Genomic DNA, 55,299 nt, shown 5'->3' on the forward strand with positions numbered 1-55,299 from the left:
GGATTATTCCCCTTGGTGAGGTGACTCGATTGTATGTAGACCATGCTGGTTGGATGAATCAAGCTGTCGCGAAAGTTGCCCAAGAGGTTACTTTTATGGCTGCAGGCTTACCTATGGTTTTAAAAAACAAGCAATAGGTGAATAGTTATGGCCCAAACGATCAACTTTTATCTGATTCGACATGGTAAAACTCTTAATCCATCAGCACTGAATGGTCGTACTGATGTGGAAGTTGCCCCAAATATTCAAGAACATATCGCTACTTGTTTGAATAAATACTCATTTGAAAATATTATTTCTTCCCCACTAAGGCGCTGTTGCGACGTAGCAAAAAGGCTACAACAGCTATCAATGAAACCTTTAGTTATTGCTCCGGAATTTCAAGAACTTGATTTCGGGACGTTTGACGGTGTTGATTATGATCGTCTAGGAGATGACTGGTCGATTTTAGAACGTTTTTGGCAAGACCCTGCCAATCATCCTTTACCCGACTCTGAGCCCATTTCTACTGGATACCATAGAGTGATTCAAGAGTGGCAGCGATGCGTAGCCGCAGCGACGCAAGATACGATGATCATTACTCATGGAGGGACGATACGTTTTATTTTGGCTTATTTGCTTGGCGCAGATTATACCGATTCAAAATGGTATAGCGTGTTACAGATAGCTAACCAAAGTGTCACGCATGTACAGCTGCTGCGTTATGATGAGCAGAACTATTTTACTGTTAAATCCATTGGCTTAGCTCTGCCTGAACTTGGTGCTTAACGCGACTGTCCTTTTAAGTTGGCGCTTAACTTGAGGTGTGTGTCCTCATTAATAACTTAAGGTGTGTGTCTTCATTAACGGACACCGCCTGTAATCAGATGTTGGTAATGCATGCTGTGGTAGAAGCCGAGAATATCGAGGTTTTTAATTTGCGCGACCACTTTTTCAATATCGTGACGATGCTCGTCGTACAATAAACCAATCACACTGCCGCTATGAGCAAGGTTCACACCGTATAATCCTTGGCGCTCAACAATGTCGAGCAGTGAATAGAATAAGGGTTTAGGCAGTATTTTCTGACTTTCAATCGCACTCAATGTTGCTGCTTCACCCAGCAGTGCTTTGTCTTGTTCATCAATCGCATTTTTGAGCAGGCGGTGGGCTTTATCGAGTTGGTTGGCGGAAGATTGTAATTTTTCAAAACGCTTCATGCGGTGATAGTCCGCTGTTTCTAGATTGATTGAGCTTTCGAGCACTAATACATTCATCGAATCAATGGTTCCTAGCGACTCAATAATCTCACCATTGTTGTGATCAAACAGTGTCAGAGTATCGAATATGGTGCCATCGGTTGGTTCTAAACGGGTACACAAATGAGCTAAATCCGTTTGATTTAGCTCCTGCCCAAAATATCGAGCGGTGGCCATGATAGTGGCGGCAACGTCCGCTGTGCTGCTAGCCATGCCCTTGGCTTTAGGTATGTTTGAGCTGATATGAAGTGTCAGGTTATCTGCTGCATCAGTGGGTTGCTGCAAAAAGTCTAATGTGATTGTAAAGGCCTTTTGCGCCATATGATGAGCGTTATTGGTCTGAGAGTTATCATCAGTGACTTCAGCAGTTGAAAACCAGTCGATCGGACAGGAAACGAGCTTTTCACCCCCTTCAATCCAACCTTGGATTAATTCACCACAAGACGCAGGGCAGGTCGCTTTAGTCATGATTAAGTACCTCTTTTAGTGCGGCGATCAATTTCAAGTTATCTGAATGAGATTTAATCGCCACACGATAGTATTGATGATTAAGCGCAGGATAATTCGCACAACTACGAATTAAAATCCCATACTGCATCAGCTCTTCTTGTAGCTTACTATCAGGGACTTTATGTTTAAAGAATAAATAGTTAGCGCTAGGAGGGGAGCACTCTAATGCAGAGAATTGGTTGAGCTCTTGCCACATGAATTCTTGTTGCTGAGTTAGCCATAGGTGGGTGTGTTCAACGTATTTTTGATCGCGGAAAAGGTATTCACCGGCGGTTGCAGCCAACGCATTAATTGTCCAAGGTTCGCGCAGATCGCGCATTCCATCAAGAACAGCTTCATTTGCTGACACCATGTATCCTAAACGTAATCCTGGCAGCGCATAAAACTTAGTCAATGAACGTAATATATACAGGTGCGGGTAATCGTTTAAACATTCGATAAGACTTTGACGCTCAGGAATAAAATCAATGAAGGATTCGTCGATAAATAAGGCGATATCATACTCTTCACAGCGCTCGACTATCTGAATTAACAATTCAAGTTCTGGAATTAATCCAGTTGGATTATTTGGCGTACACAAAAATAAGCAATCGTATTCTGGGGACAAGGCGTCAAGAAATTGCACTGTAAGAGCAAAGCCGGTTTTTTCATCTAAAGAGTATTGGGTGATTTCACATCCATCGCGTGTTAATGCTCGGCGATATTCACCAAAAGTAGGTTCAACTATCAGTGCATGTTGTGGTTGCTGCTGCTGTACCCATAGAAAAATAAGTTCGGTTGCACCATTACCTGCAACGACATTATGAGGGGGGAGTTGATGATGTTGTGCTAATGCTTGATGAAGATCTTGATAATCAATATCGGGATAGACCTCTAAGCGATCTAAATGGACCGTTAATATATCGCGCAAAAATGGTGGCATTCCGAGTGGATTTATATTTGCACTGAAATCGGTAATATCAGCAGGAGCAAGACCATACTGCTCTGCCATTTGAAGCACGTTACCACCATGTTGCCCGCTTTTGGCCATGATTAATTCCCAGAGTAATGTTGTGTTGTTATATCAGTGATACTTAAGCATGACATTGAGCTAAGTATCATTTAGTGTCGTATTAATGTAACCGTCTTACAGTGAATATTCGACGGCTGGGTTATTATGAGTTAGCTGTTGTTCAATAATTACTTGATTCGTCGCTGTAAATTCTAAAATACTGTGTTTAGCAGCTACTTGTCCAATCACAATTAATGCAGGAGAGCGTAAATTTTTTTGTTTGACCTCCTGTGCAAGATTCGCAATATCACTGACGATCACTTCTTGGTTCGCACAGGCAGCATATCGTACGACGGCTGCAGGTGTGTCTGCTGATTTTCCATGTTCGATAAGCGCAGCACATATGGCTTCGATTTGGCTCATTCCCATTAAAATCACCAAGGTACCGTCAAGTCGGGCGTATTGCGGCCAATCAACAGGATCTTTACCGGCACGTAAATGTCCCGTTACGACATGAAAGGAAGCGGCGCAGTCTCGATGGGTAACAGGAATACCAGCGTATGCAAGGCCACCAATTGCAGAAGTAATTCCTGGAACCACCTCGAATGCAATGGAATGTTCATACAACGCTTCAGCTTCTTCGCCACCGCGACCAAATACGTAAGGATCACCACCTTTTAAGCGAACGACTTTTTTACCCAATTTGGCGTGTTCAATGAGCAGTTGATTAATCTCATCTTGGGGAATGGGGTGATAGTTAGGCTGTTTTCCCACATTAATTTTACAGCAAGCAGGGCTTGCTTCTTCAATGAGCTCTGGACAAACGAGGCGGTCGTAGATGAGTACATCGGCATTACGTATGCAGTTAAGGCCTTTTACTGTGATTAGCGAAGGGTCGCCAGGACCTGCGCCAACTAGCCATACTTTTCCTTTCATAGGTGTTGAGTCTCTTATCCAGTGTTATTGAAATTTATCTTCACACTAACATTGTCAAATTGGGCTTTTTTTGAGCCACGACAATAATGTGTCAGTTAAGTTAGGACCACTTTTATAATACGGTGTAACACCTAAGTTTTTGATCTATATCATGGTTGATATCCATCTTTATTAATATGGTGGCACTTCAATCTTGTGTAACAGTGAATCGAGATTGACATTATTGATGGTAAACAATGATATCCAATGCGTTGCAGGTAGATATTATCGATGTGTCTAGCAGGACACACGTATTAAGCAAATTGTAAATATACGTGCTACAAGTTCCACCTTAGCAAGGTAAAACGTATGAGCATAGGTTATGATGGAGGCCTGTAATAACCGATTAAATAATCAGTTGTCACAGTAATTTGACAATAAAAGTAAGACAGTAATGCGCATGATAATTCATGCACCGGAAGTGAGGTGAAAATCCTCCGCAGCCCCCGCTGCTGTAATGCTGACAATTTGGTAAAACCACTGTTAAGTCATCCAAACTTAATGGGAAGGACCAATGAGAATGACGCTAAGCCAGAAGACGAATTACTGCCTGTTCCAAGACTCATACAGAGGCACTTCGGTGGGAAGTGGTTGGAAATGAACACGGGATATGTCCGTGGCCGTTTGCACACCCGTTCTCTTTTCAAGGGATACTCACTCAGTGCTTCACCCAAAATTGATATCTAGTGGTGAAGAAATGAAAGCATTTGTCGTAGCCGGCACAAACAGTGGATGTGGGAAGACCACAATCACATTAGGACTTCTTAAGGCACTTACGCAGCGTAAGCTTGCGGTGCAGCCATATAAAGTCGGCCCAGATTATATCGATACTGCATGGCACACGAAGGTGTCTGGTGTAGCATCGCGCAATCTTGATGCCTTTATGTTATCCAGCAACACTTTGCACAATGTATTTACCAGCCACACTCAGCAAGCAGATATCGCCGTGATTGAAGGCGTGATGGGGTTATACGACGGCTATGGTACCGATCCACACTATTGCAGTACGGCGGGACTGGCGCGAGATCTGCAGTTACCTGTGATTTTAGTTGTTGATGGCCGCGCTGTATCTACCTCAGCGGCAGCGACTGTGATGGGGTTTCAACATTTTGACCCTGATTTAAACATCGCTGGCGTCATTTTCAATAACGTCAATTCTGAGAGTCATCTTGACCTCATTCGCCAAGCGGTAGAAAAATATTGTGACGTTCCAGTTCTCGGTCGCTTACCCAAGTTGCCACAAATAGAGTTGCCTTCTCGGCATTTAGGTTTATTAACCGCTCAGGAGTCAGCCAAATTCGATCCTCATTGGCAAACGTTAGGTGAGGCGATTGAAGAGCATATCGATATTGATGCATTGCTTCAGATGAGCGAACTTGATGCGACGTCGTATACGCCGCAGGCGATTCCATCTCCAGTAGAGACATCATGGGGAGCAGGGCTGCGTGTCGCCGTTGCTCTCGACAACGCGTTTAACTTCTATTACCAAGATAATTTAGACTTACTGAAAGCCAGTGGTTTGGACATCGTTCCTTTTAGCCCGCTGACTGACGCGTGTGTCCCTGATTGTGACTGCGTGTATATCGGCGGCGGGTACCCAGAATCTTACGGTAAAGAGCTGGCCGCTAATCAAACCATGCGCGATTCACTGCAAGCACTTCATCGAGCGGGTACGCCAATTTATGCCGAGTGTGGCGGTTTGATGTATTTGGGCGATGCACTAACAGATACTGACGGCGAACGCCATGAAATGGTGGGCATTTTGTCGGGCGAGAGTCAGATGACCAAATCGCTCAAGCGCTTTGGTTATTGTTTTGCGCGGGCAACCCAAGACACCTTGTTAGTCTCTGAAAATCAGGTGTTACGTGGTCACGAATTTCATTACTCAGAATTTAATACTGAATTAGATCCAGTCTTCGATATGACCAAAGAGCGCGATGGCGACATCATTGCTCAGTGGGGTGGTGGCTATCAAGTGGGCAATACTTTCGCGACTTATTTACATCTTCATTTTGCGCAGAATCCAGACATTCTACGTCATTGGTTGGCCACAGCGAGGCAAGCACAATGAGCCTATTTCTTATTTGGCTAGCATTTGTTGTCGATTGGCTGGTGGGCGATCCACCCAACTGGCCTCATCCGATTCGTTGGATCGGTTCATCGATCAGCCGTATGGAAAAAGGGTTACGTCGTTTAGGTGAAAAACCACAATGGCTAAAAATAGCGGGAGTCTTATTGTGGGTTGTGATTGTTGGCGGCAGTTATGTCGTGGTCGAAAGCGTTTTGGTGGCAAGTTACCACTGGCACTGGACCATTGGTCGTGTGACTGAATTATGGCTGACCGTCACTGTTTTAGCCGGTAAATGCCTAAAAGATTGCGCGTTAGCGGTAATGAAGCCGCTTAAACAGCAAGATATTGGTGAGAGCCGCATTCAACTCTCATACATTGTTGGTCGTGATACCAGTCAACTTGAGGAGCCACAAATTACCCGAGCGACGGTTGAAACCGTTGCGGAAAACACCATTGATGGCGTCATTGCGCCACTGTTTTATCTTTTTATTGGCGGTGTGCCATTGGCTATGGCTTACAAAGCAGTCAATACCCTCGATTCCATGGTGGGATACAAAAACGAGCGCTATCAAGATTTAGGATGGTTTTCAGCGAAAGCGGATGATCTGTTTAACTGGATTCCAGCCCGGTTAGGGTGGTTGTTATTTACTTTTGCCGCGTGGTGTTTACGTCTTGATTGGCAAAGTGCTCTACACATCGGTTGGCGTGACCGCCGCCAGCATAAAAGCCCCAATGCAGCTTGGTCTGAAGCGACCGTCGCGGGTGCTCTAGGCATTCAGCTAGGTGGCCCTAACCGTTATTTTGGCCAATGGGTCGAGAAACCTTGGCTGGGAGATAAAAAGCGTGAGATTACCCCAAACGACATCGTTCTAACCAATCGTATGATGTTCATTGCTTCAAGCGCTGCTTTAGTCCTGTTTACTGTTATTTATTTGATGATTCATTAGGAATTACTATGACCTTTATCCAACAACCGCAACTGATTGAAAGTACGAGCTTTGAGATCATTGATGGCATTATCGCAGACGATTTTCCGAATTTTACCTATGAGAGTGAATTACAGAAAAAGATCATCACTCGTGCTATTCACACAACGGCGGATTTTGATTGGTTAGAGATATTAGCGTTTTCTTCGGATGTATTAGCAAAGTTGCAACACGCCATTCTATCGGGATGTACTCTGATTACTGATACCACGATGGCAATGTCGGGCATTAATAAACGACTTTTGAAGCAGTTTGGTTGTGAAATTGAGTGCTATATCGCTGATCCTGAAGTGGCGGAGCGTGCCAAAGCACAAGGTATGACTCGTTCTATGGTTGCCGTTGATAAGGCGGTAGAACTTGATGGTGAAAAAGTATTTGTGTTTGGCAACGCTCCAACGGCGCTGTTCCAATTGCTTAAACATCAAGGCCGTTTTGCTGAGGGGGAATTACCTGTAGCGATTGGTGTGCCAGTGGGTTTTGTTGGCGCGGCGGAATCAAAACAAGCGTTACACGAAAGTGCCTTCCCACACATTGCTGCATTGGGCCGTAAAGGGGGCAGTAATGTCGCGGCTGCGATCATTAATGCAGTGTTGTATCACTTGCGTGACCAGCAAGATGCGTAGTCATTACCAGATTTTAAGAGTACTTAATGATGGATAGTGAGCAAACGACAAATTCCCAAGCAATCCAAGATGGCCAAACTGAGAGAACGTCCATCGCTGGGCAAGTATCACCCAGTGAGAACGTGGTGTGGCATCGCGGTAAATTATACCGTAAGGGATACACCACCGGATCTTGCGCCACGGCCGCGGCAAAGGTGGCGGCTTTGATGGTGCGTCGGCAACAACTGATTTATCAAGTGTCCATTGTCACTCCTTCCGGCGTAACGTTGAATTTGAACGTAGAAGACCCGTCCATTGAAGGTCAGGAGGCGGTCGCGGCTATCCGCAAAGATGGTGGCGATGATGTGGATGCCACACACGACATGCTGATTTATGCGCGTGTGTCCTTGCAAGATGAGCATAACGATATCGTAATAACGGGGGGCCAAGGCGTTGGTGTCGTGACTCAAAAAGGCGTTGGTTTACCCATTGGCGAAGCGGCGATCAATAAAACGCCCCGCCATACCATAGAGCAAGAAGTGCGTGATGTGATTGGCCCCAATCAGGGCGCTGTGATCGAAATTTTTGCCCCAGAAGGGGAAGAACGCGCCCTTAAAACGTATAACGGTAAACTTGGTATTCAGGGTGGCATTTCCATTATTGGTACTACCGGTATTGTCACGCCAATGTCGGAAGAGAGCTGGAAACGCTCGCTGGCTATTGAGCTTGAACAAAAACGAGCACAGGGTTTAGAGACTGTGATTTTTGTACCGGGTAATCATGGTGAGCGTTTTGTGACCGAACAGCTCCATATGAACGCTGATTGGGTGGTTAACATGAGTAACTTTGTCGGCTATATGCTGCAAGAGGCGACCCGATTGCAATTTAAACGAGTTGTGATGGTGGGGCATTTAGGTAAGTTGATCAAAGTGGCTGCTGGCGTATTTCATACCCATTCCCATGTGGCGGATGCCCGTATGGAAACGTTAGTGACTCACCTGGCACTACTGGGAGCTGATAACGCGCTGCTGCAAGCCGTATTCCGTTGTCCAACGACCGAAGCGGCAATGGAGCTCATCTCGGAGCAACATTTCGAGCATGTCTACGATCATATTGCTCATGCGATTGTTGAAAAAGTGCGTTACATGCTGCGTTATGCCAATCAAGCCCCCCAATGCGATGTCGTGCTGTTTTCTTACGATAATGTGGTGTTAGGCAGTAATCGTCCGCCACAAGAGATAGCTGAGGTAGACCAATGATCAGTGTGATTGGTATGGGCCCGGGTGATGAGCGTTTAATCAGTGTCGCAGCACAGCAACTCATTGAAAGTGCCGATATCTTAGTCGGTTGGCGCCGTCTACTGAGTCAGTTTGAACATCATCCTGCGCAAAAATACCAAATGGGCGTGGATATTGACGCCACGTTGCAGTGGCTGAGAGAGCAGAATCAATCTCTCGATAAACATACGCCTAACATTGTGGTATTGGCGTCGGGCGATCCGATGCTATTTGGTATCGGTAAGCGTATTGCAGAGGCCTTTGCGCCAGAAGAACGCCAGATAGTACCGGGGATAAGTTCGGTACAAACCTTATTTAGTGCTGTGGGGATTGATATGAATGATGTGTATATCACCAGCAGCCACGGCAAACAGCCCAATTTTGATTTTATCTTCCTACACGACAAAGTGGCTTTGGTGACAGACAAAAAGATAGGTCCTTACCAAATCGCTCAACAACTTATCCAGCGCGGATTACATCGCACCCTGATTATCGGGGAAAATTTAGGTTATCCGCAGCAACAGATTTCTGTACTGGCTCCAGAGCAAGTACAAGCCGAATATGAAATGAATGTGGTGGTAATACTCAATGAAAGACAGTGAATTTTTACGAGGCGAAAGTGTTCCTATGACCAAACGTGAGGTGAGGTCTGTGGTGTTAGAACGCCTTGAGTTGCATCGCGCCAGTCGCTTTGTTGATGTGGGGGCGGGTACTGGGAGTGTTGCTATTGAAGCGGCGATTCGCCATCCCAATCTCAATATCTTAGCCATTGAGAAAAAACCTCAGGCATTAGATTTAATTAACGATAACTGCCGTAAATTTGGCTGTGAACAAATTCGCATCGTAAATGAAACTGCACCGTGTGAAATCACCGGGCATGTGGACGCGATTTTTATCGGTGGCAGTGGCGGTAATTTAACCGATATTATCGATTGGGCACTTGAACACTTGGTGGCGAATGGACGTTTGGTGTTGAGCTTCATTCTACAAGATAACCTTAGCGAGGCTTTGCAACATATTGAGCAATGCGAGGTGCACGATGTGGAATGTGTGCAGCTATTGGTATCGAACAAAGCAAAATTAGGTAAGGGGTATTACTTCAAACCGAATAATCCAACCTTTGTTCTGTCATGTCAAAAAGGCAAGGGAGAATAACCATGTTCGATGCATCTCTAGTCTATTTTGTTGGCGCAGGGCCTGGCGATCCTGAGTTAATTACTCTAAAAGGCTACAAAATTCTGAGCCAAGCCGATGTGGTGATTTACGCAGGTTCTCTCATCAATAAAGAGCTCCTAGAATATTGTAAAGATGGGGCAGAGTGCCACGACAGTGCTTACCTGCACTTAGACCAAATCACGGAGTTAATGGTAAACGGTGTCAAAAATGGCAAGCTGGTGGTGCGTTTGCAAACCGGCGATTTGTCCCTGTATGGCTCCATTCGTGAACAAGGCGAAGAGCTAGCAAAACACAACATCGGATTTCGCTCAGTAGCGGGTGTGTCCTCGTTCCTTGGCGCCGCTTCCGAATTGGGTATTGAATATACCGTACCTGAAGTTTCGCAAAGCTTAGTGATTACGCGTATGGCGGGTCGCACGCCAACACCAGAACTAGAATCGATTGAGCGTTTTGCCGCGCACCAAACCTCGATGGCGATTTTCTTGTCTGTCCAAGGCATCAATCAGGTCATCGCGCAGCTCAGCAAAGGCGGGTATCCCGACGATACCCCTGTCGCGGTCGTCTACAAAGCCACGTGGGAAGATTGCCAGATTATTCGCGGTGATTTAACCACGATTGCCGACAAAGTTACTAAAGCGGGCATTCGCAAAACAGCGCTGATCCTTGTCGGGAAATTCCTCGGGGAAGAATATCACTACTCAAAGCTATATGACGCGGAATTCAGTCATGAGTATCGTTGATCCCCCGCGAGTGTCTCTATTTTCACTTACCCCTGGTGGGCAGGTGTTGGCCGACAAAATCCATGCATTGTGGCCGGTCACTTGCTACTGCGCGGAAAAATATCAAAAAGATCATTTTAGAGCCTTTGAAGGCTCGTTTGCGAACTCGTTACGCCTCGCTTTTTCTCGTGATGAAGCGATTATTGTCATCGGTGCTTGTGGCATTGTCGTGCGCACCATTGCGCCTTTAGTACAAGACAAACTCCATGACCCAGCGGTATTGGTGATGGATGAAAAAGCGCAGCACGTTATCAGCTTACTTTCTGGGCATATTGGTGGGGCAAATCAACTGGCTTGTCAATTAGCTGCTCGTGTTGGAGCTACTCCGGTAATTACCACAGCGACTGATGTCAATCAGGTGTGCGCGATTGATGTGTTAGCCAAGCGAGTCAACGGGACGATAGAGCATTTCCGAGACGCAATTAAAACGCTGAATCAGGCGTTAGTGAGTGGTGAAAGCGTCGGCTTGTACTGCGATCCCGATACATTGGAGTTAACCGGAATCGACCTCGCTAACGAGGACACACGCGGTATCGAACTGTTATCGCTTGAGCAAATTGATCGGCATCATTGTCAGTATGTGATTGAATTATCGATGAAACCAAATGTGCATAATTGGCATACTGAGACATTTCATCTGATACCACGCCGTATTATTGTCGGCATGGGATGCCGTAAAGATCTTCAACCGCAACTGATGGCGCAAACATTTTCATCGTTATTGGATTCGCATCATTGGCACCCATTGGCCGTGGCACAATTTGCCAGTATTGACGTTAAGCGCAATGAAACGGCCATGCTCAATTTAACCGAGCAATACCAAGCACCAATTGAATTTTTCAGCGCGAGTGAACTTTCTGCATCTGGTTGGAGTGGGCCTGAGTCCGAATTCGTTAAAAAAACCGTGGGGGTTGGCGCCGTTTCTCAACCTGCTGCATGGCTGCTTAGCCAAGGGAATTTAATTGGAGAAACGGTGAAACAGCAAGGCATGACCTTTACCTTTGGAGTACAAAAAATATGTTATACGTCGTAGGCATAGGCCCTGGTGGCTTGGACATGATGACTTTTGAAGCGCGCCGCGCCATTGAAGAGTCTGATGTGATTGTCGGCTACAAAACTTACACCCATTTGATGAAAGCGATCATCGGCGATAAAACTGTGATCAAAACAGGAATGTGTAAAGAGATTGAGCGTTGCACAACGGCACTGGAATTGGCTCAGGAAGGTAAAAATGTTGCGATCATCAGCAGCGGTGATGCCGGTATTTACGGCATGGCGGGGCTGATTCTAGAGATGGTTACTCAGCAAAAGTGGGATGTCGAAGTTAAGGTGATTCCCGGTATGACCGCCAGTATTGCAGCAGGCTCGGTTCTGGGCGCACCGCTAATGCACGATTTTTGTCATATCAGTTTGAGTGATTTGCTGACGCCATGGGAAGTGATAGAAAAACGAGTCAAAGCGGCAGCAGAAGCGGATTTTGTCGTCTGTTTTTACAACCCACGTAGTCGTGGTCGTAAAGGTCATTTAAAACGTGCATTTGAATTAATGGCGCCCTTTACGGATCCAAAAACACCGGTAGGTATCGTTAAAGAAGCAGGGCGTCGTAAACAAGAAAAATGGATTACTACGCTTGCAGAAATGGATTTTGAACTGGTCGATATGCGCACATTAGTGATTGTCGGCAATCGCTCAACTTACATCGAAAATGGATTAATGGTGACGCCACGAGGATACCAATTGTGAGTAATGACGGGCCTTGCCAAGCGATGGTTAACGCGACTGTCCCGCTAAGCGCTTCTGCCACGGAGGCTGATTTAAACGCGTGTGTCCCCGTAACGGATGCCGAAAAAGGTTCGGGTGTTGAAGCGTGTGTCCCCGTAAAAAATGGCCGTGTGTTGGTGTTTGGCGGAACGTCGGATTCAATGGCGCTGTGTGGTGAGTTGGAAAAGGCTGAGGTGAATTACAGCTTTTCAGTTGCTACAGAAGCTGGGCGGCAGATGGCTCAGGGCATTAAAGGTGAACTATTGGTCGGGCGTATGGATGTCGAGCAAATGCGTCACTGGATGCAGGATAATCGTATTTCATTGGTGATAGATGCTGCCCATCCTTATGCGCAAGAACTGCGGCAAAATGTGATGACTGCGTGTCATGCTATCAATCTGCCATTAGTGCGTTTTGAACGTAAAAGTGAGTCGTTTACTCATCCGTTATTAATGGATGCGACCTCGGTGGATGATGCTTGCAAGAAAATCAAGCAAAGCGGATGGCACAAAGTGATGCTAACCACTGGTAGTAAAGACTTAGCCACGTTTTGTGAGCAGTTACCCGAGCAACATATTATCGCGCGTGTCCTGCCAACGGCAGAAGTGTTGGCTCAGTGTGAAGCGTTGGGATTAGGCATTGATCATATTGTGGCGATGAAAGGCCCATTTAGTCGAGCGCTTAATCAGGCGTTATATGCGTCATTGTTGCCTGATGTAATGGTGACTAAAGAGTCCGGCCAAGCGGGAGGATTTCTCGATAAAGTCCAGCCCTGCGTGGAGCAAGGCATTCCATGTATTGTTATTTCTCGCCCTAAACCTGTGTTGGTGGGCGAGTATTGTAAAATTATTCAAGACATAACCGCGTGTAGCGAATGGCTGCAGCGTGGCATCGGCAATTAGGACCGATATGATGAAAAAAGCCCTATTAGTGATCAGTTTTGGCACCAGTTACCCCGAAGCGTTAGAAAAAAACATTGTTGCCTGTGAACAAACCTTAGCAGCTGCGCACCCTGATCGTGATTGTTTCCGCGCGTTTACGTCCTACATGATCATTAAAAAACTCGCTCGCCGTGACAATTTGCACATCAATAACCCGCAACAAGCGTTGCAAGCGCTTTATGAGCAAGGTTATGAGGATGTATTAGTTCAATCGCTGCATATCATTAATGGTGATGAATACGAGAAAGTCGCGACACAAGTCAATGCGTATCAAGACAAATTCACACGTCTGGATTTTGGTCAGCCATTATTAACTTCCCATGCAGATTACGAACAGCTGATCACCGCATTGGAGCATCAATGTCCAACGCTGCAAAGTGTTGAGCGCCTGGTGCTTATGGGTCATGGCACTACTCACTATACATTTTCTACTTATGCTTGCTTAGACCATATGCTGACGGCAAAAGGATTACCGATGATGGTCGGCGCGGTAGAAAGTTATCCTGAAATCGATACATTGATCGATCGCTTAAAAGCACAAAACGTGAAGAAAGCATACCTGATGCCGCTGATGTTGGTCGCTGGCGATCATGCCATTAATGATATGGCGTCAGACGAAGAGGATTCGTGGAAAACTCAGCTTATCGAAGCGGGGATTGAGGCGATGCCGATTGTCCAAGGCTTGGGTGAAAACCCACTCATTCGTGACATGTTTGTCCAGCATCTCGCCGATGCTATCACTGATGCGCAGGAGGCGGCGTAATGGCAGGTAAGTTATATGCAATTGGTACGGGCCCTGGTGCAAGCGATTTAATCACGGTTCGTGCGGCGCGTTTGCTAGAAACGTTAGACGTACTCTACGCACCCGCCGGGAAAAAAGGTGGCGACAGCTTGGCGCTATCGATTGTACGCGAATACTTGGGTGAACAAGTGGTGATTGAAGAACGTCATTTCCCTATGACGGCGGATGCGGGTGAAAAGCAGGCGGTATGGGATCAAGTGGCTGCCGATATTGAACAAGATGTGCAAGCGGGGAAACAAGTCGGGTTTGTTACGCTTGGCGACAGTATGCTGTTCAGTACTTGGGTATTTTTGCTTGCACGTTTGCAAGGCAAAGTGTTGGCGGATGGATCACCGTTGGATATGGAAATGATTCCGGGCATTTCTTCTTATTCATGCATTGCTTCTGCAGCCCAATTCCCTCTGGCAATGGAACAACAATCAATGGCGGTGATGTCGTGCACGGCTGAACCTGATGTGTTAAGTGCTGCTTTGCAAAATCACGAATGTGTGGTGTTAATGAAAGTATATGGTCGATTCAATCAAATTCGGTCTTTATTAGCTGAGCTTGGGTTACTAAAGCATGCGGTATTGATGGCAAACGCATCAATGGCAACAGAAATCACCTATCGAGACTTGGCAAGTGTTGATGAGCAGGCTAAGTTACCGTACTTTTCGACTATCGTCGTTAACCGAGCGTGGAATGCATAATCGCAATGAACGCCAATACTGAGCTAATAATGGAAGGTAAAGAATGAGCCGAGCAATCATGATTCAGGGGACGGCATCGGATGTGGGTAAAAGCATATTAGTGGCTGGACTATGTCGGATATTGCAGCGAAAAGGTGACAGGGTCACTCCGTTTAAAGCTCAGAATATGGCGTTAAATTCCGGTATCACTCGCTCCGGTGAAGAAATGGGACGTGCGCAAATCTTTCAGGCCGAAGCGGCGGGGATTGAGCCAGATGTGCGCATGAATCCAGTATTGCTTAAACCGACAGGAGAGCGACGTTCTCAGGTTATTATCATGGGTAAAGTATTCGATAACATGGAAGCGGTAACTTACCATGAATACAAACCCAAGTTGCAGCAACAAGTCTTTCAAGCCTTCAGTTCGTTAGCGCGCGACTTCGATACCATTGTGCTTGAAGGGGCAGGTAGCCCAGCAGAAATTAATCTGCGCGATCGCGATATCGTGAATATGGGGATGGCAGAACTTGTGAATGCGCCAGTTATTTTGGTCGCCGATATTGATCGCGGTGGTGTTTTCGCTTCTATTTACGGGACGATCGAATTGCTTAGACCAGAAGAAAAGCGTCGCGTGAAAGGGGTCATCATCAATAAATTCCGTGGTGATGTCGCGTTATTAGAATCGGGTCTGAAACAGATTGAAAAACTCACTGGGGTTCCTGTCATTGGGGTTGTACCGTACCTTGATGTGGATTTAGAAGAAGAAGATGGTGTTGCGCTGCAGCCAGAGAAATTGCGCCACCAATTAGGTATTCATCACGCTCAAGATAAACTTGATATTGCCGTAGTAAGCTTGCCGCGGATCTCTAATTTTACCGATTTCAATGCGTTGGCTGCGCAGCCAGATGTGCAGTTACGTTATGTGCAGCACCCAGGTCAACTGGGTCAACCCGATTTAGTGATTTTGCCAGGCAGTAAAAACACGCTCGCTGATTTGGCGCATCTTAATCAAATTGGTATGAGTGATGCGATTGTCGCACTTGCTAATCATCACACACCTGTTTTGGGCGTTTGTGGTGGTTACCAAATGCTCGGGCATACCATTATTGATGGGGTTGAATCCGGCATCGATTCCATGCCTGGTCTTGGTTTATTAGATTGTGTCACGCAGTTTAAGCAAGACAAACACGCGACTCAGGTCGTGGCACAGACGTTAAAAGGTCACGGTTTCTTTAATGGTATTTCCCACTCTATTTCAGGTTACGAAATCCATATGGGAGAAACCGAACTTGGCCCTGATGCCCGTCCATTTATTCAAATAGAGCAACGTAATAGTGACAATGTCACGCTAAATGATGGGGCGATTAACCTAAGTGGTCATGTTGCTGGCACCTATATTCATGGTCTGTTTGATGATGGTGCTTACACGCGTTATTTACTGAATCATTTACGGGTTAACAAAGGGTTAGAGCCGCTTGCTGATGATGTATTTGACTATTCCCAATACAAACGCGAACAATTTGACCTTCTGGCTGTCGAATTAGAAAAAGTCCTTGATATGGAAGCCATTTACCGCATCATGGATGATTTCACATTGACACTGGCAAAGGATATTGAAGCATGAAACTGTTTTTCGCGACCTTGCAATTTATGAGTCGCTTGCCTGTTCCGCAACATTGGACTGAAGGCTTCGAGTTTAAAGAATCATACAAAGGCATTGTTTTTTTCCCGTGGATTGGGGTGATCCTTGGTGCGCTTGGTGCCTTTTTCACCCATGTTGCACTCACTTGGTTACATCTGGGTCCATTTATCGCCGCAGTGATTTATGTGCTAACTCTTGCGATCGCAACAGGGGGATTACATCTTGATGGTCTCGCCGATACCTGCGACGGTATTTTTTCTGCTCGGGTGCGCGAGCGGATGTTAGAGATCATGAAAGATAGCCGCATCGGGACTCATGGTGCATTGGCGTTGATTTTTGTTCTGGTGTTGAAAGTGGTTGTGGTTGCGCAGTTGTTAACCCAAGCGCCGCAAATGGCGTTTAGTGTGTTGATTGCCGCACCAGCTCTTAGTCGTGCTTTGATGACCGTTCTTATGTATAACCAGCCTTATGCGCGTGAAAATGGCTTAGGTAATGTATTTATTGGTAAAATTACTCGTCAACATTTCTGGATTACGCTCGTCGTAGGATTAATTTTAGTGTGTTGGGCTGTGGGCGGCATAGGTATTGCAGTATTTATCGTGGCTTACTTGTTCAGTTTGGGGTATCGCCAATATGTTCATCACTACTTAGGTGGACAGACTGGTGACACACTTGGAGCAGGTAATGAATTGTTTGAAGTCATAGTTTTACTGATTGTTGCGAGTATGATTGGCGTATAACGTCTTAGTCGTAACACGACGTAGTTCTTAGGAGAATCGCTAATGACGTCACTAACCACGTTAGCGCAAAGTATTATCCCGGTTGATGATGAAGTTCGCACACTAGCAGAACATCATGTATCAAGACTGTTCAAACCTGTAGGCAGTTTAGGTCAATTAGAACAACTGGCTTGCCAGTTATCGGCAATTTATCGCACCACGCACTGGGACATCGGACCCAAAAAAATCTTTGTCATGGGGGCCGATCATGGCGTTTATGAAGAAGATATCGCCGTTTCCCCGCGTGAAGTCACCGCAATTCAAGCTATTAACACGGTTAAAGGTGTGACTGGTGTGGCTGCGCTCGCATTTGCCAATCGAGTCAAAGTCGAAATGGTGGATGTGGGCATTGATAGCGATGTGTTACCCGGCGTGACGAATTTTAAAGTGGCACGCGGCTCGGGCAATATTGCTAAAGGGGCTGCGATGAGTGCTGAAGTGGCTGAAAAATTAATCGTCGATTGTGCTGACTATGTGAGCCAATGCATTGATTCTGAGGGGTTAAAAGCCATTGGTATCGGTGAATTAGGTGTTGGCAATACAACCGCCGCTGCTGCCATGGTGTGCGCGATTACCAATCAAGAACCGACCGAAGTGGTTGGTCTTGGTGCTAATTTCCCAAGTGATCGTATTGAGCACAAAATTGAGGTTGTGCGTCAGGCTCTCGACGTCAATTGTCCTAATCCAACCGATCCTATCGATATTGTCGCCAAAGTAGGTGGGTTCGATTTAGCCGGTATGACCGGGGTGATTTTAGGTGGCGCAAGTAAGCAGGTGCCGGTTGTATTAGATGGTTTTCTTTCTTATGCCGCGGCATTGTTGGCGTGTAAAATTGCACCAAATGTGTGGGATTATCTGATTCCGTCGCATCGATCTGCTGAGAAAGGGGCCTCATTAGCGCTTGAAGAACTGCAACTAAAACCTTTTATCGATATGGAAATGCGTTTGGGTGAAGGTTCTGGCGCAGTGCTTGCCATGCCTTTTATTGATGCGGCGCATGCCATGTATAACCGAATGGCAAAAATGGAAGATAATGGCCTAGAGCTACCTAAACCGTTATAAACTTTTTTTTGTATGTTTCATATGCAAGGCCGAATCATTAGATTCGGCCTTGTTAGTTGTTGAGTAAAGAAACTTAACACTGTGCTTTAGCTAATTTTTTGCATGGCTGCAGCAGGTAAGCTCTCTTCTTTCGCGGCTCGGCGTTCTAAATCAGATTCTGTTTTTGCTTTTGGATTTGGCAGAATGATACTCATCACGATAGCGGCAATACCGCTGGTGGTGACCGCTGAGCCGAATACACTTTGAATGACTTTTGGCATCTCTTTCATCACTTCAGGCACAAGCATAACGCCCAAGCCTAAACCAAATGAAACGGCAAGAATCATGAGGTTACGACGATCTAGCTGCTCTTGAGCAATAATTTTAACCCCAGCGGCGGCGACAGTGCCGAACATGACTAATGTCGCACCGCCTATCACGGGTTTGGGAATGGTCGTTAAGATGCCCCCAATGATAGGAAATAGGCCCAACATGAATAAAATGATGCCGACAAAGTAGCCCACATAGCGACTGGCAATGCCTGTTAAATGGATAACACTGTTATTTTGGCTAAAGGTTGTATTTGGAAATGTATTAAATACCGATGCCAATAGTGAATTAAATCCATCGCCTAAAATACCGGCTTGGATGCGTTTAAAGTAGGCTGGACCAGTAACAGGCAACTTTGTGATAAGGCAGTTGGCGGTTAAATCTCCAGTCGATTCAATGGCAGTAATGGTATAAATCACAGCAATCGGAATAAAGGCGTACCAATCAAAATCAAAACCATATTTAAACGGTACGGGAATACTCAATAAAGGTTGATTAAAAGCGTTTGTAAAATCGACCATCCCCATGATAGCCGCTGTGATATAGCCTACTAACATCCCAACTAAAATAGCAGACAGGCGCACCATAAGGTGATTAGAACGATACAAAACAATGATCACGGCCAAAACAACGCCACCTAAAATTAGATTATGCCATTGGCCAAAATCAGCAGCGCCAACACCACCGGCGAGATCGGTCATGCCCACTTTGATCAGGGAAATACCGATGGTCGTCACGACAATGCCAGTGACCACCGGCGTCACGATACGATGTAGCTTACCGATAAATTGAGACAAAATAATCTCAATAAAAGCTCCCACAAAACAAACACCAAAGATCATGGCGAGGATACCTTCTGGCCCAGCGCCCTGAGATTTAGCAAGAAACCCAGCGGCAAGCACAGAACTGAGAAACGCAAAGCTTGTACCTTGTACACAAATCATCCCAGAGCCAATTGGTCCAATTCGGCGTGCTTGAATAAAGGTACCAACCCCTGAGACAACCAGCGACATACTGATTAAATAAGGGACATGACTACCCAGTCCTAATACGCCACCGATAATGAGCGTTGGGGTAATAATTCCCACAAAGCTGGCAAGAACATGTTGTAGCCCTGCATAAATGGCAGGGCCGATAGCGGGTTTATCATCTAAGGCGTAGATCAAATCATGATCGTCGGCATTATCTACCTTGTTATTTGCTGACATAAATACTTCCTTGTATACAATATTGTTGACATTCTTTCAGGAAGAACTGTAGCAAACGATGTGCCATAAATTTTTAACCATATGGTCAAGTTAAATCAGGGGCTTAAGGACAGTGATAAAACTGACGCGAGTTATTTTCCACCGTTATGGTGCAACTGTGTGCATTTATGGGCAACGAGGCAGGTTAATAAATCGATGATTATCATCTAGTTTATGATTAACTAAGATTTGATAGATGTTACTGGGTATAAACACTTGCTCTGCTGGGAATAAGAGCAAGTGTGTTGTATTCAGTTGTTTTAATCAGCGGGATGATACTCTATCCAGTGCTCGGCAATCTCCCGACGTGATGCGATCCAAACTTTATCGTGGGATTGCACGTAATCAAGAAACTTCTTCAACGCCATAAAGCGACTTGGTTTACCCAACATACGGCAATGCATGCCAATTGACATCATTTTAGGTTTCGTTTCTCCTTCCTCATATAGGCAATCAAAATTGGCCTTGAGGTACTGGAAGAACTCTTCGCCATGACTAAAACCATAGGGTGAGGCAAAACGCATATCATTGGTGTCTAAGGTATAAGGAATGATCAAATGTGGTTTACTGGCAGTGCTATCGGGTGATGTCGTAACTGGCATCCAAAAAGGCAGGTCATCACCATAGTAATCTGAATCATAAAGTAGGCAATCTTGCTCTGCGACCAATTGACGTGTGCGAGGGGAATCGCGTCCGGTATACCAGCCCATCGGCTTTTTACCTAATAAGCGTTCGTGCAGTTCAATGGCTTGCTGCATATGAGCACGCTCTTGCTCGAGCGGCATATCTTGATAGTGAATCCATTTTAAACCGTGACAAACAACGTCGTAGTCTTGCTCTTTTATCGCCTTTACGACCTCTGGGTTGCGTTCTAGCGCAGTCGCAATACCGAAAATAGTCAGTGGTAAATCACGCTTTTTGAACTCATTTAAAATGCGCCATACGCCAGCACGTGAACCGTATTCATAGAGCGATTCCATACTCATATGGCGATCTTTATACGCTTCTGCTCCGTACATTTCTGACAGAAACGTTTCTGCGTGCTCGTCACCATGCAATACACAATTTTCGCCACCTTCTTCATAATTCAATACAAACTGAATGGCGATTTTAGCTTGATTAGGCCAGTTGGCATCGGGAACATTATCGCGGCCATAGCCAACGTAGTCACGAGGGTTACTTGGGTTCTTGCTTTGCATAGAATTTCCTTATTCTTTTACTCGACCATTCAAGTAAAGGTCGGGCGTCGTGTTGTTATTGGTGTCTGTCCTCATTAGGTTTTGAGGGTAGACATTATTCTTTGGACCAATGTTGATAGCGACCGACAAACGCTTTAGGTTTCGGGGCGGCGTAAAAACCGGATTTTGCTGTGCGCAGCCCAAGTTGATCGAGCGATTCTGCTAACTTAACGGCTGCTGCTACACCATCAATCACAGGGACGTTCAACGCACTACTTAAGCGAGCCACCAGATCGGCCATGCCCGCGCATCCGAGTACGATGGCTTCAGCGCCATCATCATTAATCGCTAATAAACATTCATGATATAACGCGGAATAAAGCGTTGAAGTCATTGATTCTAATTCTTTTACCGGAATATCGGTGGCGCGAACACTCGCACACATTTGGCTAAAGCCGTAACGATCAAGTAGGTGATGGGCTGTAGGTAAAGTACTGCTCATGGTTGTGACGACACTGAAACGGCGTGTGATTAAGCTCGCCATATGAAATGCAGCTTCAGCGATGCCAATAACGGGAACAGAGCTGAGTTCTCTCGCTGCATCTAGGCCAGGATCGCCAAAGCATGCAATGATATGGGCATCAACGTCATGTTCAATTCCAGTTTGAATTTCGTCCATTAACGCTGCACTAGCAATGATCTCATCAAATGCAGATTCAACGGTACTGGGTCCGTGTTGTGGTTGAGTTGCAATAATGGTGGTGTTTGATAATGCGACGGCTTTTGCTGCCGTCGCAATTTTGTCTGTCATGCCCTGAGACGTGTTGGGATTTATCACCTGAATCCGCATAACCACTCCTTGGATATCAGTTATTGTTGTTTTTGAGTATCAGAAAACAGTTGATGGAAATCGACTTGTCCATCATTGCTGCCTTCAAGGTTTATTGATTCTTTTACGTGAGTCAGGTGCCTTGTCATCCATGCTTGCGCTTGTTCGACGTTTCCTTGGTCAAACAAATCCAGCAATTCGACATGATCACTACTATCACAGCAGACGCTATCACGACTGCCGTAAGCCGCGATGACCAAAGACGAGCGATAACAGAGCTGTTCGATAAACTCAGCAATAATTTGGTTATGACCAAGGTAGGCAAGTTCATAGTGAAATTGGGCCGTCAAACGAATGGATTTCGCCATGTCCTTATCGAGGTCTGCCTGCTTTTCTTGTTCGACCATGGTGCGAAATAGGCGCGATTGTTTCTTAGTCCACTGTTGTGCAATAGATGGAATCAGAAGTGATTCAAGCATGATGCGACTATCAAGCACTTCTTCCGATTCTTGACGAGTAGGGCGATTTACATGCGCCCCTTTGTTCGGTTGAATCACAACAAACCGTTCTAAGGCTAAACGTTGCAACACTTTGCGAATCCCCGTACGGCTAACGCCGAATGCTTCAGACAATTTATCTTCAGGAAGACGCTCACCTGGGGGTAATTGGTGCTCGACAATGGCAGTTAATATCTTCTGGTAAATCTTATCGTCGTTTGACATGACTAGTCTCATTGTTATTTTGTATACAATATTTCTCATTAAAATAAAGCAAGATGTATACCATTTTACTTGTCGGCAAGTAGGACGGTGCGGCCTAAATTGCGCTATTGCTTGCTCAGTAAACCGCATTATTATGCGCCTTTGTTGGGCGTAAGTGGTGTGTTTTGGTGCAGAACATCACTATATAAACGTTGGTGACAGCCTTACACCCTTGGCATGTCTAACTTTGCACTCATTGGCATATTCCTTGAATAAATTTGTATCGGATATTGTATACAATTTAGAAAGGAAGAATGAAATGGACAAGGAACGCCCAGTCAGTGCTCGCCTGAGTAATGATGATTTACTCCCTGATAAAGAACAAAAATGGGGGTGGTATAGTATTTTTGCATTTTGGATGTCGGATATTCACAGTGTTGGCGGCTATGTTTTTGCTGCCAGTTTGTTCGCGTTAGGTCTGAACGGCATTCAAGTATTTATCAGTTTGTTGGTAGGGATCATGGTTGTAATGGTGTTTGCCAATTTAATGGGGAAACCGGGCCAGCAAGCGGGAGCGCCATTCCCTGTGATTGCTCGTATGTCATTTGGGGTGTTTGGCGCGAATATACCAGCGGTGATTCGCGGGTTAATTGCTGTGGTTTGGTATGGTATTCAAACCTTTTTGGCCTCCAGCTCTTTTATCATTTTATTGCTCTACTTTTTCCCTTCGATGGCGAGTTTGGCGGATTCAAGCTTTTTAGGGCTTTCCTATCTTGGTTGGACCGGATTTCTCGCTATGTGGGTCCTGCAAGCCATTGTCTTTATGTTCGGTATCGACATGATTCGTAAAGTGATCGATTGGTCTGGGCCAGCGATCTATATCGCCATGTTCGCATTGTGTATCTATATGATCGACAAAGCGGGCTGGGATGCGATTTCATTCAATTTGGGGAGCAAAGAACTGACTGGTTGGCAGTCTATCGGACAAATGATCGTTGCCGCTGCGTTGGTGGCTGGATATTTCGCCGGTCCAACCTTGAACTTCAGTGATTTCTCGCGTTATTGCCAAAGCTATAACAAATTGAAGTTAGGTAACTGGTTGGGGTTACCGCTCAATTTTGTCCTGTTCTCTGCTTTCAGTGTCATTATTGTATCGGCCTCTATTCCTGTATTTGGTTCAATGGTGACGGATCCAGTCGAAACCGTAAAACGTTTGGATAGTGGCATGATCACTGTGCTTGGGGCGCTGACATTTATTTTTGCAACGGTTGGCATCAACATCGTCGCAAATTTTGTTGCGCCAGCATTTGACTTCTCTCATGTCTCACCACAAAAGATCAGCTTCCGTACGGGGGGATTAATTGCTGCGGTTGGGTCGGTGTTATTAACGCCTTGGAACTTGTTTAATAATCCGGAGGTTATTCACTACACCGTGGATATCCTTGGTGCATTTATTGGTCCTTTGTACGGCATCATTATCGTTGATTATTACTTAATTAAACGCGGAAAAATTGATGTGGCATCGTTATATACAGAATCGCCTCAAGGTCTTTATTGGTACCAAAATGGCATTAATATGAAGAGCGTGTATGCCTTGGTTGCCGCGGGCGTGATTGCAATTGTTGCCACATTTTTTGTCCATGATTTGGCTAATTATGCGCTATTTATCGGGGGAGGCTGTGCTGCGGTCTTTTATCGTTATTTGATGGAAGTAGAAAGTCATAGCGAAACGGAAACAAATGGAACAACCAATATGGCCAAAGCACAACAATAAGGAATGAATTTTCTGAGCTCACCTAATGTGAGCTCTTTTTTGGTGCGGAGATGAAACGATTGCACCATAAAAATTAAATATTGCACCAATAGTTTCCAGTGAATGCGATGGCTAGTCGACCTAATATTTAGGTTTATCCCTTAACTTATTGAAATATAGCAATAAGCTATGTTTTTAATTGTTCTGGCACATTCGTTGCTTTAAATAAAGTAATTGGTTCAATCGTTTCAAAACAATACGGAAGGAGTCAACGGATGAAACTAATGAAACGTGTTGCGACAGCAGCCATGGCCCTCGGGTTATTACTTGGTGTCTCGAGTGCCCAGGCAAACCAACTGGATAAAGTCGAAAAAAGTGGCGTGCTAAAAGTAGCCGTACCACAAGATTTTCCGCCATTCGGTTCTATTGGTACCGATATGCAGCCACATGGTTATGATATTGATATGGCGAATTATTTAGCGAAACAACTTAATGTCAAAGTGAAACTGGTGCCGGTGACTAGTGCTAACCGTATTCCTTATCTGCAAACAGGTAAAGTGGATTTGGTTATCTCCAGCATGGGAAAAAACAAAGAGCGAGCAAAAGTGATCGACTTTAGCGATGCGTATGCGCCATTTTACTTAGGTGTATTTGGTCAAAAGGGTGAAAAAGTCACTCAGGCATCGGATTTAGCGGGTAAAACTATCGCGGTGACGCGAGGTTCTGTTGAAGATTTGGTGTTGAGCAAATTAGTTCCTCAAACCACTACCATTAAACGTTTTGAAGATAACAACTCAACGTTGGCGTCATACTTATCTGGTCAAGTTAGCCTTATCGCAACGGGTAACCTCGTGGTGACAGAAATTGCTAATCGTTATCCTGACAAAGCGCCTAAAGCGAAATTTATGTTGAAGAACTCACCATGTTTCGTTGGGGTAATGAAAGGCGAACCAGAACTGCTTAACAAAGTGAATAGCCTGATTAAACAAGCGAAACAGCAAGGTGTGTTAGAAGGCTTTTCTGAAAAATGGCTAAAAGCGCCATTTCCAAAAAACTTAGGCGCATAAGAGATTAGGCGATTGTCATGAGTTACCAGTTAAATTTTTCCGGATTAACTCCCTACCTGCCACAGTTCGTGGCAGGGCTTGGCACCACGGTAGAGCTCACTGTGATCTCGACCGTTGGTGGCCTAGCACTAGGTACTGCGTGTGCGGCGATCAAAACCAGTCGCAATAACTTCTTAAAAGGGGTTTGCGCGACCTATATTGAGATTATTCGTAATACGCCATTTATTGTGCAGCTGTTTTTTATCTTTTTCGGTCTACCCGCATTAGGGTTGAAATTAAGCGCGTGGGAAGCAGGCTTAATTGCCATGATCATTAACTTAGGCGCTTATAGTGCTGAGATTTTACGCTCAGGCATCGATGCGACACCGAAAGGTCAATGGGAAGCGGGGCAAACGTTGGGCTTAACTCGGATGCAGGTATTTACCCGTATCGTGTTACCTCCAGCGTATCAGCGTGTGTATCCTTCGTTGGTCAGTCAATGCATCATCGTGATGTTAGGCTCTGCGGTGGTATCGCAGATTTCGGTGGAAGATCTGACTTTTGCCGCTAACTTTGTTCAGTCGCGCAGTTTCCTAAGTTTTGAATCTTATATTGTTACTGCTCTGATTTATCTCGTCCTTGCCGTCATCATGCGTCAGCTATTTGCTGTCATTAAACGCGTGCTATTTAAGAACCCATCGTTATAGAGGCCGCTAATTATGATGCAATTTACTGATTGGGATATTTTGAGAAGTTTATTGATGGCAGCACGCTGGACCATTGCCTTATCCTTGGTCGCCTTTATTGGTGGTGGTGTTATCGGATTACTGCTGACTGTTTTGCGCAGCTCTAAACATGTTGCGTTTGGTAGAGTTATTCAATTGTATGTAGAGTTGTTTCAAGGCACACCACTGTTGATGCAGCTGTTTTTGTGTTTCTTTGGTTTGTCCCTGTTTGGCATTGAAGTCAGTGCTTGGACTGCGGCCATCATCGCTTTAACTTTATATAGCAGTGCATACTTTCACGACATTTGGCGTGGCTGTATCGAGGCGTTGCCCAAAGGGCAGTGGGAGGCGTGCCGCACGCTAGGTTTAACCTATTTAGATACCATGCGTTACGTGATCGCACCGCAAGCGGCTCAGCTAGCGATAGCGCCTACCGTTGGTTTTTCGGTACAGATTGTGAAAGGAACCGCGCTCGCTTCTATCATCGGCTTCGTTGAACTGACTAAGGCCGGTACCATGCTAAATAATGCGACATTTCAACCATTTAAGGTCTTTGCCTTCGTCGCTATCATCTATTTCATTATTTGCTTTCCGCTTTCTGCGTTAGCTCGTCATCTGGAGAAACGTCAAAATGTCAGTCGTTAGTGTTGAACAAGTCCATAAATACTACGGTGAAAACCACGTCCTTAAAGGTGTCGATCTTAAGATTGGGCAAGGGGAAGTCGTATCTATTATCGGTCGCAGTGGATCGGGTAAAAGTACCTTATTACGTTGTATGAATGGCTTAGAAGATTACCAACAAGGCGCGATTGTGGTAGATAGCCAAGCGGTTGAAAACGACGATTACAAATTGCGTTTACTCAGCCGTAGTGTGGGAATGGTATTTCAAAGTTTTAATCTCTTCCCTCATATGACTGTAGGTGAAAATGTTATGCTGGCACCTAAATTGGTGCTAAGAAAAAGCCCAAGTGAATGTGAAAAACAAGCCAAAGCGTTATTAGAAAAAGTTGGGCTAGGGGATAAGTTTGATGCTTACCCAACCAATTTATCTGGCGGTCAGCAGCAGCGTGTGGCGATCGCGCGATCGCTCGCTATGTCACCAAAAGTGTTGTTATGTGATGAGATCACCTCAGCGCTTGATCCTGAATTAGTCGGTGAAGTCCTCAAAGTGTTAGAACAGTTAAAGCAAGAAGGGATGACTCTTATCTTGGTCACCCATGAAATGAATTTTGCTCGTGATGTCGGCGACCGTGTGGTGTTTATGAACCAAGGCAAAGTGTGGGAACAAGGCCATAGTGAAACGGTATTTGCTAACCCACAGACACCGGAATTACAAAGTTTCCTAGCGGCAGTGCGTTAAGAATCATCGCTGGATTAAAACAATATCAAAGAAATAGGTAGAGGAATGACATCCAATCAACATTCACTCAGTGAGCGTATCACGCAGCATTACGAACGCTTAACCCAGAGCAGTCGTCGGGTTGCTGATTATTTACAAGGTAATCCGGAAAAGATCTTAATGCTATCGACGGCGGAAATAGCCGATGCGTGTGAAGTGTCTAAAACCAGTGTCAGTCGATTTATTCGTCAACTTGGCTACGATGATCATATGGCACTGCGTAGAGAGTTGATTGACGAACGTGAAAAAGGCGTGCCGGTGATTACTTCATCGACGGTGGAAGATGCCGCCATTCGCCAAGAGATGGCCGCGTTAGAAAATTTATGGTCACAGTTATCGACAATGGACGTCTCTGCCGTCGTTGAGCAGCTAATTCAAGCGAAACGTGTGGTGGTGATTGGGTATCGAAATAGTTATCCATTAGCCATGCATTTTCGTCAACAACTGATGCAATGTCGAGCAAACGTATCATTATTACCCTTACCAGGGCAGACATTGGGTGAGGACATCAGTACCATTGGATGTGACGATTTTGTTGTGTTGTTTGGTATTCGTCGCCGAGTTGAGCATTTTTCTCGTTTAGTGGAATTTTTGGCAGACAAACCGGGTTTATTAATCACCGATCAATCAGGCCAACAATATGCCAATAAATGCCAACACTTTTTGATGTGCCAAATGAATAATCAAGCGCCGCTAGATAGTTATGCCGTTCCTATGAGTTTGATATCTTATTTAGTCAATAAAGTGTATCGTCAACTAGGTAGCGAAGCGGTGAAACAAAGTCGTAACATTAGCCACAACTACGCTGCACTAAATGAAGTGGAATAATCAACAGACGTGTCATATCACGTTGTAATATGGATAAAAATCTTTGGTATGAATGTAATAGCAAAAATTAAGAAAGAGTGGTTTCTCGTTGGCATGGTTATCGCCATTGGTTTAGCCATTTTGACCCCTAATATTGGCAAAACTGGCGGTGTTTTAGAGCTTAACTATGTGACCGAGCTGGGTATTGCCATTGTCTTCTTTCTCCACGGTTTGGGCTTATCCCCTAAAGCGATCAAAGAAGGGGTCGCCAATTGGAAAATGCACATCTATATCCAATTAGCGACTTTTGCCGTCTATCCACTCTTGTGGGTACTATTTGGCAATACTATGCTTACTTATATGCCTTCAGCATTAGCATTTGGTTTCTGTTACCTTTTTGTACTACCGAGTACTATCTCATCTTCAGTGACCATGACCAGTGTGGGCAAAGGTAATGTACCTGGTGCAATATTTAATGCGTCACTTTCTTCTATCTTAGGCGTATTTATCACTCCCGCTCTGATTCAACTTTTCATGGGGCTTCACGGCGCGCACATTGATTTAATGGCGTCAGTTATCTCCATTGCTAAATTGTTACTGGTTCCAATGATTCTTGGTCAGTTGCTACGTCCTTACTTGGTTGATTGGGCAACACGAAATAAGAAAATCGTTGGTAAAGTGGATAAATACGTGATCATTTTGATTGTGTATAACGCGTTTTGTGATTCGGTCAATAATGGCATTTGGTCGCAATTTTCCATTGGATTATTGGCCACATCGATTATTGCGTGTTTCGTTGTTTTAATGGTCATGGTGCACTTGATCCAGTGGGGGGCACGTCGTTGTCATTTTGCGTTACCAGATGAAGTTGCTGCTGTGTTCTGTGGTACGAAGAAAACATTGGCTGCCGGTATTCCAATGGCCAAGGTTATTTTTGGTGCCGACCCACGTTTAGGGATGTTATTGCTGCCAATTATGCTTTATCACCCAATGCAAATTTTCTACTGTGCGATGTTAGCAAACCGCTACGCGGCAAAAGCAGAACAGAATAAAGGTGACGTGGTCACACAATCATAATAGAGCGGTTACCTCTCATCCTCTATGATGAAGAAAAGGGACTCAATCTAAAAATAATAAGGATGTAATGATGAGTAAGGATACTCGAATTTTCTGCCAGCAAGGTCCAGATGGCCTTGCTCCAACCCAAGAAGGCGCATTATCTGGCTACGCCTTTGTCTTTAAAGATCTATTTGATGTAGCGGGTTATACCACGGGCGCTGGTAATCCTACTTGGTTACAGACTCATGAACCGGCTACTCACACCTCGCCATTGATTGATCGTTTACTTGCTCAAGGCGCTGAGTGTGTTGGGCGAGTGCAAACCGATGAGCTAGCCTACAGTTTAAATGGACAAAATATTCATTACGGCACCCCCATTAATCCTGCCGCGCCTGATTGCATTCCTGGGGGCTCGTCTAGCGGCAGTGCTGTTTCTGTATCTGGTGGTGTTTCTGATTTTGCGATTGGTACCGATACTGGCGGTTCTGTGCGCGTTCCTGCTAGCTATAACAATATCTATGGTTTTAGACCTACACTGGGTAAATTGGATTTAAGTTGTGCATTCGAATTAGCAAAAAGTTTTGATACAGCGGGCATTTTGGCCATTAACTTACCCCTTTTAAGACAAGTGTTTAAAGTGCTTTGTGATAACCCGACTGAAGGTAAAACGATTCAGAATGTGTATCTTGATGATGCTTTTGTGCCGTTTCTCTCTCCTGAGCGTTTAGCTCAGTTAACGACATGGTGTGCAGAGCATGACATCACTTTAGATCGCGGCCATTTATTGCAAGACAGTGACTATGATTTTGCTCAGCTGAGCTTAATATTTCGAACTGTACAAGGGTATGAAATTATTCAAAAACATGGCGATTGGTTGAGTCAGTATGGTGATCAAATTGATCCAGCGATTCTTGCGCGAGTTGAATGGTCACGCACGATTACAAAAACCATGTATGATCACGCTTGTTATGATCAATCGTTATTTACCAAGTGGATCGCAGAATTTGGCCCAAGTAAGAAAGCACTTTGGGTATTACCGACGACGCCAGGACGCCCACCACAATTAACAATGGAAAGTTCAGCACTCGCTAAATATCGTTCTGAACTGATGGGAATGACCGCATTGGCTGGTTTAGCTGGCTTGCCACAATTACATTTACCCATGGCTGAACTTGATGAAGGGCCATGCGGGGTGTCGTTACTTGGTTATAAACATGGTGATATGGATGTGCTGGCAACCGCAATGCGTTTGATTGGTGAGGTAGACGATGCCAACTAATCAAACCTCATTTACGGCACCTCACGCAAAGGCCGCGCAAGTCGGCCAACAGATATTAGATGCTGGTGGCACCGCTAGCGAAGCGATGGTGGCTGCGGCTGCCATGATTTCTGTGCAATACCCGCATATGAATGGCCTTGGTGGCGATGGTTTCTGGATTATAGCGAAACCGGGTGAAACACCGATTACCATCGATGCATGTGGCCACGCTGCCCATCAGATCGATATCCAAGCGTATCGTGCTGTAGGGACTGAGCTGCCTGATTCTGGCGGTAATGCTGCAATCACAATGGCAGGAGCAGTCGCTGGTTGGCAAAAGGCCTTAGAATATGACCACTCTAACCAAGAGCTAAGCCATCTTTTACAGCCCGCCATTAATGCAGCTCGTGAAGGCATCACGGTTACCGATAGCTTGGCTTTTGCCAGTCATAAAACCTTTGCGCGCCTGCAGTTTTTTCCCGAATTTGGCGATTTATATCTAAAAAACGGCATGCCCTTATCCGCGGGAGAAACAGTGGTGAATCCCGCGTTGGCACAAACGCTCGAACACTTAGCGAAAGTTGGATTAGAGGATTTCTATCGTGGCTCACTGGCCGAGCAACTCGCGCAAGAGCTCGAAGCGGCAGGAAGTCCACTGCGTCTAGACGATTTTAATGAGTATCGCGCTGTGGTAGGTGAACCGCTCACCACTCACATATCAAAAGGTCAACTGTATAACCTTGGGGCGCCAACGCAGGGCTTAGCATCGCTTTTAATCTTAGCTATTTATGATCAATTGATCAGAGATAATTTGCTCGAGTTGGATCACATGCATTTGTTAGTTGAAGCGACCAAACAAGCATTCATTATTCGTGATCAGGTGATTTGTGATCCGAATGATCTTACTCAGCCGTTGCAGACTTGGCTTGATCCAGATGTCATTCAACAAGCAGTTAGTCATATTAAACGCGATCACGCTCTGCCTTGGCCTCATGTCGCTAAGCCCGGTGATACCGTTTGGATGGGAGCTTGCGATCAGTACGGCACGATGGTGAGTTTTATTCAAAGCGTGTACTGGGAATTTGGTAGCGGATTAGTGTTACCCAGCAGCGGTATCGTGTGGAATTGTCGTGGCAAGAGCTTCTCACTCGATGAGGGGCATCATAACTGTTTAGCGCCGGGCAAAAAACCGTTTCATACCCTCAATCCTGCTTATGCAGAGCTGAGTGATGGTCGGCGAATGGTCTATGGCACGATGGGCGGAGAAGGGCAACCTCAAACACAAGCTTGTTTATTTAGCCGTTATCTCTATCAAGATTACTCATTACAAGATTCAGTAGCAGCACCGCGCTGGTTACTGGGTCGGACATGGGGCGACAGTACGTTCAGTCTGCGCCTCGAACAGACTCTCTATCAACAGTATGGTGAGCCATTAATAAAGCTAGGACATGAAATCACATCTGTCCCTGATAACAATGAATTGATGGGCCATGCTGGCGCTATTGTTCTTGATACGCAAGGCAAGATCAGCGCAACGAGTGACCCTCGCAGTGATGGAACTTACACTCTTGGAGAATAAGAATGGATACAACACAAACACTTTTTGAAACGCTCAACCCACCACAACGTCTACTGATGGGACCAGGGCCAATCAACGCATACCCACGTGTGCATCAAGCGCTTTCTCAATCTTTGATTGGTCAATATGATCCTGTAATGACAGGCTACATGAATCAAGTTCAGAGCTTATATCGCGGTGTTTTTGAAACCAATAACCAGCAAACATTTTTAGTTGATGGCACGGCACGTTCGGGGATTGAAGCGGTGTTAGTCTCAATCCTTCAGCCGGGCGATAAAGTGCTGATTCCAGTCATTGGTCGCTTCGGTCATTTACTGTGTGAAATTGCCCAACGCGTAGGTGCTGAGATCAAAACGATCGATGTCGAATGGGGACAAGTGTGCACCGCTGAACAAGTCGAAACTGCGATCAAACAGTTTCAACCTAAATTATTGGCGACGGTTCAAGGTGATACCTCTACGACCATGAATCAACCTCTTGCCGATATCGGTGAAGTGTGTCATCGCCATGGGGTATTGTTTTATTGTGATGCGACGGCTTCCATTGCCGGTAATGAATTAAAAGTCGATGAATGGCATTTAGATGCGGTTTCAGCGGGGTTACAAAAATGTTTAGGAGGCCCTTCTGGCTCATCCCCCGTGACATTAAGCGACCTCTGCGCTGAAGTGATTAATCGTCGTAAACACGTAGAAGCGGGGATCAAAGCGGCGCACCACCAAGAGGGCGTTGATTGTCCTATTCAGTCGAACTACTTCGATTTAGCGATGATCATGGATTACTGGGGTCCTGAGCGCTTAAACCACCATACTGAAGCAACATCCATGCTTTATGCCGCCCGTGAATGTGCGCGTTTATTCTTGGAAGAAGGTAGCAATACCGTTATTGCTCGCCATAAACAAGCGGGTGATGCCCTTGCTGCTGGCTTAGCGGCTATGGGATTGCGACTGTTCGGCGATCAAAGTACGAAGATGAATAACGTATTAGGGGTTTATATTCCTGATGAAGTTGATGGCGATACGATTCGTGGTGAACTGCTCAACCGTTTTGGTATTGAGATCGGTACCTCGTTTGGTCCGCTACATGGCAAAATTTGGCGTATCGGCACGATGGGTTATAACGCACGCCAAGAGTGTGTTTTAACCACTTTAGCGGCGCTGGAATCGATTTTGTTGAAATATCGTGCCAAGATTGCACCGGGTCAGGCTGTCGCTGCAGCGATGGAATTTTATCGTTAATTCGAATAGTCAGTTTTAATTGAAAGCAAAGGAGTGCGTATGATCAGCACAGCAACATCGGCACAATCCATTATGCAGCGTGCAGACATTATGGCCGGTTTTAGTGAAGACGCTGGCCGATTAACGCGAGCCTATTTAACCCCTGAACATCGTCAGGCACATGATCAGCTCGCTCAGTGGATGCAAGATGCGGGACTCGACACTTGGCAAGATAGCGTCGGAAATCAGTGGGGACGTAAAGTCTCGCGTAATCCAACGCAACCGACCTTAGTGATTGGCTCTCATAGTGACACTGTCACCAATGCGGGAAAGTATGATGGCAATTTGGGCGTATTACTGGCAATTGATGCTTTGAGTTCGCTTAAAGATATCGAGTTTCCATTTCATATTGACGTGGTGGCATTTGCTGATGAGGAAGGGACGCGCTTTAATACCACTTTGATTGGTTCTTCCGCTGTCGCGGGGGGATTTAATCCAGATTGGTTGGTGATTAAAGATGCTTCTGGAGTGTCCATTGCGCAAGCGATGATGGAATTTGGACTAGACCCTAATCAAGCGGGTAAGGATGCGAGAACGACCGATGAGCTTTTGGGCTATCTGGAAGTTCACATAGAGCAGGGGCCTGTGCTGGAAACTAAGAACCTACCAGTGGGTATCGTCACCGGTATTGCTGGCGCCAAGCGTTTTCAGTTCCAAGTGACAGGCGTTGCTGGCCATGCTGGTACAGTACCGGTTGACTTACGCCAAGATGCGTTGTGTGGCGCCGCAGAAATGATCAACTTCGTTGAGCGATACGCAAGACAAGCAGAAATAGTGGCGACGGTTGGCATTTGCGAAACGGTAAAAGGGGCAATTAATGTGATTCCAGGTGAAACGCATTTTACGTTAGATGTTCGCAGCTCAAATCAAGAAACGCTGGAACGTTCAGTGAACGAAATTCTCCTAGGCATTAATAAAATTGCGAAAAGCCGCGAATTATCTGTCAATTCACAGAAAGTGTATCAAGCTCAAGCGGTTGAATGTGATAGTGATTTGCAGCAACGCTGGGGAAATGTGGTTGAACAAGTGACACAGCAAGAGCCATGTTATTTGCCGAGCGGGGCGGGACATGACGCGATGGCGATGGCAGCGATCACTCCGATCGGAATGTTATTTGTCCGTTGTGACAAGGGGATCAGCCATAACCCTGCCGAGAATGTGCTGGTTGAAGATGTCGATGTGGCGTTGTCCTGTTTGATCAATATGATCAAAACGTTTCATCCTTAAGGGGACATTTTGTTCTAGGATAAAATGCTTAAACGTAAGCGCCACATGCAAATGTGGCGCTTATCGGATTTAGTTATCAAAGAAATCTGAGTGTTCATCGTCGTCATTATCGGATGACTGACTGTTATTATTATGGCTGCCCGGTGCACCTTGAGGTGGTTTATGAGAACGCATAAACGTATCGAGTTCACTCTCAGTGACTTGCCCATCACCGTTACTATCCATTTGATCAAAGTCGCGCTTCATCGGTCCGCGGACTTCATCGCTCGTTAGAACGCCATCACCATTGGTATCAAAGTCACTAAATTGAGGCGGCTGTCCGCCATTACCCGGCTTTGCTGGCGGTTGATTATCAGCGAGCGCAAATGGTGAACACAAAAGAGCGGCGCTTGCCCATATCAGTAGTTGTTTTCTCACCTTTATATCCTTACCTACATATTGAGATTCGTTGGCTATATACCCAAATGACCACAAGATGCAGAAAACAGCATCTTGCAGTTACTTGGGTATAGTGTAAGACACACTGAAAACAATTAGTTTTATGGTTTACATAGCTTTACAACGAGACAACTGGCCGGATGTACTCGTTGATGAGCCGCTGATTGGTTATTTGGCTATTCGGTTTTGGTTGTACGCTCAAATACACATTTGCCCATCACGTAAGTGCGGTTGATCACCCGCTCATCACCTAACGTTGTTACAGCAAAGAGCTCTGATTCCAGTGAAGTGGCTCGTTCCACACGCTGTTGCAGCATGGGAAACGCAGTGGGATTCACTTCAATAAAGTCAGCTTCAGTACCTGGATTTAAATTGCCGATTTTGTCGGTAAGTTTAAGTCCAACAGCTGCGCCCTGTGTACTGTGGTAGAGGGAGTCGAAGACATTTAAACTTTTGCCTTGTAACTGACATATTTTGTAGGCATCGGCTAAGTTAGCAAGCAATGATAAGTCAGTGCCAGCCCCGATATCACTGGCAAATGCGATATTGACTCCAACATCTTTAATATGATGAAAAGGAAATAAACCGCTGCCTAAAAACAAGTTAGAAGATGGGCAGCAAGCCACGGTTGCGTTGTTCGCCGCCAAGCGTTTTAACTCTGAATCGCATAAATGAACCCCATGCCCAAAGATGCTACGCTCCGTTAATAATCCTGCCGATTCATACACATCGAGATAATCACGTGATGTTGGGAACAGATCTTTTACCCATTTAATTTCATTGAGGTTTTCACTGAGGTGCGTTTGCATATAAACGTCAGGATATTCGCGTAATAAACTGGCGGCTTGCTGCAGTTGTTGCGGCGTACTGGTTGGCGCAAAACGTGGCGTCACTGCATATAAATTTCGTCCGTTATGATGCCAATGTTCGATAAGCTCCTTACTTTGCCAGTACCCTAACTTGGGATTATCGCGCAGCGTGTCAGGACAGAACCTATCCATCAAAACCTTGCCACAAATCATGCGTGCTTGATACTGTTCTGCTGCTTCGAAGAACATGTCTACAGAGTGCTCATGAACGGTCGCAAAGACAGCAGCGGTGGTGGTGCCATGAGCAAATAATTGCGCAATAAAGAATTCAGCTTGCTGTTTAGCGTAATATCGATCAATGAACTTTTTTTCTGTTGGAAATGTGTAATTATTCAGCCAATCAAATAATTGTTCGCCATAACTGGCGATCATTTCGACTTGGGCATAATGAACATGAGCATCAATAAACCCAGGCAAGATTAAGCCTTCATGGTGGATAATATCATCCGAATTTAGCCGGTTTTCAGCTAAGAAGTCACAGGCTTCACCGAGATATTCAATGAGACCATCTCTCACCACTAAAATGCCGTCAGAGAAATACTGATAGTTATGCTCGGGAGCCGATGTCGGGCGTGGAAAGTGCAGTATACGGCCACGATGAATACTAAATGTCATCATTAACTACCTCGGTAACTGCTATAAGCGAAAGGAGAAAGCAGCAATGGGATATGGTAATGGGGACGTGAATCTGTGGTGATATGCACATCAATCATCGGGAAGAAAGCTTCACCAAAAGTCGCTTCGCAATAGGGCGCGACTAAAAAGCGTAATGTATATTGTCCAGGAATGAGATCGACGTTGGCAAACTCACAGCGTCCATCGTCATTGGTGGTTTGCTGAGCGAGTGATTTACTCGATCCCAATTTGAAGAGGTGGACCTCTACGCCAGTTGCAGGTGAACCACTGGCGTTATCAAGGATATGGCAACTAAGCTGGGTCATACGTAAGATTCCATTCTAATTTTACTGATTTTTCTTTGTTCTGTTGCTGCATTAACTAACTCTTGTTCCCTAGAGTTGGGCAGGCGTTGCTCTAATTTGGCTAACATAGATTGCGCGCTTTGATTGGTCGCGCAGACAATAAAGATAAAACCAAATGTGTCTTTATAATCGAGGTTGAGTTGTAACAATTTTTCTAATGTATCAGAAGAGGCGTGTTGTACTCGTTCTTGCTCATTCTCGCTGAGCGACTGACTGTGCGCATACTTTTTCGAGAGACTATCAATATCCCCGATCATAGGGTGGCCAGCAAATGCTTCTAGCCAATCCTCTTCTTCTAACTCATCAAATGCAATGTCCGCATAGTGAAAAAATTGATTGCGGTCTTGAAATGGCTGGTATTCAGACATCGTTTGTTGCCAACGACGGCTGCTACAAATCATGCTTAATTCTTGTGAGCTTAATGTAATCGGTTGATTAGCCTTCATCCATGATCTCCGAAAATGCTTTACGTGCGGAGTTTGCTTGTTGCCACAGTACAACATTATCTTGTTTATTTTGTTGAGTTTGCTGTTTGTTCATTAGCGCGATTAATTGGCCTGCAACCGATACAGCGACTTGCATTGGTAGTTTACCGGTTATGTCGGCCAAACCAATCGGGCAGGTAAGTGCTTCAATCAATTCTGGATTTGATAATTGCTCTTTCAAGCGATATTCAAAACGTTGCTTTTTCCCTTGTGAGCCAATCAATCCTACAAACATAAAACGTCGTTCATTCAATGCATTGGCAACAATATCGTAGTCCAGTTGATGATCTTGCGTCATAACAACCAAATAACTGTTATCTCGCAGAGAGCGTACGGTTTGTTCTGGATTGGCTGCCAATGTGCCTTGAACACCTAACGGTAATTGTTCGAGCCAAGTTTGGCGATTATCAATCACGGTTGTGTGACAAGGTAACTTAGACAGTATGGTGGCAAGAGACTGCCCCACATGACCTGCTCCATAGATAATAACGCTAGGTGTATCCATTTGAAAGAACTCAAATAAAACTTGAACAGCTCCGCCACAACATTGACCAAGATCGGCTGCAAGTGCAAAGCGCTCAATCTGCATATCTGACTGCTGTGCGGTTAATTTATCACGAGCGAGAGCAATGACTTGATATTCTAAATGTCCGCCACCTAAAGTGTCATATTGTGCATTAGTCGTAATCACCATTTTGGCCCCACTGGATCGTGGTACTGAGCCTGAATGGGCCAAAACAGTGGCCAAACAATAAGGTTGACCTAACTGTTCGAGTTCTTGACACGCTTTGAGCCAGCTTAAATTTGCTTGGTTAAGTAAGGATTCAGTGTGCATCGTGCATCTCCTCTGCAGCGCAATTTTGTGCGGGCTCCATTTGACTGTTCGTCTGCGCGTTCAGTCCGGTGACGCGGTCACAACATGTCAGGATTTGCTCCCCGGTTGCTGGTGCGTGCAGATCAGGATCGTATTGATGGTTTCCCAGTGCTGCCACTGCATCATAAATTGCACACCAGACACTGATGCCATGCATAAATGGCGGTTCACCCACGGCCTTAGAGCGGTAAATGGTGTGTTCTGGATTTGGGTTTTCATACAAACCGATATTCATCACTTTGGGATAATCACCAATCGTTGGGATTTTGTAGTTCATTGGACTGTTGCTAAGTAATTGACCCTCTTTACCCCAAACTAATTCTTCACTGGTTAGCCAGCCCATACCTTGGATAAAACCGCCTTCAATTTGCCCGGTATCAATGGCGGGGTTAAGGCTTTGGCCAACATCGTGCAAAATGTCGACCCGGTCTATAGTATGTTCTCCAGTTAGGGTATCAATCGTGACTTCAGAGCAGGAGACCCCATGAGAGAAATAGTAAAATGGGCGTCCTGATGCCGTCTCTCGGTCGTAACCGATTTTTGGGGTCTGATAGTAGCCGGTTGAAGAAAGTGACACGCGTTGAAAGTAGGCCATTTGGATAAGTTCGCCCCAAGATAACGCTTTGTCACCATACACCACTTCTTCATCTTCAATCGATAGCGGTTCGCTAGTGGCAAAGTGCGCTTGTGCAACGGAAAGAAGCCGTTCTTTAATTGTCATGGCAGCGTTGTAAGCAGCCATACCATTAAGATCAGCACCAGATGATGCAGCTGTGGGTGAGGTATTGGGGACTTTGTCGGTGCGTGTCGAGGTAACCAGCACTTTGTTTATCCCAATGCCGAATGCTTGGGCAACAATTTGTTGTACTTTAGTATGCAGTCCTTGGCCCATTTCAGTCCCACCATGGGAGACTTGTACTGAACCATCGGTATAGATCACGATGAGTGCGCCTGCTTGATTGAGATGTTGAGCTGTAAAAGAAATGCCAAATTTTACTGGGGTCAGTGCCAAGCCTTTTTTCAAAATCGGGCTGGTTTGGTTCCACTCATTTATCGCTTTGCGTCTTGCTCGATAGTGACAACTTTGCGCTAACTGTTTCATCATCGTTGGGAGTGTATCGAGCTCTTCTACTTCCATCCCATAAGGGGTGGTGTTGCGTCCTTTACGGTAGAGATTATCCAAGCGTACATCGAATGCATCTCGACCAGTTTTTAAGGCGAGTTGCTGCATGACTTTCTCTATGACAATCATTCCTTGTGGACCGCCAAAACCGCGAAATGCCGTGTGAGAACACGTGTCGGTTTTAAGTCGATGACCCATTATGCACGCATCACCTAATGAATAGGCGTTATCGGCATGGAACATGGCGCGATCAACAATCGCATCGGATAAATCTGCGGAATGACCACAAAGTCCATTTATCTCCATTTGTGCATTTTTAATCACACCTTGGGAATTCGCGCTGAGTGTATATAGGTTATGAAAGGGATGGCGTTTACCCGTTGCTGTCATATCAATGCGTCGAGGTAGGCGAAATTTCACCGGACGCTGGGTATGATAAGCGCCTAATGCCGCTAAACATGCCCAAGGTGCCGCCTGACTCTCTTTACCACCAAAGCCACCGCCCATACGCCGCATATCAACGGTCACGCGGTTAAAATCTGTCGCAAGGACTTCTGCCACCAGTTTTTGTACTTCTGAAGGGTTTTGGGTCGAACTAAAAACCAACATGCCGTTGTCTTCAGTTGTTTGCGCTAAACAGCATTGCCCTTCCAAATAAAAGTGCTCTTGGCCTCCAACCAACATTTCTCCATCAAGGTGAATGGGAGCTGATCTAACATCAGCATTTATCGGGACACCCATCTGGTGAACTGGTAATAATGGCGGTTCAGTCTTTGTTTGCGATAAGGTTAACGCGACAGTGTCACTTTTTTCATACTCAATATCGGCCAATTTCGTGGCCATGACCGCTGCTTGATAAGACGTTGCAAGAACTAACGCTATCGGCTGACCGTAAAACCGAATGTCATTGTCAATCGTTAACAAAGGGTCGCCTTTAAACACGGTACCGATGTCTTTTTCGCCTGGAATATCATCACTGGTTAACACACTGACCACGCCAGGCGCTTGTTTCACTCGTTCAAGGTTGCAAGTAAGGATATGGCCTTTGGCAATGGTGCTGGTGATCACTGCTGCATGTAAACAACCTCGAGGCGTTGGAATATCATCAACGAAAGGGGCGGTTCCTGCAACTTGCTTGTGCGCACTTTCATGCTTGATGGTTTGACCAATCACAGATGAATGCTGATGAGTAGGCGCGGTTTGTTGGAGAGAGGTAAGTTTACGCATGATGCACCAGCCTAGTTGGGATGTGTTGTGACTCTAGATAAAAACGTTGTAGTAGGTTTTTTACCAGTGTTATTCGGTAATCAGCACTAGCGCGAACATCAGAGAGAGGTTGAATGATGTGGCTAACGTGATGTTGTGTTTGCTTAATTAATTCTGCGGATAAAGGTTTGCCAATCCAAAATGTTTCGATATCGGTAAGACGAACAGACGTTGCAGCAATACCACCAGCGGCGATATAACATTCTGCGATGATTCCTTGCGCATTAAAGCGCACTTTTAGTGCGAGTAACACGGTAGAAATGTCATCTTCATAGCGTTTACTGATTTTATAAATGGCGTGTTTTTCATTCTCTTGCGGCGGTGTGAGATGAATGGCACTGATCCATTGTTTAGCCGTCAGCACTGTTGTGCGATAACCAGTAATAAAATCCTCTGGAGCGATTAAACGGCGTTGTTCTCCATCATCGATTTCAATCATGCCGTTGAGGCTCATAATCAAAGGGGCAATATCGCCAATCGGAGAGGCATGACCTAAACTGCCACCCAAGGTTGCACGGTGACGAATACTTAAGCTGCCTATGCGACTAAACAATTCATCTGCATTTGGTACATAACGCTTAATCCATTGATGGACTTTACTGAGTGGCACACTCGCACCAATACGCCAGCCCGCAGCGGTTTGCGTGATGCGACTTAAATCATCAACATCAGAAAGATCAATGAGTTCTGGCAAGGTTTGCCACATCTGTGTCACTTCCAATGCGAGATCCGTACCGCCGGCAATCAGTTTTGCTGTTGGGTACTGACGTTTAATGGTTCGTAACTGTTCTCGGGTTTTAGGTCGGTAGTAATCTGGCGTCTCAGATTCTTTCACATGTTGTAGCCAATGCATCACCGATTCTTCGTATTGAGCAAGTGGGTCGGTCACGGGATCATCTTTTAATGATTGAACGACGTCTATTAAGGGGCCATAGCCGGTACAGCGACATAAATTACCCGCCAAATATTCGGTAGGATCGTTTGGCATGTGCTCTTGTTTGGATAGCGCATACAGAGACATAACAACCCCAGGCGTACAAAATCCGCATTGACTGCCATGTTTATCGACGACGCGTTGCTGAATAGGGTGAAGCGCACCTAAATGGCTTAAATATTCGATGGTAATGATGTGCTTACCATGTAAAGCGTTAAGTGGGGTAATGCATGAATTGATCTGTTGATACGTCAGATGATTATCTGTATCTAAAGTCTCGATAACCACGGTACATGCGCCACAATCGCCGCTGGCACATCCTTCTTTTGATCCGGTTAAATGACATTGTTCCCGCAAATAGGGCAATAGCATGGTGTCGGCACTGGTTGACGGTACTGCAACGACCTCATGATTGATCATTATCTCTAACATACGTTCTCCGTTCGTTATTTCCTTGGCCTCTTGTTCCTTTTGAGGCTGACGGGATCTCGCTAAGCGAGTTAATTATCTATTTTGTCAAAACTATTTGTTACGAAGATGCAAAAACCTGACCAGTTGTTCAGAAAAATGATTTTAACCAGGACAAACGCGGTTAGATATAGTGATGATGAGCTAATTAAATATCTATTAATCAGATAGATATTGCTGTTTTAATGGATTTAAATACGGAAGACAAATTTGAGAATAACTTGCACATAAAAATCAAATCGTGCGTTTGTTGACGCTGTGGCACAGCAAAGTTGTACAGTTGTAGTGCACATGTTTAATTTTGGTGCAGTTGCATAACTTGACAGACCCCCATCATTTGAGGCTCACTGTAGCCCCAACGTCACTTTAAGATCTCAATTCTCATGATCGTATTATGTAGAAGTAGCAGATAAAATACGGCGCTGATGTAATCGATTAACCGAAAAGATAATGAGGAAGAATAGGTGGGACACCTTAAAAAAAGCCCAGGAGATATACGTCGTAGAAATGAGCAAATTATTTTAGCGGCTGCCGCTGATGAGTTTGTTAAACATGGTTACAAAGGTACGTCATTACAATCTATCGCGGATCGTGTCAATCTACCGAAAGCCAATATTCTTTATTACTTCAAATCTAAAACTGGCCTGTATAAAGCATTGCTCAAAGACATTCTTAATTTATGGAATGAAGGTTTTGACGATGCTGCCATCGGCGAACCTCCTGCGCAGGTATTGCGCCGCTACATTGAGGCTAAAATGCGCTACAGCCGCACTCACCCGCAAGAATCAAAAATCTTTGCCCAGGAAATTATTCAAGGTGCCCCGATTATTCATGATGTGATTGAACAGCCAGTCATCGAATGGACCACGACAAAAGCCAGTCTTATTCAGCACTGGGTAGACGAAGGGCTGATTAAACCCGTCAAGCCGTTTTATCTGCTGTTTTTAATTTGGGGAGCAACACAGTTTTACGCGGATTTTGATATGGAAGTGCTGTTGATTAACGGTGATCCGTTAACTGACGAACAGTTTGATGAAGCTCAGGAGTTTGTTGTCTCGATGGTATTAAGAGGGTTGGGACTTATCGACTAGTCTGATAGGGGAATATTTGATTGCGTCCTTTATCTTTAGCACGGTAAAGGGCTTCATCCGCGAGTTTTTGCACGTCTTGAACCGTGTCTCCCCATTGGTTGTCACAAACACCAATACTAACAGTGATATTAACATGTTGATGGGCTTTATCACTTCGTTTGGTTTCTCCGTCTTGGTGACGTGTTGGCCTTGTCAGCGTGTCTCTGATAACCAATGGGTAATCGGCAATATCTAAACGAATTTCTTCCAAATACTCTAATGTTTGTGTCATATGCTTGCCACGAAACAGAACCACAAACTCCTCACCACCATAACGATAGACATGCGCATTACCGCGAATGAGACACAGCCTTGTTGCGACTAATTTGAGAACGTCATCCCCTGAACTATGTCCGTAGGTATCATTGAATTTTTTAAAATGGTCAACATCAATCATGGCTAAAGTATATCGTCGACTAAGATGGCGTAAATCGATTTCCAATGCCTGACGTCCCGGGATTTGTGTTAAGGGATCAGTAAATGCCATTTGATAAGTATTAGAAAGCAGATAGATGATGAACAGCACACCCAGTAACGAGAACATTGTGCTCGATACGAACGGCGTATCAAAGACATAAAAGGTGTTGGCGATAACTAACATTGTGGCATAAATGACCACGTCATTAAGGTGATTGCGTGTTAAAACAAACAGCGCGCTAATGCCGATTAAGGCGCTGATATAAAGAATAAGAATGAACGGTAATTTTGATAGGTTAGGGTAGACAAATAATACCTCCTTCACACTGTGAATCATTCCCATATGAATATCTTCTGTCACGACTAAACAACTCCAACCCACTAGAGCGCCAATAAGCAGTAAAAATATAACAAACTGGCGATTAAACGTTGTACCGTTATGAAACAGTTGGGTGAGCCAGCAGGAAACGGGGAGTAAGAATGCGAGTAGGCATAGTTCGATAAATGTCGTGCCTGTCTGTAAAGGAGATTGCAGGCGTTCTTGAATAACCCAGTAGCCAATCATCATCGCAGTACTCAGCATCACTATACGACTTTGTTTAAAGGTGTGGGCAATCATAAACGCGACCGCCAGCAGAATGTAAGGCATATTCATTGCGAAACTGAGATTAGCTTGTGTCGCTGCTACGACGCTATTCATACTAAGCCAAATTAAGGAGAGTAAGAATAGGGGGAAGCCAAGTCTAAACCAGTGGGACGTAATGAAAGCTGAATACATTCTTATTGATAAAACCGTCTTTGAAGGCCGATAGTTTAGCTAGAGTCGCTAGCGTTGAATACTGCTATTTACAAGTATAGTCGTGTTTTTGCGTTTCAAAATCGAGAAAAAGGCTTATACAGTTAAGAAATCGACAATTGACGACTTATTTTTTTGCCTAATTCCTCAGTGTTCATTAATTTTAATGACAAGAGCTGTGAAGTTTAGGGAGATTAACAATGCAGATCAGTAACGATGTTCATAACTATATGGAAACGCTGGTGGGGCAGGCGCTACACCAAGAAGAGTTTGAACACTACGATGAAGAGCAACTCGCTGACCTAGCGTGTTTGGCTTTAAACCAATTGCGACCCGTTTATATTCGCTATGATATTGATTTTTTGTCTTCTTTACCGGAAGATCGTCTAGTCATGTTAAAACGTAATGCTGATGTGGCTATTTCAACTGCAGAGTCGATGATCCTTGAAGATCGACGTAAGAACCGCCATTCGGACGTACCGAGTGTCATTCGATTAGGTCGATTTGATGAAGATCGGGAACTGGAATGGTATGAAACGCCATTACTAAAAAGTAAAGACCACTCGTAAGGAGTCTATGTGGGCCTGTTTTCTCGTTTATTCGGTGCCAAAAGTGCACCAGAACCAAAAGAAGTTACACCTGTGGAGTACAAAGGGTATTTGATATATCAAGAGGCGATGGCCGAAGGTGGCCAATTCCGTATTGCGGGACGTATTACAAAAACGATTGATAATGAAGTAAAAACACACCGTTTTATTCGTTCTGATGTTGTCCCAAGCCAAGCTGATGCCGACGATCTGATGCTACGTAAGGCGCAAATGTTCATTGACCAGATGGGAGATAACATTTTTTCCTAGGTCAGGCTTTGCTCTCAATTCATCCAGCACCAAAACTAACATATTCTGCGCCACTAAATTACTTTCTGGCGCTTTTTTCTCGCTAATGATCTTTCGATTCTATCTCTCTTACTGCTCTCTCTTTCGTTGAACTGCGATCAAATAACGAAAAATTTCAATGTATATTCAATCATCTCCGTCTACTAGTTCACTTTACTGAGTAAACGAATGTGTTATTGATAGAATAACACAATTTTTCTGTATTAGATGCAGAAGATAAGTCAGTACGGTTAAACATCAAGTCAGTATTTCAAGGATAAGATATGCAAATAGGTGTGCCAAAAGAGAGAGTTGCAGGTGAACGCCGAGTTGCGGCTTCCCCCTCTTCTATTAAACAGTTAATTAAACTGGGATATGACGTTGTTGTTGAATCACGAGCTGGAGACGACGCCAGTTTTGATGATTCAGCATATAAAGAAGCAGGTGCGACCATTGTCGACCAAACGAATGTTTGGCAATCCGACATTATTATCAAAGTAAACGCGCCTTTATATGGTGACGATTCCGAGTTAGATGAAGTGTCATTGTTACCGCTTAAATCAACATTAATCTGCTTTATTTACCCAGCTCAGCATCCTGAATTAATGGAAAAGTTATCAGAAAAAGAGATTAATGTGATGGCAATGGATGCGGTGCCAAGGATCTCACGGGCTCAATCGTTGGACGCATTATCTTCAATGGCCAATATTGCTGGATATCGTGCTGTTGTGGAAGCTGCTCACGAGTTTGGACGTTTTTTTACTGGCCAAATTACCGCGGCAGGAAAAATTCCACCTGCCAAAGTATTTATTGCTGGTGCAGGGGTCGCGGGGCTAGCAGCGATTGGTGCGGCTGGCAGTTTAGGAGCAGTAGTCAGAGCATTTGATGTTCGCCCTGAAGTTAAAGAACAAGTCGAATCAATGGGAGCTGAGTTCTTAACGCTGGCTAATGTTGAACAGCAGCAAAGTAGTGATGGTTACGCGAAAGAAATGAGCGATGATTTCAATCTAAAAGCGGCAGAACTATACGCTCAGCAAGCGAAAGATGTGGATATTATTGTGACCACTGCACTCATTCCGGGCAAACCCGCTCCTACTCTGATTACCAAAGAGATGGTCGATAGCATGAAGGCCGGTAGTGTTATTGTCGATTTGGCGGCTGCAAACGGTGGCAATTGTGAATACACGCAAAAGGATAGGGTATTTACAACCGAAAATGGTGTGAAAATCATCGGTTATACGGATATGGTAAGCCGATTACCGACTCAATCTTCCCAGCTTTATGCCACCAATATCGTTAACTTGCTTAAGCTATTGTGTAAGGAAAAAGACGGCACACTTACGATCGATTTCGACGATGTCGTCGTGCGTGGCGTCACAGTGATTAAAGAGGGGGAAGTCACTTGGCCAGCACCACCTATCCAAGTATCGGCGCAACCTAGTGTGGCACCTAAGGTGGCTGCCCCTGCTGAAAAAACACCAAAGCCACCAATGGCGGTTTGGAAAAAAGTCTCGATGTTAGTCATCGCTGTGGCTCTGTTTGCTTGGCTTGCCTCTGTTGCCCCCAGTGAATTCCTTGGCCATTTTACTGTGTTTGCTCTCTCTTGTGTTGTTGGCTACTACGTGGTTTGGAATGTGTCCCATTCTTTACATACCCCATTAATGTCAGTCACTAACGCGATTTCTGGGATTATTATTGTTGGTGCTATTTTGCAAATAGGGCATGGACATGGACTGGTTTCATTTTTGGCCTTTTTTGCCATTTTGATAGCGAGTATCAATATTTTTGGTGGATTTACCGTCACCAAACGCATGTTGCAAATGTTTCGTAAAGACTAAGGAAGGGAATGATGTCTGCACAATTGGTTCAAGCAGCGTACATCGTTGCGGCCTTGTTTTTTATTATGAGTCTAGCGGGCTTATCTAAGCAAACCTCTGCTAAATCAGGCAATTATTATGGTATTGCTGGGATGACAATTGCTTTGATAGCCACGATTTTAGGCCCCCATAGCACCAGTGTTACTTGGATCATTATCGCCATGGTGATCGGTGCTGCAATTGGCATTCGTTTCGCTAAAAAAGTGGAAATGACCCAAATGCCTGAGCTGGTGGCTATTTTACATAGCTTTGTCGGCTTAGCGGCGGTTCTGGTTGGTTACAATAGTTTTATTCACGCCCCATTAGTGGCGAATCATTCTGAATATGTGATTCATTTAGTCGAAGTATTTGTCGGTGTCTTTATCGGTGCTGTTACTTTTACTGGATCGGTTGTTGCGTATGGCAAACTTAGTGGTCATATAGCGTCCACACCACTTAACTTGCCTCATAAACATAAGATCAACTTGCTAGCTGTATTAGTCAGCATCTGGTTATTGAGTGAATTTATTCAAGCCGACGGAAGTGTTTGGGCATTGGTATTGATGACACTCATCGCATTTGGTTTTGGCTACCACCTTGTAGCATCTATCGGTGGTGCTGATATGCCGGTGGTCGTTTCGATGTTGAACTCATACTCAGGGTGGGCTGCTGCCGCTGCTGGTTTTATGTTAGCCAATGACTTATTGATTGTTACAGGCGCGCTCGTTGGTTCGTCCGGGGCAATTCTCTCATACATCATGTGTAAAGCGATGAATCGTTCCTTTATTAGTGTTATTGCCGGCGGATTTGGCCAAGAAGTTGCGGTAGCAAAAGATCAAGAATTGGGTGAATATCACGAAACGACGGTAGAAGAGGTGGTTGAGCTCTTGAAAAACTCTAAGTCAGTCATCATAACTCCTGGATATGGTATGGCCGTCGCTCAAGCTCAGTATCCTGTTTCTGAAATCACTGAAAAGCTGAGAGCAAAAGGTATCGAGATTCGATTTGGTATTCACCCTGTTGCTGGACGTTTGCCTGGTCACATGAATGTTTTATTGGCTGAGGCGAAGGTTCCATACGATATCGTATTGGAAATGGATGAAATTAATGAGGACTTTTCTGATACGGATACTGTCTTAGTGATTGGAGCCAATGATACGGTGAACCCAGCGGCGCAAGAAGACCCGACCAGTCCAATTGCAGGGATGCCTGTTTTAGAGGTTTGGAATGCCAAAAATGTCGTAGTATTCAAGCGATCAATGAATACTGGATACGCTGGTGTACAAAATCCATTATTTTTTAAAGACAATACATTGATGCTGTTTGGTGATGCTAAGGCGAGTGTTGACGCGATATCTAAAGCACTTTAATCGTGCATTTATTGTCCAAGAAGCCAGCATTGCTGGCTTCTTTTGTAGTGAGTTGGTGATATGTTAACGATTATTGACAGCGTCTTAACATGCCAAGTATAAATTTTTAGAATAATACGCTATAGTGTTTTGCCTTGATGAATAATAAAAGAAATCAATTGAGAAAAGCGATAACCATAACAATAGCAACCGTCGGGACATTATTTTCTGCGTTTACTCATGCGGACTCTCTCCCCGAGCGTATCGATTTATTCGTATCGCTTTTTGATTACGATTCAGCGGTAGTCACTTATAATATCGATAAATTGCAAGCTAACTATCCAGAGAGCTTAATCTCTCCTGAGAGTATGCTACCGCAGACGACTAAATATCCTCTCACTGCCATCCAACGTCTTTATAAGTTGTCCAAAGGTTGTTCTGGCAAACTTCCTTATAATCCACTGGTTACGGAACCTCTTTCGTTTGTACGTGCCGTATGTAACGGAACTAAACTGCGTCCAAGTTGGTTTGCCCGCAGTGGTTTGATTCATCCAGGCGGTGGTACTTACGCAGCTCGCTATGTTAAAGACCATCCTGATATGTATGAAGAAGTTAAACAGTATATGCATATCGATGAACGTCCACCTGCACCGAAAGGAACGTTACTTGGACGTTTACAGGCCATGAATGGTGAGTCACTTAAGGCATTGAACTCTGGTTCATTAATGTTCAGTGAACAGAATGAATTATGGTTGCGTAAAAACGACCAATACTATGTATTTAATGAAGCTACGTGGAACCATAATGCGAGTAAAGCAGGCCTTTCTTACAAAGTAGTAGGCTCTGATAGTGCTTGTTTTGTACAACGTGGCAATATTTGTTGGGATATTGAAGATCATTCCAACTTACTAAGAATAAGCATGGTAGTGTTGGTTATTGCCAACATTCTCTTGGTATTAGGTTGGGCGGTTTACCGCTGGAATAGCAAACGACAAGAAATGAAGAGTCGAATGTTGGTCCTCCAAATTTTAACGCATGAATTGCGTACACCTATTGCCAGCTTATCTTTAACTGTGGAAGGTTTCCGACGAGAATTCGAACACCTACCAGAGACTGTTTATGATGAATTTCGCCGCTTGTGCGAGGACTCAAGACGTTTGAGACAATTAGCAGAAGCGAGTAAAGATTACTTACAATCGGACAACAAACCACTATCTACCGATTGGGTTCCTTCTGTTAAAGAGTGGTTGGAGTACAAAGTTGAAGAGGAGTTTTCAGATCCTATAGAACTTAATATCAATCAGGATATCGCTGCAAAATTAAATGTCTACTGGCTAGGTACCTGTGTTGATAACTTGATTCGAAATGCAGTGAAATACGGTGTAGCACCAGTTTCACTCAATGTAATTACGACTGAGGATTCAGTCACCATCAAAGTGACCGATCAAGGAACATTAACAGAAAAAGATTGGCGTCACTTGCGCAAGCCATTTGTCAGTAAGAGTGGCTTGGGACTTGGATTAACTATTGTAGAATCGATGGTTGGACGTATGGGCGGAACAATGAGCCTAGTTGGACCACCGACAACATTTATATTGGAGATACCCTGTGAAACAGACATTGCTTCTCGTTGAAGATGATAAAAACCTAGCGGATGGCCTATTAGTTAGTTTGGAACAAGCAGGATATGATTGTTTACATGCTGAATTAATCGCTGATGTAAAACAACACTGGGAAAAAGCGGATCTTGTTATTCTTGACCGTCAACTTCCTGATGGTGATTCGGTAGAACACTTGGTTGAATGGAAAAAAATTAAAGAAGTACCAGTGATTCTACTAACAGCACTAGTGACGGTAAAAGATAAAGTGACAGGTCTTGACGCAGGTGCGACGGATTATCTTACTAAGCCATTTGCTGAAGCAGAATTATTCGCTCGAATCCGTGCACAAATGCGTTCTCCAGAAGGCGAAGGTGAAGATGATAACAAGGTTATTACTAACGATTTGATCATTGATAAAGCAACTCGCGAAGTGGTTTACCATGATGAATTGGTTACATTAACTCGTACTGAATTCGATCTGCTGCTGTTCTTGGCAAGTAATCTAGGACGTGTGTTTACTCGTGATGAATTGCTGGATCATGTATGGGGCTATAACCATTTCCCAACGACACGTACTGTTGATACTCACGTTCTACAGCTGCGTCAAAAACTTCCAGGACTTGAAATCGAAACCTTACGTGGTGTCGGTTACAAAATGAAAGCGTAATTCATGAACAAATTACTCTTGTTATTAGGCACGTGCTTATGCGTGCCTATAACTGTTCAAGCCGCTGACTGGTTTGAGCAAAACACGCCATTAACGCAAACTCACCAACATTTGTTGGAGGGGGATTTGCCCGGTACGTTTTCCTCACTAGTAGAAGTTTGGCAGTTAGATGAGAATACTAATATCAAAACCCACCTAAATGACTTACTTATGCAAGCGTTAACAGTGGATTGTGGTAAAGGGCTAGATAATAAAGAATTTCCCGACTGGATTAATGCGATTACGATTCGTCGTTTAACTATTCAAAGTCCAGGGCGTGATGCGTATCAAGTATTAATTAATGCATCAGCGAAGAAAGATATTTCGGACATTCGTTTGACGAAATGGGTTGATAAACCATTATCTTCAGACAACTCTTTTACTGAGTCAGATAGTGACCCCGTAACAGATGCAGAACATAATTATGTCAAACGTTACAACTTGAATAATGAAATCAGTAAAGGGTTATATCGTATTGATGTGACAGCTGATGATCAGAGTTCATGGAGCGCATGGGTCATTTTTGGTGATCAAAAACCCTATCGTACGGTACGTTGGGCCTCAAAAGATCATTGGCAAGTAGAGAAGAACGCATTACTTAATAAATTCTGTCCACTTCCAAAGCTTGGTGTTTCCGTGTATGACTATGTGAAAGGCAAATATCAAGAGATCTGGAATCACAGTTATGATTCTGATTATCCATCATCATTACCTGCGGATAGTCTACCGCCAGATCGTTACGTGCTCGCGATTTCAATGACACAACAGCGTTGGCAAGGTCCTATCATCATTGAGCAGTCTCAAGTTATCAGCAAAACCTATGATGTTGCAGCTAAACAATAGCTAAAGATATATTATAATCGGCCGATAGTGGTTTAGTGTATTCGTTGCTAATTACTCTAAATATACCCATGGCCGATTATTATGAATAAAAATAAGTATTCTTTTCTTGCGTTGTCTATTTCCCTCGCAGCCACCAGTGCAATGGCAGCTCCTTATTCTATTGAGGCTCGTGGTGATGCCATGGGCGGTGTTGGTGTGGTATCAGCCAACTATTTGACTGCCCCTTTTTATAATCCTGCGTTAACTGCTATTTATCGTCGTAATGATGATGCTGGTATGATCTTACCGAGCGTTGGAGTGACTTATGACGATCAAAACCAAATGATCGATACTATTGATAATCTCGCTGATTTACTCGGAGATGTTGATGGTAGTGTGACTCAACAAACGGTTGATGATATCGACTCAGAACTTGATAAACTTAATGGTTCTCAGTTGAATGCAGAACTGGGGGCTGGTGCTGCCATTGGGATCCCAAATTCTTATTTATCAATGAATCTATTTGGTAAAGCCTACACCGAAACCTATGTGACATCCGATGTTGGTTTTTGTAGTGATCCGAGTGATGCCAATCAATGTACTATTGAAAAGGCACAAAATACGACAATTAATGCTGTTTCTGTCGGTGTCGCAGAGGTCGGTTTAGCCATGGCCCGTTACAGTACCGTTTTCGGCCAACATATGTCGTTTGGGTTATCTCCTAAACTGCAACGGGTATATACGTTTGTTTATCAGACGGATGTTGAAAATTTTGACCTGACGGATATAGATAAAAACACCCAAGCGGAAAATATGCTTAACGTTGATGCTGGTGCATTATGGTTCTATGGACCATTTCGTGTCGGCATAACAGGCATGAACTTGATCAGTCATGATATTGAAACTAAAACAATCACTGGTAGTAATAATCAATCAATCAAATATGAATATCAGATGAGACCACTGTATACAGTTGGCGCTGGAATTGTGGCAGACTATTTTACCTTTAGTGTTGACTACGATCTTAATGAGCAGAAACGTTATAAAGAATTTGATGATAATGTTCAAATGATTAGGGCAGGGGCAGAAATAGATTTGTTACGTCAGCTTAAACTTAGAGCCGGGATTAAGAAAAACCTATCTTACAGTGGCAGTGATCCAACTTATACTGCGGGTATCGGCTTATCTCCACTGGGTTTGTTTGAATTAGATCTTGCTGCAAGTTACACCAATGAAGATTCAATGGGTGGTTACGTAAACTTTCTTGCTACCTATTAAATTTACGATTATAGTCTGGGCTCCAGAATAAGGAGCCTTTTTATGTTTGATGATTTACCTACGTTAACTCACGCGCAACAACAAGCTGCTGTTGAAAAAATTCAAGCGTTAATGGCAGAGGGGATGAGTACAGCCCAAGCGATAAAATTAGTCGCAGAAGAAATTCGCCAAGCACTAAAAGAGCATTCTCAGAAATAGTAATAACCCATTCTATATATTAAAGCACCGTCAGGTGCTTTTTTTATGTCAGCTATCAATAGGGTAGCACCGTTACTGGTGACCCACTAACTTCTAATACTTGCATCTGTGCACCCTAAATAACCTGATAAAACCTCCCATATTGTACAATCTTTAATAAAAACTATATTTATCATTACCTTATAAAAGAATAATTCACTATACCATTCATGATAGATTTTATTTATGTAATTAAATTACAGGTTTAACTGAAACAACGGTGTAAACACTCACTTCCTTTACAAAGCAAATAAACTATAGCCTTTAGATCTTTTTAGGATCTCAATATCGCATAAAATGATCGTTGTGTGGATAACTTTCACAAACAGCCTCACTTCTGGTCTAGATGATAGTACCTAAGGCACTATAACTAAAGCGAACTTAAGTAAAATAAACGGTAGATAAATTGAAAATAAGAGAGTTAACGACAAGACCTTTTACTAGCTATGCACCAGTATTGGAACTGTCGAAGAAAACAGGGAAGGTTAGGTATTTAAATTTTGATACCGTGGAAGCCTAGTTTTTGAGCTTGATATAAGAGCAACTGACAAACATTAAAGCGCCCTTTACATCAGGGCGCTATTTCATCATTTGATCAGATAATAATGTAGGTAAATAGGGTAATAAGTATCAAACGATTTTATGAAGGTGAGTATTACAAAATCGATGAATAATCACAGCAGACCCGGCTAGAACCAGTAAATTTAGAGCCCAGTCCTGGAGTAGGTAAAAGTAGCAGAACGCACATATATGTGGAAAACAATCGATATCGGTTGTGCTTAATCCATTTCATCATATTTCGTCTCCTACGAGGCTTTGTCTCTTGTTCATTGTCAGAAACAACACTCTTGTGACACCGTCACCTTAGCGTTAATCCAACATAACAAGGTTATTTATTTAGCGTTTAACTGACCAGTTCCATGTTACTACCGCTTAATATTTAGTCACTAAAACTGGCGTTTGTAACTGTATTTCTACGCACAGGATCACATAGAAAAGCACGGTTAACGGTTACGCATACGCTTTAGCAAGACATAAGTGACACTCGTCTTACTTATCCACAATCCACCAATTATAAGTGTCTATTTTAAAAATTTGTGTCTAATAAATGAGAATAAAAGGCGACAGACTGCTGCGCCATGATCAATTCGCCACAATCATAGTTTCCTAAATGGAAACAGTGCAATAACTAGATTATCTCTGTTTTATTGATAATAAAAAGTTAAATAATATCATATAGTTATATAGATTAACCGTTGCGGTACTATTATGGGATAAATGTAAGAGTTAAGGTTTGATAGAGCGGATGTAGTAATTTACTTTTTTCGGGAAGAGGAAATTGATAAATATGCCTGATAGCGATATATGCACGATCACATAGACCCTGGTGGTTACTAATTTCAATTTTCTTTAATGCCGCACGCTCGGTGAAATGGATTTTTACCCGGCATTCTTGGCCACGATAGACAGAGACATCCCCCATTTCTGTTTTGATGTCTTCGATAACATCTTTTGCCCATTGTTGCTCAGGGCTACGATCAAAACTATCTTGAAAACCAAATATATCTTTTAAAGCTTTTTGTTGTTCGTGGGCGCTATCTGTATTTGCGCTTAAAGCGTTCTCATTGATGAAGCAGGTCAGAATTATCAATAAGGTCAATATTTCTTTTTTCATAATATTTTGTGTTCGAATTTCTTTATATCGTTATTAGCTGTTACTATTTTACAAACCATGTGATTAAACCAAAGTCTTTCTTCTATAATGTTTATCACAGCGGTGAATAGCTACATTATATTTGGAATGGGCGTATTTGAATACGTAGGTTAGCTCAAACTTCAGCAAGATAGCATGTATCAATTAAAAAACTAATTGGATCACTGTACATTCCACACAAAAAGTACTACCATTGTACGTACACGAACATAAAAATAACTGGAGTTAGTCATGTCTGATAAAGCAGCATACAGATACTATTTATCTTTTGCGGGTTTCCTAGGTTTAATTTTACCTTTCACAGTATTATATCTCGCAGTGAGCCACGGTTAATTAAATAGTACACAGATAATTAATATAAAATAGTGGCTGTAATGCCACTATTTTATTCTCGGATATTTATAATGTTTTATTTCAATAAAGCCATGAT

At 44.2% G+C, this 55,299-nt stretch carries 54 protein-coding genes and 1 riboswitch (1 of these 55 cut by a window edge); of the genes, 38 read left to right on the forward strand and 16 right to left on the reverse strand.

The annotated features are described in order from the left end of the window. Both cobU and F9817_RS09080 read left to right on the forward strand, forming a co-directional pair. Window positions 1-137: the final stretch of a bifunctional adenosylcobinamide kinase/adenosylcobinamide-phosphate guanylyltransferase gene (cobU, locus tag F9817_RS09075; RefSeq protein WP_161154662.1), read on the forward strand. 406 nt of this gene lie to the left of the window's left edge; the window shows 137 of its 543 coding nt (coding positions 407-543); the start codon falls outside the window, past its left edge; its stop codon occupies window positions 135-137. A 10-nt stretch (window positions 138-147) separates the two neighbouring features. Beyond that, window positions 148-768 carry a histidine phosphatase family protein gene (locus F9817_RS09080; RefSeq protein WP_161154664.1) on the forward strand — a complete coding sequence of 207 codons (621 nt, stop codon included), beginning with the start codon at window positions 148-150 and terminating at the stop codon, window positions 766-768. Between the two features lie 74 nt (window positions 769-842). Here the strand turns inward: F9817_RS09080 and F9817_RS09085 are convergent, their stop codons facing one another. The 3 genes from F9817_RS09085 to cobA form a co-directional block, all read right to left on the reverse strand. Continuing rightward, the gene (locus F9817_RS09085) at window positions 843-1,706 is read right to left on the reverse strand and encodes a GHMP family kinase ATP-binding protein (protein ID WP_161154666.1); all 864 of its coding nucleotides are present in this window, start codon (window positions 1,704-1,706) and stop codon (window positions 843-845) included. Beyond that, window positions 1,699-2,778 (reverse strand): threonine-phosphate decarboxylase CobD, encoded by a 1,080-nt coding sequence (gene cobD / locus F9817_RS09090; protein WP_161154668.1) that lies wholly within the window; start codon window positions 2,776-2,778, stop codon window positions 1,699-1,701. Before cobD ends, F9817_RS09085 begins: the two co-directional genes overlap by 8 nt. A 96-nt stretch (window positions 2,779-2,874) precedes the next feature. Next, the gene (cobA, locus tag F9817_RS09095; protein ID WP_161154670.1) at window positions 2,875-3,675 is read right to left on the reverse strand and encodes a uroporphyrinogen-III C-methyltransferase; all 801 of its coding nucleotides are present in this window, start codon (window positions 3,673-3,675) and stop codon (window positions 2,875-2,877) included. Window positions 3,676-4,089: 414 nt separating this feature from the next. Further along, window positions 4,090-4,276, forward strand: a riboswitch (cobalamin riboswitch). A 135-nt stretch (window positions 4,277-4,411) separates the two neighbouring features. Here cobA and F9817_RS09100 point away from each other — a divergent pair. From F9817_RS09100 to cobT, 15 genes are read left to right on the forward strand one after another with little or no spacing between them, the layout of a single operon-like run. Then, window positions 4,412-5,785: a cobyrinic acid a,c-diamide synthase CobB gene (locus tag F9817_RS09100; RefSeq protein ID WP_161154672.1), complete on the forward strand. Its 1,374-nt coding sequence runs from the start codon at window positions 4,412-4,414 to the stop codon at window positions 5,783-5,785. Further along, window positions 5,782-6,732 carry an adenosylcobinamide-phosphate synthase CbiB gene (cbiB, locus tag F9817_RS09105; protein WP_161154674.1) on the forward strand — a complete coding sequence of 317 codons (951 nt, stop codon included), beginning with the start codon at window positions 5,782-5,784 and terminating at the stop codon, window positions 6,730-6,732. Before F9817_RS09100 ends, cbiB begins: the two co-directional genes overlap by 4 nt. Before the next feature lie 8 nt (window positions 6,733-6,740). Beyond that, entirely contained in the window at window positions 6,741-7,394 is a 654-nt protein-coding gene (locus F9817_RS09110; RefSeq protein WP_161154676.1) for a cobalt-precorrin-8 methylmutase, read from the forward strand. 26 nt (window positions 7,395-7,420) lie between these two features. Continuing rightward, a complete protein-coding gene (cbiD, locus tag F9817_RS09115; protein WP_202436406.1) occupies window positions 7,421-8,632 on the forward strand; it encodes a cobalt-precorrin-5B (C(1))-methyltransferase CbiD in 1,212 nt (403 codons plus the stop codon). Continuing rightward, window positions 8,629-9,252: a cobalt-precorrin-7 (C(5))-methyltransferase gene (locus tag F9817_RS09120; protein WP_161154678.1), complete on the forward strand. Its 624-nt coding sequence runs from the start codon at window positions 8,629-8,631 to the stop codon at window positions 9,250-9,252. The genes cbiD and F9817_RS09120 overlap by 4 nt, the downstream gene beginning before the upstream one ends. Beyond that, a complete protein-coding gene (locus tag F9817_RS09125) occupies window positions 9,239-9,805 on the forward strand; it encodes a decarboxylating cobalt-precorrin-6B (C(15))-methyltransferase (RefSeq protein WP_161154680.1) in 567 nt (188 codons plus the stop codon). Before F9817_RS09120 ends, F9817_RS09125 begins: the two co-directional genes overlap by 14 nt. 2 nt (window positions 9,806-9,807) lie before the next feature. After that, the gene (locus F9817_RS09130) at window positions 9,808-10,566 is read left to right on the forward strand and encodes a cobalt-precorrin-4 methyltransferase (protein ID WP_161154683.1); all 759 of its coding nucleotides are present in this window, start codon (window positions 9,808-9,810) and stop codon (window positions 10,564-10,566) included. Next, complete coding sequence (locus F9817_RS09135) at window positions 10,553-11,638, forward strand: cobalt-precorrin 5A hydrolase (protein WP_161154685.1); 1,086 nt, start codon at window positions 10,553-10,555, stop codon at window positions 11,636-11,638. The genes F9817_RS09130 and F9817_RS09135 overlap by 14 nt, the downstream gene beginning before the upstream one ends. Next, window positions 11,623-12,348 carry a precorrin-3B C(17)-methyltransferase gene (locus F9817_RS09140; protein WP_161154687.1) on the forward strand — a complete coding sequence of 242 codons (726 nt, stop codon included), beginning with the start codon at window positions 11,623-11,625 and terminating at the stop codon, window positions 12,346-12,348. Before F9817_RS09135 ends, F9817_RS09140 begins: the two co-directional genes overlap by 16 nt. After that, window positions 12,345-13,268: a precorrin-6A reductase gene (gene cobK, locus F9817_RS09145; RefSeq protein ID WP_161154689.1), complete on the forward strand. Its 924-nt coding sequence runs from the start codon at window positions 12,345-12,347 to the stop codon at window positions 13,266-13,268. Before F9817_RS09140 ends, cobK begins: the two co-directional genes overlap by 4 nt. Before the next feature lie 7 nt (window positions 13,269-13,275). Continuing rightward, a complete protein-coding gene (cbiK, locus tag F9817_RS09150) occupies window positions 13,276-14,070 on the forward strand; it encodes a sirohydrochlorin cobaltochelatase (RefSeq protein WP_272918865.1) in 795 nt (264 codons plus the stop codon). After that, complete coding sequence (locus F9817_RS09155; protein WP_161154691.1) at window positions 14,070-14,798, forward strand: cobalt-factor II C(20)-methyltransferase; 729 nt, start codon at window positions 14,070-14,072, stop codon at window positions 14,796-14,798. The genes cbiK and F9817_RS09155 overlap by 1 nt, the downstream gene beginning before the upstream one ends. Window positions 14,799-14,841: 43 nt before the next feature. Then, window positions 14,842-16,401 (forward strand): cobyric acid synthase, encoded by a 1,560-nt coding sequence (locus tag F9817_RS09160; RefSeq protein WP_202436407.1) that lies wholly within the window; start codon window positions 14,842-14,844, stop codon window positions 16,399-16,401. Further along, the gene (cobS, locus tag F9817_RS09165; protein WP_161154693.1) at window positions 16,398-17,159 is read left to right on the forward strand and encodes an adenosylcobinamide-GDP ribazoletransferase; all 762 of its coding nucleotides are present in this window, start codon (window positions 16,398-16,400) and stop codon (window positions 17,157-17,159) included. Before F9817_RS09160 ends, cobS begins: the two co-directional genes overlap by 4 nt. 42 nt (window positions 17,160-17,201) lie before the next feature. Continuing rightward, window positions 17,202-18,260, forward strand: a complete 1,059-nt coding sequence (cobT, locus tag F9817_RS09170) for a nicotinate-nucleotide--dimethylbenzimidazole phosphoribosyltransferase (RefSeq protein WP_161154695.1) — start codon at window positions 17,202-17,204, stop codon at window positions 18,258-18,260. Window positions 18,261-18,346: 86 nt separating this feature from the next. Here the strand turns inward: cobT and F9817_RS09175 are convergent, their stop codons facing one another. From F9817_RS09175 to F9817_RS09190, 4 genes are all read right to left on the reverse strand, one after another. Continuing rightward, complete coding sequence (locus tag F9817_RS09175) at window positions 18,347-19,777, reverse strand: nucleobase:cation symporter-2 family protein (protein ID WP_161154697.1); 1,431 nt, start codon at window positions 19,775-19,777, stop codon at window positions 18,347-18,349. Between the two features lie 299 nt (window positions 19,778-20,076). Next, window positions 20,077-21,015, reverse strand: coding sequence for an allantoinase PuuE (gene puuE, locus F9817_RS09180; RefSeq protein ID WP_161154699.1), 939 nt, complete (start codon window positions 21,013-21,015; stop codon window positions 20,077-20,079). A 94-nt stretch (window positions 21,016-21,109) separates the two neighbouring features. After that, window positions 21,110-21,844, reverse strand: coding sequence for an aspartate/glutamate racemase family protein (locus F9817_RS09185; protein ID WP_161154701.1), 735 nt, complete (start codon window positions 21,842-21,844; stop codon window positions 21,110-21,112). Window positions 21,845-21,864: 20 nt separating this feature from the next. Next, entirely contained in the window at window positions 21,865-22,545 is a 681-nt protein-coding gene (locus F9817_RS09190; protein ID WP_161154703.1) for a GntR family transcriptional regulator, read from the reverse strand. Between the two features lie 298 nt (window positions 22,546-22,843). Between F9817_RS09190 and F9817_RS09195 the strand changes: the two genes are divergently transcribed. The 11 genes from F9817_RS09195 to F9817_RS09245 all read left to right on the forward strand — a co-directional run bounded on the left by F9817_RS09195 (window position 22,844) and on the right by F9817_RS09245 (window position 34,651). Further along, window positions 22,844-24,298 carry an NCS1 family nucleobase:cation symporter-1 gene (locus F9817_RS09195; protein WP_161154705.1) on the forward strand — a complete coding sequence of 485 codons (1,455 nt, stop codon included), beginning with the start codon at window positions 22,844-22,846 and terminating at the stop codon, window positions 24,296-24,298. A 254-nt stretch (window positions 24,299-24,552) separates the two neighbouring features. Continuing rightward, window positions 24,553-25,344 carry a transporter substrate-binding domain-containing protein gene (locus F9817_RS09200; RefSeq protein WP_161154707.1) on the forward strand — a complete coding sequence of 264 codons (792 nt, stop codon included), beginning with the start codon at window positions 24,553-24,555 and terminating at the stop codon, window positions 25,342-25,344. Between the two features lie 17 nt (window positions 25,345-25,361). Continuing rightward, the gene (locus F9817_RS09205) at window positions 25,362-26,030 is read left to right on the forward strand and encodes an amino acid ABC transporter permease (protein ID WP_161154709.1); all 669 of its coding nucleotides are present in this window, start codon (window positions 25,362-25,364) and stop codon (window positions 26,028-26,030) included. 12 nt (window positions 26,031-26,042) lie between these two features. Beyond that, window positions 26,043-26,693 carry an amino acid ABC transporter permease gene (locus F9817_RS09210; RefSeq protein WP_161154711.1) on the forward strand — a complete coding sequence of 217 codons (651 nt, stop codon included), beginning with the start codon at window positions 26,043-26,045 and terminating at the stop codon, window positions 26,691-26,693. After that, the gene (locus tag F9817_RS09215) at window positions 26,680-27,408 is read left to right on the forward strand and encodes an amino acid ABC transporter ATP-binding protein (RefSeq protein ID WP_161154713.1); all 729 of its coding nucleotides are present in this window, start codon (window positions 26,680-26,682) and stop codon (window positions 27,406-27,408) included. Before F9817_RS09210 ends, F9817_RS09215 begins: the two co-directional genes overlap by 14 nt. 45 nt (window positions 27,409-27,453) lie before the next feature. After that, window positions 27,454-28,275 carry a MurR/RpiR family transcriptional regulator gene (locus F9817_RS09220; RefSeq protein ID WP_161154715.1) on the forward strand — a complete coding sequence of 274 codons (822 nt, stop codon included), beginning with the start codon at window positions 27,454-27,456 and terminating at the stop codon, window positions 28,273-28,275. A 48-nt stretch (window positions 28,276-28,323) separates the two neighbouring features. After that, window positions 28,324-29,331 (forward strand): bile acid:sodium symporter family protein, encoded by a 1,008-nt coding sequence (locus F9817_RS09225; protein ID WP_161154717.1) that lies wholly within the window; start codon window positions 28,324-28,326, stop codon window positions 29,329-29,331. Between the two features lie 67 nt (window positions 29,332-29,398). Beyond that, complete coding sequence (locus tag F9817_RS09230; protein ID WP_237476216.1) at window positions 29,399-30,592, forward strand: amidase; 1,194 nt, start codon at window positions 29,399-29,401, stop codon at window positions 30,590-30,592. Continuing rightward, entirely contained in the window at window positions 30,582-32,150 is a 1,569-nt protein-coding gene (locus F9817_RS09235) for a gamma-glutamyltransferase family protein (protein WP_161154719.1), read from the forward strand. Before F9817_RS09230 ends, F9817_RS09235 begins: the two co-directional genes overlap by 11 nt. Window positions 32,151-32,152: 2 nt before the next feature. Continuing rightward, window positions 32,153-33,385 carry a pyridoxal-phosphate-dependent aminotransferase family protein gene (locus tag F9817_RS09240; protein ID WP_161154721.1) on the forward strand — a complete coding sequence of 411 codons (1,233 nt, stop codon included), beginning with the start codon at window positions 32,153-32,155 and terminating at the stop codon, window positions 33,383-33,385. A 39-nt stretch (window positions 33,386-33,424) separates the two neighbouring features. Further along, window positions 33,425-34,651, forward strand: coding sequence for an allantoate amidohydrolase (locus tag F9817_RS09245; RefSeq protein WP_161154723.1), 1,227 nt, complete (start codon window positions 33,425-33,427; stop codon window positions 34,649-34,651). Between the two features lie 69 nt (window positions 34,652-34,720). Here the strand turns inward: F9817_RS09245 and F9817_RS24275 are convergent, their stop codons facing one another. The 7 genes from F9817_RS24275 to xdhA form a co-directional block, all read right to left on the reverse strand. Further along, window positions 34,721-35,068, reverse strand: coding sequence for an EF-hand domain-containing protein (locus F9817_RS24275; protein WP_161154725.1), 348 nt, complete (start codon window positions 35,066-35,068; stop codon window positions 34,721-34,723). Window positions 35,069-35,265: 197 nt separating this feature from the next. After that, on the reverse strand, window positions 35,266-36,576 hold the full coding sequence (gene guaD / locus F9817_RS09255) for a guanine deaminase (protein WP_161154727.1): 1,311 nt from the start codon (window positions 36,574-36,576) through the stop codon (window positions 35,266-35,268). Further along, on the reverse strand, window positions 36,576-36,899 hold the full coding sequence (uraH, locus tag F9817_RS09260) for a hydroxyisourate hydrolase (protein WP_161154729.1): 324 nt from the start codon (window positions 36,897-36,899) through the stop codon (window positions 36,576-36,578). Before uraH ends, guaD begins: the two co-directional genes overlap by 1 nt. Then, complete coding sequence (locus F9817_RS09265) at window positions 36,896-37,384, reverse strand: 2-oxo-4-hydroxy-4-carboxy-5-ureidoimidazoline decarboxylase (RefSeq protein WP_161154731.1); 489 nt, start codon at window positions 37,382-37,384, stop codon at window positions 36,896-36,898. Before F9817_RS09265 ends, uraH begins: the two co-directional genes overlap by 4 nt. Beyond that, window positions 37,374-38,258, reverse strand: coding sequence for a xanthine dehydrogenase accessory protein XdhC (gene xdhC, locus F9817_RS09270; protein WP_161154733.1), 885 nt, complete (start codon window positions 38,256-38,258; stop codon window positions 37,374-37,376). Before xdhC ends, F9817_RS09265 begins: the two co-directional genes overlap by 11 nt. After that, a complete protein-coding gene (xdhB, locus tag F9817_RS09275; RefSeq protein ID WP_161154735.1) occupies window positions 38,248-40,647 on the reverse strand; it encodes a xanthine dehydrogenase molybdopterin binding subunit in 2,400 nt (799 codons plus the stop codon). The genes xdhC and xdhB overlap by 11 nt, the downstream gene beginning before the upstream one ends. Next, window positions 40,640-42,052 (reverse strand): xanthine dehydrogenase small subunit, encoded by a 1,413-nt coding sequence (xdhA, locus tag F9817_RS09280; RefSeq protein WP_161154737.1) that lies wholly within the window; start codon window positions 42,050-42,052, stop codon window positions 40,640-40,642. The genes xdhB and xdhA overlap by 8 nt, the downstream gene beginning before the upstream one ends. A gap of 500 nt (window positions 42,053-42,552) precedes the next feature. On the opposite strand from xdhA, the gene F9817_RS09285 reads away from it, so the two are divergent. Further along, window positions 42,553-43,179: a TetR/AcrR family transcriptional regulator gene (locus F9817_RS09285; RefSeq protein WP_161154739.1), complete on the forward strand. Its 627-nt coding sequence runs from the start codon at window positions 42,553-42,555 to the stop codon at window positions 43,177-43,179. On the opposite strand, the gene F9817_RS09290 is transcribed toward F9817_RS09285, so the two are convergent. Then, complete coding sequence (locus F9817_RS09290; RefSeq protein WP_196124526.1) at window positions 43,169-44,413, reverse strand: GGDEF domain-containing protein; 1,245 nt, start codon at window positions 44,411-44,413, stop codon at window positions 43,169-43,171. The genes F9817_RS09285 and F9817_RS09290 overlap by 11 nt on opposite strands. A 218-nt stretch (window positions 44,414-44,631) precedes the next feature. Between F9817_RS09290 and F9817_RS09295 the strand changes: the two genes are divergently transcribed. From F9817_RS09295 to F9817_RS09335, 9 genes are all read left to right on the forward strand, one after another. Next, on the forward strand, window positions 44,632-45,000 hold the full coding sequence (locus tag F9817_RS09295; protein ID WP_161154742.1) for a late competence development ComFB family protein: 369 nt from the start codon (window positions 44,632-44,634) through the stop codon (window positions 44,998-45,000). Between the two features lie 9 nt (window positions 45,001-45,009). Continuing rightward, on the forward strand, window positions 45,010-45,288 hold the full coding sequence (locus tag F9817_RS09300) for an HlyU family transcriptional regulator (protein WP_161154744.1): 279 nt from the start codon (window positions 45,010-45,012) through the stop codon (window positions 45,286-45,288). A gap of 302 nt (window positions 45,289-45,590) precedes the next feature. Next, complete coding sequence (locus tag F9817_RS09305) at window positions 45,591-47,144, forward strand: Re/Si-specific NAD(P)(+) transhydrogenase subunit alpha (RefSeq protein WP_161154746.1); 1,554 nt, start codon at window positions 45,591-45,593, stop codon at window positions 47,142-47,144. 11 nt (window positions 47,145-47,155) lie between these two features. Continuing rightward, entirely contained in the window at window positions 47,156-48,532 is a 1,377-nt protein-coding gene (pntB, locus tag F9817_RS09310; protein WP_161154774.1) for a Re/Si-specific NAD(P)(+) transhydrogenase subunit beta, read from the forward strand. A gap of 137 nt (window positions 48,533-48,669) precedes the next feature. After that, a complete protein-coding gene (gene vxrA, locus F9817_RS09315) occupies window positions 48,670-50,145 on the forward strand; it encodes a sensor histidine kinase VxrA (RefSeq protein ID WP_161154748.1) in 1,476 nt (491 codons plus the stop codon). Beyond that, window positions 50,120-50,779, forward strand: a complete 660-nt coding sequence (gene vxrB, locus F9817_RS09320) for a response regulator transcription factor VxrB (RefSeq protein WP_161154750.1) — start codon at window positions 50,120-50,122, stop codon at window positions 50,777-50,779. Before vxrA ends, vxrB begins: the two co-directional genes overlap by 26 nt. A 3-nt stretch (window positions 50,780-50,782) precedes the next feature. Continuing rightward, a complete protein-coding gene (locus F9817_RS09325) occupies window positions 50,783-51,661 on the forward strand; it encodes a DUF2861 family protein (RefSeq protein ID WP_161154752.1) in 879 nt (292 codons plus the stop codon). Window positions 51,662-51,742: 81 nt separating this feature from the next. Further along, on the forward strand, window positions 51,743-52,918 hold the full coding sequence (locus F9817_RS09330) for a conjugal transfer protein TraF (RefSeq protein ID WP_161154754.1): 1,176 nt from the start codon (window positions 51,743-51,745) through the stop codon (window positions 52,916-52,918). 42 nt (window positions 52,919-52,960) lie between these two features. After that, window positions 52,961-53,116: a YoaH family protein gene (locus tag F9817_RS09335; RefSeq protein ID WP_161154756.1), complete on the forward strand. Its 156-nt coding sequence runs from the start codon at window positions 52,961-52,963 to the stop codon at window positions 53,114-53,116. Window positions 53,117-54,422: 1,306 nt separating this feature from the next. Here F9817_RS09335 and F9817_RS09340 read toward each other — a convergent pair. Further along, the gene (locus tag F9817_RS09340; protein WP_161154758.1) at window positions 54,423-54,830 is read right to left on the reverse strand and encodes a cell envelope integrity protein TolA; all 408 of its coding nucleotides are present in this window, start codon (window positions 54,828-54,830) and stop codon (window positions 54,423-54,425) included. Window positions 54,831-55,299 lie beyond the last annotated feature (469 nt).

It is taken from the genome of Vibrio eleionomae (assembly GCF_009874545.1).
Taxonomy (GTDB): domain Bacteria; phylum Pseudomonadota; class Gammaproteobacteria; order Enterobacterales; family Vibrionaceae; genus Vibrio; species Vibrio nitrifigilis.

Bases quoted from the DNA above. Each gene is read 5' to 3' on its own strand.
- xdhC (WP_161154733.1), bottom strand. From the start codon at position 38,258: ATGCACACTGAATCCTTACTTAACCAAGCAAATTTAAGCTGGCTCAAA.
- guaD (WP_161154727.1), bottom strand. From the start codon at position 36,576: ATGATGACATTTAGTATTCATCGTGGCCGTATACTGCACTTTCCACGC.
- F9817_RS09225 (WP_161154717.1), top strand. From the start codon at position 28,324: ATGAATGTAATAGCAAAAATTAAGAAAGAGTGGTTTCTCGTTGGCATG.
- F9817_RS09215 (WP_161154713.1), top strand. From the start codon at position 26,680: ATGTCAGTCGTTAGTGTTGAACAAGTCCATAAATACTACGGTGAAAAC.
- cobT (WP_161154695.1), top strand. From the start codon at position 17,202: ATGACGTCACTAACCACGTTAGCGCAAAGTATTATCCCGGTTGATGAT.
- cobA (WP_161154670.1), bottom strand. From the start codon at position 3,675: ATGAAAGGAAAAGTATGGCTAGTTGGCGCAGGTCCTGGCGACCCTTCG.
- pntB (WP_161154774.1), top strand. From the start codon at position 47,156: ATGTCTGCACAATTGGTTCAAGCAGCGTACATCGTTGCGGCCTTGTTT.
- F9817_RS09085 (WP_161154666.1), bottom strand. From the start codon at position 1,706: ATGACTAAAGCGACCTGCCCTGCGTCTTGTGGTGAATTAATCCAAGGT.
- F9817_RS09240 (WP_161154721.1), top strand. From the start codon at position 32,153: ATGGATACAACACAAACACTTTTTGAAACGCTCAACCCACCACAACGT.
- cbiB (WP_161154674.1), top strand. From the start codon at position 5,782: ATGAGCCTATTTCTTATTTGGCTAGCATTTGTTGTCGATTGGCTGGTG.
- puuE (WP_161154699.1), bottom strand. From the start codon at position 21,015: ATGCAAAGCAAGAACCCAAGTAACCCTCGTGACTACGTTGGCTATGGC.
- F9817_RS09220 (WP_161154715.1), top strand. From the start codon at position 27,454: ATGACATCCAATCAACATTCACTCAGTGAGCGTATCACGCAGCATTAC.
- F9817_RS09305 (WP_161154746.1), top strand. From the start codon at position 45,591: ATGCAAATAGGTGTGCCAAAAGAGAGAGTTGCAGGTGAACGCCGAGTT.
- F9817_RS09160 (WP_202436407.1), top strand. From the start codon at position 14,842: ATGAGCCGAGCAATCATGATTCAGGGGACGGCATCGGATGTGGGTAAA.
- F9817_RS09195 (WP_161154705.1), top strand. From the start codon at position 22,844: ATGGACAAGGAACGCCCAGTCAGTGCTCGCCTGAGTAATGATGATTTA.
- F9817_RS09110 (WP_161154676.1), top strand. From the start codon at position 6,741: ATGACCTTTATCCAACAACCGCAACTGATTGAAAGTACGAGCTTTGAG.
- F9817_RS09205 (WP_161154709.1), top strand. From the start codon at position 25,362: ATGAGTTACCAGTTAAATTTTTCCGGATTAACTCCCTACCTGCCACAG.
- vxrA (WP_161154748.1), top strand. From the start codon at position 48,670: ATGAATAATAAAAGAAATCAATTGAGAAAAGCGATAACCATAACAATA.
- cobS (WP_161154693.1), top strand. From the start codon at position 16,398: ATGAAACTGTTTTTCGCGACCTTGCAATTTATGAGTCGCTTGCCTGTT.
- F9817_RS09125 (WP_161154680.1), top strand. From the start codon at position 9,239: ATGAAAGACAGTGAATTTTTACGAGGCGAAAGTGTTCCTATGACCAAA.
- F9817_RS09245 (WP_161154723.1), top strand. From the start codon at position 33,425: ATGATCAGCACAGCAACATCGGCACAATCCATTATGCAGCGTGCAGAC.
- F9817_RS09330 (WP_161154754.1), top strand. From the start codon at position 51,743: ATGAATAAAAATAAGTATTCTTTTCTTGCGTTGTCTATTTCCCTCGCA.
- xdhA (WP_161154737.1), bottom strand. From the start codon at position 42,052: ATGTTAGAGATAATGATCAATCATGAGGTCGTTGCAGTACCGTCAACC.
- F9817_RS09325 (WP_161154752.1), top strand. From the start codon at position 50,783: ATGAACAAATTACTCTTGTTATTAGGCACGTGCTTATGCGTGCCTATA.
- F9817_RS09235 (WP_161154719.1), top strand. From the start codon at position 30,582: ATGCCAACTAATCAAACCTCATTTACGGCACCTCACGCAAAGGCCGCG.
- cbiD (WP_202436406.1), top strand. From the start codon at position 7,421: ATGATGGATAGTGAGCAAACGACAAATTCCCAAGCAATCCAAGATGGC.
- F9817_RS09175 (WP_161154697.1), bottom strand. From the start codon at position 19,777: ATGTCAGCAAATAACAAGGTAGATAATGCCGACGATCATGATTTGATC.
- F9817_RS09210 (WP_161154711.1), top strand. From the start codon at position 26,043: ATGATGCAATTTACTGATTGGGATATTTTGAGAAGTTTATTGATGGCA.
- cobD (WP_161154668.1), bottom strand. From the start codon at position 2,778: ATGGCCAAAAGCGGGCAACATGGTGGTAACGTGCTTCAAATGGCAGAG.
- F9817_RS09265 (WP_161154731.1), bottom strand. From the start codon at position 37,384: ATGAAGGCTAATCAACCGATTACATTAAGCTCACAAGAATTAAGCATG.
- F9817_RS09185 (WP_161154701.1), bottom strand. From the start codon at position 21,844: ATGCGGATTCAGGTGATAAATCCCAACACGTCTCAGGGCATGACAGAC.
- F9817_RS09080 (WP_161154664.1), top strand. From the start codon at position 148: ATGGCCCAAACGATCAACTTTTATCTGATTCGACATGGTAAAACTCTT.
- F9817_RS09200 (WP_161154707.1), top strand. From the start codon at position 24,553: ATGAAACTAATGAAACGTGTTGCGACAGCAGCCATGGCCCTCGGGTTA.
- F9817_RS09130 (WP_161154683.1), top strand. From the start codon at position 9,808: ATGTTCGATGCATCTCTAGTCTATTTTGTTGGCGCAGGGCCTGGCGAT.
- F9817_RS09295 (WP_161154742.1), top strand. From the start codon at position 44,632: ATGCAGATCAGTAACGATGTTCATAACTATATGGAAACGCTGGTGGGG.
- F9817_RS09230 (WP_237476216.1), top strand. From the start codon at position 29,399: ATGATGAGTAAGGATACTCGAATTTTCTGCCAGCAAGGTCCAGATGGC.
- F9817_RS09155 (WP_161154691.1), top strand. From the start codon at position 14,070: ATGGCAGGTAAGTTATATGCAATTGGTACGGGCCCTGGTGCAAGCGAT.
- xdhB (WP_161154735.1), bottom strand. From the start codon at position 40,647: ATGCGTAAACTTACCTCTCTCCAACAAACCGCGCCTACTCATCAGCAT.
- uraH (WP_161154729.1), bottom strand. From the start codon at position 36,899: ATGACCCAGCTTAGTTGCCATATCCTTGATAACGCCAGTGGTTCACCT.
- F9817_RS09340 (WP_161154758.1), bottom strand. From the start codon at position 54,830: ATGAAAAAAGAAATATTGACCTTATTGATAATTCTGACCTGCTTCATC.
- F9817_RS09190 (WP_161154703.1), bottom strand. From the start codon at position 22,545: ATGTCAAACGACGATAAGATTTACCAGAAGATATTAACTGCCATTGTC.
- cbiK (WP_272918865.1), top strand. From the start codon at position 13,276: ATGATGAAAAAAGCCCTATTAGTGATCAGTTTTGGCACCAGTTACCCC.
- F9817_RS09335 (WP_161154756.1), top strand. From the start codon at position 52,961: ATGTTTGATGATTTACCTACGTTAACTCACGCGCAACAACAAGCTGCT.
- F9817_RS09140 (WP_161154687.1), top strand. From the start codon at position 11,623: ATGTTATACGTCGTAGGCATAGGCCCTGGTGGCTTGGACATGATGACT.
- F9817_RS09135 (WP_161154685.1), top strand. From the start codon at position 10,553: ATGAGTATCGTTGATCCCCCGCGAGTGTCTCTATTTTCACTTACCCCT.
- F9817_RS09290 (WP_196124526.1), bottom strand. From the start codon at position 44,413: ATGTATTCAGCTTTCATTACGTCCCACTGGTTTAGACTTGGCTTCCCC.
- F9817_RS09100 (WP_161154672.1), top strand. From the start codon at position 4,412: ATGAAAGCATTTGTCGTAGCCGGCACAAACAGTGGATGTGGGAAGACC.
- F9817_RS09120 (WP_161154678.1), top strand. From the start codon at position 8,629: ATGATCAGTGTGATTGGTATGGGCCCGGGTGATGAGCGTTTAATCAGT.